Source organism: Paenibacillus silagei (genome assembly GCF_017874735.1).
GTDB classification, from domain to species: domain Bacteria; phylum Bacillota; class Bacilli; order Paenibacillales; family Paenibacillaceae; genus Paenibacillus_AQ; species Paenibacillus_AQ silagei.
On sequence record NZ_JAGGLV010000002.1, the window covers coordinates 403,072 to 460,742 of the forward strand.

52 protein-coding genes and 2 riboswitches (2 of these 54 only partly in view) are annotated in these 57,671 nt (G+C 54.0%); of the genes, 7 read left to right on the plus strand and 45 right to left on the minus strand.

Annotation, left to right across the window (positions count from 1 at the left end; all coding sequences use genetic code 11):
* The 17 genes from resB to J2Z70_RS05250 form a co-directional block, all read right to left on the minus strand.
* Positions 1-916, minus strand: the 5' portion of a protein-coding gene (gene resB, locus J2Z70_RS05170) for a cytochrome c biogenesis protein ResB (RefSeq protein WP_245367981.1). Its footprint begins 773 nt before the window's first position; the window shows 916 of its 1,689 coding nt (coding positions 1-916); its start codon is at positions 914-916; the stop codon falls past the left edge of the window.
* The gene (gene resA / locus J2Z70_RS05175) at positions 913-1,437 is read right to left on the minus strand and encodes a thiol-disulfide oxidoreductase ResA (RefSeq protein ID WP_076079154.1); all 525 of its coding nucleotides are present in this window, start codon (positions 1,435-1,437) and stop codon (positions 913-915) included. Before resA ends, resB begins: the two co-directional genes overlap by 4 nt.
* Before the next feature lie 112 nt (positions 1,438-1,549).
* Positions 1,550-2,308 (minus strand): pseudouridine synthase, encoded by a 759-nt coding sequence (locus J2Z70_RS05180; protein ID WP_036727368.1) that lies wholly within the window; start codon positions 2,306-2,308, stop codon positions 1,550-1,552.
* A gap of 20 nt (positions 2,309-2,328) precedes the next feature.
* Entirely contained in the window at positions 2,329-2,673 is a 345-nt protein-coding gene (locus tag J2Z70_RS05185; RefSeq protein ID WP_036727370.1) for a hypothetical protein, read from the minus strand.
* A gap of 743 nt (positions 2,674-3,416) precedes the next feature.
* A complete protein-coding gene (locus J2Z70_RS05190; protein ID WP_036727371.1) occupies positions 3,417-3,950 on the minus strand; it encodes a spore maturation protein in 534 nt (177 codons plus the stop codon).
* 6 nt (positions 3,951-3,956) lie between these two features.
* Positions 3,957-4,628, minus strand: a complete 672-nt coding sequence (locus J2Z70_RS05195) for a nucleoside recognition domain-containing protein (protein WP_209870056.1) — start codon at positions 4,626-4,628, stop codon at positions 3,957-3,959.
* 49 nt (positions 4,629-4,677) lie between these two features.
* Positions 4,678-5,961, minus strand: a complete 1,284-nt coding sequence (locus tag J2Z70_RS05200; RefSeq protein WP_245367982.1) for a D-alanyl-D-alanine carboxypeptidase family protein — start codon at positions 5,959-5,961, stop codon at positions 4,678-4,680.
* Positions 5,962-6,127: 166 nt separating this feature from the next.
* Complete coding sequence (ytfJ, locus tag J2Z70_RS05205) at positions 6,128-6,622, minus strand: GerW family sporulation protein (RefSeq protein WP_036727374.1); 495 nt, start codon at positions 6,620-6,622, stop codon at positions 6,128-6,130.
* 80 nt (positions 6,623-6,702) lie between these two features.
* Positions 6,703-7,401, minus strand: a complete 699-nt coding sequence (locus tag J2Z70_RS05210) for a DUF2953 domain-containing protein (protein WP_209870063.1) — start codon at positions 7,399-7,401, stop codon at positions 6,703-6,705.
* Between the two features lie 273 nt (positions 7,402-7,674).
* Positions 7,675-8,271 carry an SMC-Scp complex subunit ScpB gene (gene scpB / locus J2Z70_RS05215; RefSeq protein ID WP_036727407.1) on the minus strand — a complete coding sequence of 199 codons (597 nt, stop codon included), beginning with the start codon at positions 8,269-8,271 and terminating at the stop codon, positions 7,675-7,677.
* A complete protein-coding gene (locus J2Z70_RS05220; protein WP_209870067.1) occupies positions 8,240-9,031 on the minus strand; it encodes a segregation and condensation protein A in 792 nt (263 codons plus the stop codon). The genes scpB and J2Z70_RS05220 overlap by 32 nt, the downstream gene beginning before the upstream one ends.
* A 133-nt stretch (positions 9,032-9,164) precedes the next feature.
* Positions 9,165-9,632: a 6,7-dimethyl-8-ribityllumazine synthase gene (gene ribH / locus J2Z70_RS05225; RefSeq protein ID WP_209870069.1), complete on the minus strand. Its 468-nt coding sequence runs from the start codon at positions 9,630-9,632 to the stop codon at positions 9,165-9,167.
* A gap of 42 nt (positions 9,633-9,674) precedes the next feature.
* Positions 9,675-10,928: a bifunctional 3,4-dihydroxy-2-butanone-4-phosphate synthase/GTP cyclohydrolase II gene (locus J2Z70_RS05230; RefSeq protein ID WP_209870071.1), complete on the minus strand. Its 1,254-nt coding sequence runs from the start codon at positions 10,926-10,928 to the stop codon at positions 9,675-9,677.
* Between the two features lie 50 nt (positions 10,929-10,978).
* Positions 10,979-11,647 carry a riboflavin synthase gene (ribE, locus tag J2Z70_RS05235; RefSeq protein WP_209870073.1) on the minus strand — a complete coding sequence of 223 codons (669 nt, stop codon included), beginning with the start codon at positions 11,645-11,647 and terminating at the stop codon, positions 10,979-10,981.
* A gap of 26 nt (positions 11,648-11,673) precedes the next feature.
* Positions 11,674-12,780, minus strand: a complete 1,107-nt coding sequence (gene ribD, locus J2Z70_RS05240) for a bifunctional diaminohydroxyphosphoribosylaminopyrimidine deaminase/5-amino-6-(5-phosphoribosylamino)uracil reductase RibD (protein WP_209870076.1) — start codon at positions 12,778-12,780, stop codon at positions 11,674-11,676.
* A 223-nt stretch (positions 12,781-13,003) separates the two neighbouring features.
* A riboswitch (FMN riboswitch) is annotated at positions 13,004-13,177 on the minus strand.
* 106 nt (positions 13,178-13,283) lie between these two features.
* A complete protein-coding gene (mscL, locus tag J2Z70_RS05245) occupies positions 13,284-13,685 on the minus strand; it encodes a large conductance mechanosensitive channel protein MscL (protein ID WP_209870079.1) in 402 nt (133 codons plus the stop codon).
* Between the two features lie 194 nt (positions 13,686-13,879).
* Complete coding sequence (locus J2Z70_RS05250) at positions 13,880-17,371, minus strand: collagen binding domain-containing protein (RefSeq protein WP_209870082.1); 3,492 nt, start codon at positions 17,369-17,371, stop codon at positions 13,880-13,882.
* A 282-nt stretch (positions 17,372-17,653) separates the two neighbouring features.
* Between J2Z70_RS05250 and J2Z70_RS05255 the strand changes: the two genes are divergently transcribed.
* A complete protein-coding gene (locus J2Z70_RS05255) occupies positions 17,654-18,415 on the plus strand; it encodes a YwaF family protein (protein ID WP_209870085.1) in 762 nt (253 codons plus the stop codon).
* Between the two features lie 636 nt (positions 18,416-19,051).
* Here the strand turns inward: J2Z70_RS05255 and J2Z70_RS05260 are convergent.
* From J2Z70_RS05260 to J2Z70_RS05280, 5 genes are all read right to left on the minus strand, one after another.
* Positions 19,052-19,483: a peptidylprolyl isomerase gene (locus tag J2Z70_RS05260; protein ID WP_036727386.1), complete on the minus strand. Its 432-nt coding sequence runs from the start codon at positions 19,481-19,483 to the stop codon at positions 19,052-19,054.
* A 127-nt stretch (positions 19,484-19,610) separates the two neighbouring features.
* Positions 19,611-20,945, minus strand: coding sequence for a diaminopimelate decarboxylase (gene lysA, locus J2Z70_RS05265; protein ID WP_209870088.1), 1,335 nt, complete (start codon positions 20,943-20,945; stop codon positions 19,611-19,613).
* A 192-nt stretch (positions 20,946-21,137) separates the two neighbouring features.
* Positions 21,138-22,883: a spore germination protein gene (locus tag J2Z70_RS05270; RefSeq protein ID WP_425355099.1), complete on the minus strand. Its 1,746-nt coding sequence runs from the start codon at positions 22,881-22,883 to the stop codon at positions 21,138-21,140.
* An 877-nt stretch (positions 22,884-23,760) separates the two neighbouring features.
* Positions 23,761-24,186 carry a stage V sporulation protein AB gene (locus J2Z70_RS05275; protein ID WP_036727417.1) on the minus strand — a complete coding sequence of 142 codons (426 nt, stop codon included), beginning with the start codon at positions 24,184-24,186 and terminating at the stop codon, positions 23,761-23,763.
* Positions 24,183-24,848: a stage V sporulation protein AA gene (locus J2Z70_RS05280; RefSeq protein ID WP_209870091.1), complete on the minus strand. Its 666-nt coding sequence runs from the start codon at positions 24,846-24,848 to the stop codon at positions 24,183-24,185. Before J2Z70_RS05280 ends, J2Z70_RS05275 begins: the two co-directional genes overlap by 4 nt.
* Before the next feature lie 188 nt (positions 24,849-25,036).
* Between J2Z70_RS05280 and J2Z70_RS05285 the strand changes: the two genes are divergently transcribed.
* Complete coding sequence (locus tag J2Z70_RS05285) at positions 25,037-26,194, plus strand: hypothetical protein (protein WP_209870095.1); 1,158 nt, start codon at positions 25,037-25,039, stop codon at positions 26,192-26,194.
* A gap of 148 nt (positions 26,195-26,342) precedes the next feature.
* On the opposite strand, the gene J2Z70_RS05290 is transcribed toward J2Z70_RS05285, so the two are convergent.
* Positions 26,343-27,305, minus strand: coding sequence for a DMT family transporter (locus J2Z70_RS05290; RefSeq protein WP_036727422.1), 963 nt, complete (start codon positions 27,303-27,305; stop codon positions 26,343-26,345).
* 127 nt (positions 27,306-27,432) lie between these two features.
* A riboswitch (FMN riboswitch) is annotated at positions 27,433-27,580 on the minus strand.
* Between the two features lie 233 nt (positions 27,581-27,813).
* Here J2Z70_RS05290 and J2Z70_RS05295 point away from each other — a divergent pair.
* Entirely contained in the window at positions 27,814-28,992 is a 1,179-nt protein-coding gene (locus J2Z70_RS05295) for a PstS family phosphate ABC transporter substrate-binding protein (RefSeq protein ID WP_209870098.1), read from the plus strand.
* A 706-nt stretch (positions 28,993-29,698) separates the two neighbouring features.
* Here J2Z70_RS05295 and J2Z70_RS05300 read toward each other — a convergent pair.
* The 5 genes from J2Z70_RS05300 to J2Z70_RS05320 form a co-directional block, all read right to left on the minus strand.
* A complete protein-coding gene (locus J2Z70_RS05300; RefSeq protein WP_209870235.1) occupies positions 29,699-31,180 on the minus strand; it encodes a carboxylesterase/lipase family protein in 1,482 nt (493 codons plus the stop codon).
* Between the two features lie 20 nt (positions 31,181-31,200).
* Positions 31,201-32,358, minus strand: coding sequence for an AI-2E family transporter (locus J2Z70_RS05305; RefSeq protein ID WP_036727430.1), 1,158 nt, complete (start codon positions 32,356-32,358; stop codon positions 31,201-31,203).
* 101 nt (positions 32,359-32,459) lie between these two features.
* Entirely contained in the window at positions 32,460-33,191 is a 732-nt protein-coding gene (locus J2Z70_RS05310; protein ID WP_209870101.1) for an SDR family NAD(P)-dependent oxidoreductase, read from the minus strand.
* Positions 33,192-33,233: 42 nt separating this feature from the next.
* Complete coding sequence (locus J2Z70_RS05315; protein WP_209870105.1) at positions 33,234-34,043, minus strand: GNAT family N-acetyltransferase; 810 nt, start codon at positions 34,041-34,043, stop codon at positions 33,234-33,236.
* A 44-nt stretch (positions 34,044-34,087) separates the two neighbouring features.
* Complete coding sequence (locus J2Z70_RS05320) at positions 34,088-34,447, minus strand: (2Fe-2S) ferredoxin domain-containing protein (RefSeq protein WP_036727434.1); 360 nt, start codon at positions 34,445-34,447, stop codon at positions 34,088-34,090.
* Positions 34,448-34,595: 148 nt separating this feature from the next.
* Here J2Z70_RS05320 and J2Z70_RS05325 point away from each other — a divergent pair, with 148 nt between their 5' ends.
* The 3 genes from J2Z70_RS05325 (at position 34,596) to J2Z70_RS05335 (ending at position 37,690) form a co-directional block, all read left to right on the plus strand.
* Positions 34,596-36,185 carry an AraC family transcriptional regulator gene (locus J2Z70_RS05325; protein WP_209870108.1) on the plus strand — a complete coding sequence of 530 codons (1,590 nt, stop codon included), beginning with the start codon at positions 34,596-34,598 and terminating at the stop codon, positions 36,183-36,185.
* A gap of 102 nt (positions 36,186-36,287) precedes the next feature.
* Positions 36,288-37,313, plus strand: a complete 1,026-nt coding sequence (locus J2Z70_RS05330) for an ABC transporter substrate-binding protein (protein ID WP_245367985.1) — start codon at positions 36,288-36,290, stop codon at positions 37,311-37,313.
* A 143-nt stretch (positions 37,314-37,456) separates the two neighbouring features.
* A complete protein-coding gene (locus tag J2Z70_RS05335; RefSeq protein WP_209870112.1) occupies positions 37,457-37,690 on the plus strand; it encodes a YczF family membrane protein in 234 nt (77 codons plus the stop codon).
* Between the two features lie 5 nt (positions 37,691-37,695).
* On the opposite strand, the gene J2Z70_RS05340 is transcribed toward J2Z70_RS05335, so the two are convergent.
* From J2Z70_RS05340 to J2Z70_RS05395, 12 genes are all read right to left on the minus strand, one after another.
* Entirely contained in the window at positions 37,696-38,793 is a 1,098-nt protein-coding gene (locus J2Z70_RS05340; RefSeq protein WP_209870115.1) for a GerAB/ArcD/ProY family transporter, read from the minus strand.
* Positions 38,794-38,828: 35 nt separating this feature from the next.
* Positions 38,829-40,034 carry a Ger(x)C family spore germination protein gene (locus J2Z70_RS05345; RefSeq protein WP_209870118.1) on the minus strand — a complete coding sequence of 402 codons (1,206 nt, stop codon included), beginning with the start codon at positions 40,032-40,034 and terminating at the stop codon, positions 38,829-38,831.
* A complete protein-coding gene (locus tag J2Z70_RS05350) occupies positions 40,024-41,556 on the minus strand; it encodes a spore germination protein (protein ID WP_209870121.1) in 1,533 nt (510 codons plus the stop codon). Before J2Z70_RS05350 ends, J2Z70_RS05345 begins: the two co-directional genes overlap by 11 nt.
* A 179-nt stretch (positions 41,557-41,735) precedes the next feature.
* Complete coding sequence (locus tag J2Z70_RS05355; RefSeq protein ID WP_209870124.1) at positions 41,736-42,776, minus strand: NAD(P)/FAD-dependent oxidoreductase; 1,041 nt, start codon at positions 42,774-42,776, stop codon at positions 41,736-41,738.
* Between the two features lie 27 nt (positions 42,777-42,803).
* Positions 42,804-43,838 (minus strand): FecCD family ABC transporter permease, encoded by a 1,035-nt coding sequence (locus J2Z70_RS05360; protein ID WP_209870127.1) that lies wholly within the window; start codon positions 43,836-43,838, stop codon positions 42,804-42,806.
* 2 nt (positions 43,839-43,840) lie between these two features.
* Complete coding sequence (locus J2Z70_RS05365; RefSeq protein ID WP_036727445.1) at positions 43,841-44,899, minus strand: FecCD family ABC transporter permease; 1,059 nt, start codon at positions 44,897-44,899, stop codon at positions 43,841-43,843.
* Positions 44,900-45,052: 153 nt separating this feature from the next.
* Positions 45,053-45,967, minus strand: a complete 915-nt coding sequence (locus tag J2Z70_RS05370; protein WP_209870128.1) for a phosphotransferase — start codon at positions 45,965-45,967, stop codon at positions 45,053-45,055.
* Positions 45,968-46,169: 202 nt separating this feature from the next.
* Positions 46,170-46,481: a hypothetical protein gene (locus tag J2Z70_RS05375; protein ID WP_036727449.1), complete on the minus strand. Its 312-nt coding sequence runs from the start codon at positions 46,479-46,481 to the stop codon at positions 46,170-46,172.
* A 123-nt stretch (positions 46,482-46,604) separates the two neighbouring features.
* The gene (locus J2Z70_RS05380; RefSeq protein WP_209870130.1) at positions 46,605-48,299 is read right to left on the minus strand and encodes an oleate hydratase; all 1,695 of its coding nucleotides are present in this window, start codon (positions 48,297-48,299) and stop codon (positions 46,605-46,607) included.
* Positions 48,300-48,429: 130 nt separating this feature from the next.
* A complete protein-coding gene (locus J2Z70_RS05385; protein ID WP_209870132.1) occupies positions 48,430-49,038 on the minus strand; it encodes a TetR/AcrR family transcriptional regulator C-terminal domain-containing protein in 609 nt (202 codons plus the stop codon).
* Between the two features lie 85 nt (positions 49,039-49,123).
* Positions 49,124-49,852 (minus strand): metallophosphoesterase family protein, encoded by a 729-nt coding sequence (locus tag J2Z70_RS05390; protein WP_342592988.1) that lies wholly within the window; start codon positions 49,850-49,852, stop codon positions 49,124-49,126.
* 136 nt (positions 49,853-49,988) lie between these two features.
* Positions 49,989-51,584 carry a sigma-70 family RNA polymerase sigma factor gene (locus J2Z70_RS05395; protein ID WP_209870134.1) on the minus strand — a complete coding sequence of 532 codons (1,596 nt, stop codon included), beginning with the start codon at positions 51,582-51,584 and terminating at the stop codon, positions 49,989-49,991.
* A gap of 286 nt (positions 51,585-51,870) precedes the next feature.
* On the opposite strand from J2Z70_RS05395, the gene J2Z70_RS33605 reads away from it, so the two are divergent.
* A complete protein-coding gene (locus tag J2Z70_RS33605; RefSeq protein ID WP_209870136.1) occupies positions 51,871-54,048 on the plus strand; it encodes a YDG domain-containing protein in 2,178 nt (725 codons plus the stop codon).
* A 107-nt stretch (positions 54,049-54,155) separates the two neighbouring features.
* Here J2Z70_RS33605 and J2Z70_RS05405 read toward each other — a convergent pair whose 3' ends face one another.
* The 5 genes from J2Z70_RS05405 to J2Z70_RS05425 all read right to left on the minus strand — a co-directional run.
* On the minus strand, positions 54,156-54,695 hold the full coding sequence (locus J2Z70_RS05405) for an RNA 2'-phosphotransferase (protein WP_209870137.1): 540 nt from the start codon (positions 54,693-54,695) through the stop codon (positions 54,156-54,158).
* Positions 54,696-55,088: 393 nt separating this feature from the next.
* Positions 55,089-55,844 carry an RNA polymerase sporulation sigma factor SigF gene (sigF, locus tag J2Z70_RS05410; RefSeq protein ID WP_036727459.1) on the minus strand — a complete coding sequence of 252 codons (756 nt, stop codon included), beginning with the start codon at positions 55,842-55,844 and terminating at the stop codon, positions 55,089-55,091.
* An 11-nt stretch (positions 55,845-55,855) separates the two neighbouring features.
* Entirely contained in the window at positions 55,856-56,311 is a 456-nt protein-coding gene (gene spoIIAB / locus J2Z70_RS05415; RefSeq protein ID WP_036727460.1) for an anti-sigma F factor, read from the minus strand.
* Positions 56,308-56,661, minus strand: coding sequence for an anti-sigma F factor antagonist (spoIIAA, locus tag J2Z70_RS05420; protein WP_036727462.1), 354 nt, complete (start codon positions 56,659-56,661; stop codon positions 56,308-56,310). The genes spoIIAB and spoIIAA overlap by 4 nt, the downstream gene beginning before the upstream one ends.
* Before the next feature lie 172 nt (positions 56,662-56,833).
* A protein-coding gene (locus J2Z70_RS05425; protein ID WP_209870140.1) for a D-alanyl-D-alanine carboxypeptidase family protein crosses the window boundary here: on the minus strand, positions 56,834-57,671 show its 3' portion. The gene runs 401 nt beyond the window's last position; the window shows 838 of its 1,239 coding nt (coding positions 402-1,239); its start codon lies beyond the right edge, outside the window; its stop codon occupies positions 56,834-56,836.

The following is a 57,671-nucleotide window of genomic DNA, read 5'->3' on the forward strand; positions in this document are numbered from 1 at the left end:
ATTCATATAGAACCGCCTTCGTCTCATAGAGCTTAGGGAGAACCTTCTTGCCCCGGAATTCCTCGGGCATCTCTTCTTCACTATAGAATTCTACCGTGAATTTCTCGTTCTTCAGGTACATGCTGGTGTCCGGTATCTTTACTGTCTCTCCCTGCGGGAAGGCAAGATGCTGATCCATATTCAGACCGGGAAGTCCCCTGGCAAGCACAGCAAGCAAAAATATAATCAGGCCGATATGTATTACATAAGGTCCCCAGCGGCTGAAACGGTGTTTCTCGGCCAGTAAAGCGCCGCCCTCCGTCCGCACGCGGTATCCTTTCTTCTTAAGCGGCTGAACGATCCGTGCCACCCATTCCTCCGGCTCTCCCTCCACCTCTGTATTCAGCGTAAGCTTTTGACGGGTAAGGAACTGGCGGTGCTTGCGGATCTTCTGCCGGGTTAGTGCCTTGTAGAGCGGAAGCACGCGGTCCAGGCTGCAGATGACCAGAGAAGCTCCGATCATAACCAGCAGTGTCACGAACCACCAGGATTCATAGGTATGCGAAAGGCCGAGTCTATAATATATATTCCCGGCTGTTCCATACGTTTGTTCATAATAGGTTGAAGCGTCAATATTCAGAAAGGTGCTTTCTTGCGGAAATATCGTACCGAGCATCGCACCCAGCAGCGTCAGCACAATCAGGTAGATGGCTATTTTGACGGAGGAAAAAAAGTTCCAGACCTTGTCGATCACTCCCGGGCTTACCCGCTGTGAACGGCGGGCCACCCCATCGTAGCGCATCTCCAGGTTCCCCGAAGCGTTCTCTTCCTTCTCATCCAGCGGCTTGCCGCAGGCTTCACAGAGAACCGTTCCTACAGGATTCTGGTGACCACATTCGCATTTGGTGTTGCTGATCAGCGGCTCATGCTTACTCATGGTCCCACCAGCTTCCCGATTTGCTCGTCAAGCGAGTTCAGATCCAACTGGCCGATATGAATGCTGTCCACCCTGCCCTTCGTATTAATGAAGAAGGTAGTGGGCAGCGGGGAGACCCCGTAGCTGCGGACCGCGTCGCGTCCCTTATCCATCACAACCGGAAAATCAATATCCACGAGCTTCACGAAATTGTCCACCGTCATCTGATCCTCGCCCACATTCACGCCCAACACCACGACACCCTGGTCCTTCCATTTCTCCCACTGTGCCTGGAGGGCAGGCATTTCCTTCACGCATGGTGCGCACCAGGAGCCCCAGAAGTTCAGGACAACCGACTTCCCTCTGAATTCCTCCAGCGTATGGGTCGCACCGTCCAGCCCAAGCAATTCAAAATTTGGCGCTTTCCCGCCTTCTTGAGGCTTGCCGTCTCCCCCGAACACAGAGGAGCTGATGGCATAACCCCCAAGCAGAACGATTAGAAATAGTATCACGATTTGGATTGGCTTCCTGGCTTTGCCCATACAGGGGTACCCCCTTCTGTGACGCAACTCATTACTTTAGTTGTAAGGTGTGAACATCCTATGAACATTATAACGAATATTGTCACAGTTTTAGGAGGGGAAATTGTGAACTTTATGTGTCTTTGCGTGTCTGATTATCCCGAAGCATTCCCGCTTTGGCAATTTGCTGCAGATGATTGATCTCATCCTTGGTCAAATGGCGGTAAGAGCCGCGCTTGAGATTCTGGAGCAGGATATCCCCGAAGGAAATCCGCTTCAGACGGATAACCGGATGCGACACGGCCTCGAACATCCGCCGGACCTGGCGGTTGCGGCCTTCATGGATGGTGATGCTGATTACCGCTTCTTTATTGGCTTCATCAATATCCTTGTATTCGACTTCCGCTGGAGCGGTCATGCCATCTTCCAGCTTAATGCCGGCTTTCAGCTTGTCCAGCGCTGTGCCATGCGGCACACCCTTGACCGTAGCCAGATACGTCTTCGGCACATGATGCTTCGGATGCGTGAGCAGGTTGGCAAACTCACCGTCATTCGTCAGCAGCAGCAGCCCTTCCGTATCGTAGTCCAAGCGGCCTACAGGGTATACGCGCTCTGTGATTCCTTTCAGGTAATCTGTTACTACCTTGCGGCCCTTGTCATCCGAGGCGCTTGTAATTACACCTTTGGGCTTGTTGAACATAATATAGATTTTATTCTCGCCCCGGATCAGTCTGCCCGAGACTTTAATAATATCGGTTGCGGGGTCCGCCTTCGTGCCAAGCGTAGTTACGAGTTCCCCGTTGACTTCCACTTTACCGGCCAAAATCATTTCTTCACATTTGCGTCTGGACGCAACACCTGCTTGCGCCAATATTTTCTGTAATCTTTCCATTTTCGACTACTCACCTCAGGTTAATGATAACCATCAGAGGCATAAATCACAAGATCATTCCACGGAAAAAATGCGCCGGGGCAAGTTTCACTATGCGGCTCCACCGTAAGCGGCGACATTTCATAGCGCCCGGACAGCTCCAGTATCAGCTTCCCCGCCGCAAACAGCTGCTGCTGGCGCTCCGGAAGCTGTGGCAGCTGCTCCGCTTCCCCATAGTTGCCCTCGAGGCAAATATGAATATGCTCCGGGTCTGTCAGCAGCGGCGCCGCATAGACCGAGCCGTTCAGCCCGACCCAGAAGTCGAAGCCTTTGCCGTTAATAGACGGACAGCGGGAATGATGCAGTATAAAGCCTTTGTAGTCCACCCTTTGTCGTCCTCCCTCCGTATTGCTGAAATAGCATATGAAGTGGGGGGGCGGGCGGTGAGGACTGTTTGTTAATTAAAATTTGTTAATTAAAAGCGTTGACTAATCGTAACTCCAAGGAATGTTTGGACTTCCGGCCGCTGTTAAAGTTGGATTTCTTTGATTAGACTGCCCTGCGGCAGTAGAAATCCAACTTTAAAGGCGGACGCTAGCGCTCCTACAGTTCCAAAATTCCTCTCCGTTACTCCATCAACGCACGGGGGCAAACCTAATAACAAACAGTCCTCACCTCCCGCGAGGGGGTGAGGACTGTAGGGAAGCGGCAAGCGGCTGCGGGGCAGCGCTTGGGGACCACCACACCACCACCACCGGCTGCGGGGCAGTGCTTGGGACCTTCAACCTTCTGGGACCCGCCTTGGGTTCTGGGGGTCTGCCTGGAATAATCAGGTGCATTAATACCCTTCATTCGCTCATCTGGCCGACTTTTGTTGGAATCTCCTGAAGGCAAACAATTGGAAAAACGTATCGTAATTTATGAGTTTCGGGGAAATTGTCTGAAGCAAGTGGAAAAAGGGCATTTAATTTGTTTAATTTCACTACTTTGGCGAGAATATGTTTAATTAAGCAGCATTTTTCCAACTGTTGTCTCCATGATGCTTATTCGTCTAGCAGCAGGTGGAGGAAATCCACCTATCCACCCACCCATCCATCCACTTATCCATCTACCTTCTGCTCCTGCCCCGCTACCCGAACACCAGCAGACAAACGGCAATCGCCGCAATAAAGCCGACGACGTCCGAGAAAAGGCCCACCTTCAAGGCATAGCGGCCGTTACGGATGCCAACAGCGCCGAAATAGACAGTCAGCACATACAGAGTGGTGTCCGTGCTGCCCTGTATAGTAGAAGCGATCATACCGATGAGAGAGTCCGGGCCGTGGACGCGGATCAGGTCTGTAGTATAGGCGAGTGATCCAGTGCCCGTCAGCGGGCGCAGGAGACCGAGTGGAAGCACCTCTGACGGAATACCCAGTCCCTCCATCAGAGGGCTTACAAAGCCCATCAGGAAGTCCAGCGCACCGGACGCGCGGAACACACTGATCGCCACCAGCATGCCGACCAGATGGGGGATAATGGCAATGGCGGTACCGAAGCCGTCCTTCGCCCCCTCCACGAAAGATTCATAGACCGGAACCTTGCGCGTGAAGGCATACAGCGGAATAAAGGTAACCATGACCGGAATCGCCCAGGCAGAGATCAGACTGATCAGTTGTAACACGGACGGTCACCCTTTCACCGAAGAATGTGGGAGCGCCCCGCTCCCGTTTGCCGGGCCGGTACCGGCGTTCAGGACCGGCGGCGGTCCGGGCGGCCTGCGGAGCAGGGTGAGGCGGCGGAACAGCCTGTCCGCAGCAATCGCCGCCAGGGTAGCCACTGCCGTCGCCGCCAGGGTGGTCCCGACGATGGCCGCCGGGTCCGCCGATCCGTAATTCAGCCGGATCGCGATCAGAGTCGCCGGAATTAGAGTGATGCTGGCAGTGTTCAGCGCAAGCAGCGTACACATGGCCGGCGTTGCGGTCTCCTTATCCGGGTTCAGCGTCTGCAGCTCCTGCATCGCCTTGATGCCCATCGGAGTGGCAGCATTCCCCAGCCCCAGTAGGTTGGCGCTCATATTGGAGAGAATGTAGCCGATCGCGGGATGCCCTTTGGGCACATCCGGGAACAGAAAGGAGACTATCGGACCCAGCACTTTGGAGATTTTCTTCAGCAGGTCGGCATCCTCCGCAATCCGCATAATGCCCAGCCAGAACACCAGCACACTGATCAGTCCGAAGCTGACGGTCACCCCGCTCTTCGCGCCATCGAATACGGCGGCGGTGAACTCGTTCATCCGTCCGTTAACTGCCGCAAAGCCAAATCCGATCAGGATCATTCCGAGCCAGATTCCATTTAACATACCTACCCCTCCCCCGGTTCATTCTGAATACTGTTTGTCTATCTACCCGTTATTCCCCCGTGCGGAACAACGCACGCAGCGCACTGCCGAAGGCCTGCAGCCAGTTGCCCGCCGGATAGGCGGAGGCGCTCGCAGCGTTATATTTTTTCTCATACGGTGAGGTCTCCGGCGGGAGCTGGCCAGGCGTGTACACCGGTACCCGCCCAATCTCCTTATCTCCCAGCTGCAAAATAATCACACCCCTGAGCCCGAAGTTAACATCGCCCTCACTCCCGTTGGTATTCGCGCTGGCCCTGCCCGCACCTGCACTTACACTGGAGCCTGCAGCTGTACTCCCCGTACCCGCAGCATTGCCACCCGCAGAGGCCTGCGGATCTGGACTAAGCACCAGCTTGTTGACGAGCCTTGCTTCCTCCCCCTGACCAAGCGGATATGCGAAGGCCTTGCCGGTCACCAGACTGTAGCCTTTGACGGCCTCGCCCCGACCGACCAGCGTCTTCAGCGGGTAGTGGTTGAAGCCGAAGTCCAGCAGTGAGGCATGGTCGTTCCAGTCATTGCCGTCGTTCAGCGTAACCGCCACGAGCTGCTGCCCGTCCCTTGTAGCGGAGCTAACCAGGCAGCGCAGCGCTTTTTTGGTATACCCCGTCTTCACCCCGTCCGCTCCTTCGTAGAGGCGCAGCATCTTATTCTTGTTGCTCCATTTATAGTCCCATTTCTCGTAGGGATTGTCCGCCGTCTTCTCTTTGGTGGCTACGATCTCCTTGAATACCGGGTTATGCATCGCATATGCGGTCAATACGGCCAGATCATTCGCGCTGGAAAAGTGGCCTTCTGCATCTAATCCATGCGGATTGGCAAAATGCGTATTTTTTAAATTCAGCTCCTGCGCCTTGGCGTTCATCAGGTAGACGAACCCCTGCTCCGAACCGCCGACATGCTCGGCAATTGCCGTTGCCGCATCATTGCCGGAGCGCAGCATCAGCCCGTACAGCATATCCTTCAGCGTCATCTCCTCGCCCAGCTTCAGGTACAGGGAGGAGCCCTCCTTGGCAAAAGCATTTTTGCCGACCTTGACCTTCGACGTTATGTCGCCGTTCTCTATCGCCACAAGGGCGGTCATAATTTTGGTCAGACTGGCAATCAGCATCGGCTCATCTCCGCGGCTGCTATACAGAATTCTTCCGGATGTCACATCAATCAGCGCCGCCGCCCTCGCATGCGTGGAGATCGAAAGGTTCTCCGCCCGGACAGCAGACAGCGGCACCAGCGCAAGCAGCAGCACACACAACAGTAAGGACAGCGTAGATTTTCGGGTTAGTGTCTTCATGTTCATCCTCCGGCTTCTTATCCGTTCCTTACGCAACGGTTCATCAGTCTTGCCTGGTTGTACAAGTGTATGCGGGGCATGGGGCAGGTATGTCCTATCCTCCAGCATCCGGCAAAAAAGGGATACCACCCGCTAAGGTGATATCCCTGCTAATTTGTCATTTCCCTGTATCCTAATGTGTTGACGAATGGTCAGACGAGCCGGTCCCGGTCTCCACAACGGTTTTGGTTACCTTGGAACCGGGAATATCTGAAGCTTCGGGAACCATGCCGGGCTGGAACATATTCTGAATTTTGTCGAGCAGGTTAGGCGTGGCATCAATAATTTTCTCGAACAGATGGGTCTGATTATCCAGCGGCACAATATGTACCCCTTCTCTGCCAACGACCAGAAAAGCGATTGGACGAATAGACACGCCGCCCCCGCTGCCGCCCCCGAAGGGTAGCATTTTGACACCGGACCCGCTGCTGTTCACGCCCGGACCATCATCCTCCACCCTGAAATCACTACCGCCGGCTGCGAAGCCGAACGTCACCTTGCTAATCGGCAGAATGACGGTGCCATCGGGCGTTTCAACCGGATCTCCTACAATTGTATTTACATCAACCATGCCTTTAATATTTTCCATTGCGGTCTGCATGAGACCTTGAATCGGATGATCTGACATTGTTTGTCTCCTCCTCGTGTGTATATAAATGTACCTGCAGTATTTATCTTGCCCACTATAGATTGGAGTATGTAGATTATTTAGGAACGTTCACGGCTGAGCAATCTCTTCCACCGGCCCAGACCGCCTTCCACCTTCGACACACGCCGCAGCAGGAGAAGCCCCGCATAGAGCGCATATCCGGCGGACAGCTTGCCGCTACAGACGGCTTCCGTTGCAAAAGACGGCTGATCCCGGAAGACAGGTGCCACAAATATTCCCGGCTTATGCACCAGTCTGACCATGCGGGAGAGTACGCGAATCATCGTCCACTTCAGTCCCCATAAGGCCCCCACCGCCGTGGCAGTCGTTGCAGCCTCCCCAAGAGAGAAGTCCGTGGACCAGTCCAGCTTGGTGATCTGAATATGTGACAGGGTATCTTTAAGCCATTTTTTCAGACCGCGGGTGGCATGTAACGCAGTGCGTATATCCTTTAGCCATTGCGTCACAGATTCTTTATCGACCTGCCCTTCCTTCTCGCTATCCAGCTTCACCGGTGCGATTCCGCTTGTCTCCACCTTGAGCTTAATTCCCTGTTCAAGGCTCTGGAAGACCAGCGCAGGCACCTCATAATGAAATTTAACGAGACCATATACAGCTTTGATGTCGAATTCGATGCGGTCATCCTTACCCAGCCTGCGGACACGAAAGTGAAAATGAATCGATGACGCCAGAACCAGCAGGAACAGCAGAACTACGAGCAGCAGCAGGATTAAGGGTATTGCCAGCCATAACGTCACACGGTTAACCTCCAAGCAGACTTTAGAATAATAAACATGGAGCCTCTGGATTAGTATGGCAATTACGGCTGGATAACATTCGGTGATTTCGCAAACTTCTCCATTTTTCACAAGTGGAAACGGATTTGCCGTCCTTTTAAAGGACGGTACCGTTTCAGCGAGAAATAGAAGGATACTTTATCATGTGCAAATATAAAGTCTTATATTTTGAAAAAATGCCGCTGTCCCCGAAGGGACAACGGCATCTCAAGAACAGCGGCGGGTCCGCTGCGGTTATTCTACTTCATCGAAGGTCATCTGGCTGTCCAGCTTGCTGAACAGCAGCTGGGTCTCCTCTTCCAGGCCCTCGGAGGTATCGAAGCTTGACGGCTCCGGCAGCTCCTTCAGGCTGGCCAGCCCGAAGCTGTCCAGGAAGGACTTGGTCGTGCCATACAGAATCGGACGCCCGACAGCCTCCGCCCGGCCCACCTCGTGGATCAGATCCTTGTTGCCCAGCGTGTGGATGGCCCGTTCGGATTTGACGCCCCGGATCTCCTCAATCTCCACTCTCGTGATCGGCTGGCGGTAAGCCACAATGGCAAGTGTCTCCAGCGCCGCCTGGGACAGGGACGACCTGGAGGGCGAATACGCCAGACGTTCGAAATACTGCGCATGCTCCGGGAGTGTCGCCAGCCGGTAATTCCCGGCAATCTGGACCACCTGAAGGCCACGGCTCTGCGAGTGGTAATCCTCTCTTAAGTCATCCAGCGCTCTTGTAGCCAGATCAGGCCGCTGCTCGGTAATCTCGGCAATCTGCCGGACCGACAGGCCTTCATCCCCTGAGAGAAACAGCAGGCCTTCAATAATTGATTTCAGCGTGTTGTAGTCCACTGACATCCTCTCCTCCTCTCCACTCCATCACAATATCCTCAAATAATTTCTCCTGGTAGCAGTAAATGGCCTTCATCTTCATCAGCTCCAGGATGGCCAGGAAGGTGGTCACAATCTCATGCCGGTCCATCTCCTCATGCAGCAGGGAAGAGAAGCGCATTCTGCCGCCGATCCCTTTGCGCTGAAGCGCTTCGGATACATCACTGATACGGTCTTTTACCGAGATCTCATCCCGGGTAATCCGCTGGTACGAGGTGCGCCGGGCAGCCTTGCTTAGCGCCTTGCGGAACGCAGCGATCAGATCGGCGGTATGCAGACCCTTCAGTGTATTGTCCGTCTGCGCAGGAACGAAGGGGCCCAGATCCTCAGGCTCTTTCGTAAAAATCAGGCTGCGCTCGCTCTCCATATCCAGCAGCTGCACCGCGATGCTCTTGAACTTACGGTATTCAATCAGGCGCTGCACCAGCTCCGCGCGCGGATCATAGCCGTCATCCTCATAATAATCGAAATCCTCGATTTCAATGACGGGCGGCTTCGGCAGCAGCATTTTGCTCTTAATCGACAGGAGAGTGGCCGCCATCACCAGAAATTCACTGGTGATATCCAGCTCCAGCTCCTTCATTCCCTGTAGGAATTCCATATACTGCTCGGTGATCTCGCTGACCGGAATGTCCTGGATGTCGATTTCCGCCTTGTCAATCAGATGCAAGAGCAGATCGAGCGGACCTTCGAACGTCTCCAGCTTGTACAATACAGTCACGCGGTTTCCTCCAGCCCAAAAAAAGTAAAGTGCAGCGCCGCAAGGACGCTACACAAGTAGAAAGATCTATTTTCATGCTTTCTTCTCATACCTATAAATAAGCACGATTTACGCTCTTTCGTCAAGAGGTGTATTATTTGAACATCTTATTCAGGTTAGCCATTTCGATCGCGGCAGTCGCTGCATCCCAGCCTTTATTGCCGGCCTTGGTTCCTGAGCGCTCAATAGCCTGTTCAATATTCTCCGTCGTAACCACACCGAAAATAGTCGGAACACCCGTCTTAAGATTAATCGCCGCCACACCTTTGGCCACCTCGTTGCACACATAATCATAGTGTGTTGTAGATCCGCGAATGACTGTACCCAGCGTGATAACGGCGTCATATTTGCCGCTTTCGGCCATTTTTTGGGCAATCAGCGGAATTTCGAATACGCCCGGTACCCAGGCCACATCCACTTCATCATCGGCAACCCCATGGCGCTTGAAGGCATCGAGTGCCCCGGAGAGCAGCTTGCTGGTAATGAACTCATTGAAACGTCCTACGACAACCCCATATTTCAAGCCCTCAGATACTAAATGTCCTTCAAAATAATTCGGCATACTACTCATCAACCCTTCGTGTATAGGATAGGTAATCTATGATTAAATTTTGGTATTCTCATTCTGTTCGATCTTGTCAAAATTCAGCAGATGCCCAAGCTTCGCCTGCTTCGTATGAAGATAATTGGTATTGTCCTTGTTCTCCGGCATCTGGATCGCTACGCGCTCCACCACCTCAAGGCCATAGCCTTCCAGCCCCTTGATCTTGCGCGGGTTGTTGGTCAGCAGCCGGATCTGGCGGATGCCAAGATCCTTAAGAATCTGTGCCCCGATGCCATAATCCCGCAGATCCGCCGCGAAGCCCAGCTTCAGGTTGGCATCCACAGTATCCAGCCCTTCTTCCTGCAGCTTGTAGGCGCGCAGCTTGTTGATCAGGCCAATGCCCCGGCCCTCCTGGCGCATATAGAGGAGTACACCTCTGCCGGCTTCTTCAATCTGGCGCAGCGCCGCTTCGAACTGCGGACCGCAGTCACAGCGGTGCGAATGGAACACATCGCCGGTCAGGCACTCGGAATGCACACGTACGAGTACCGGCTCATCCCCGGAGATATCGCCTTTAACCAGGGCAACGTGCTCCTTGTCGTCCACCTCATTCGTATAGGCAATGGTCTGGAAATCACCGAAATCCGTCGGCAGATTCACTGCTACCTCACGGGTAACCAGATGCTCCTTCTCGTTACGGTAGTGAATGAGGTCCTTGATGCTGATCAGCTTAAGGTCATGCTTCTTAGCGATCTCAATCAGGTCAGGCAGGCGGGCCATCGTACCGTCCACCTTCACCACTTCACAGATGACACCTGCCGGATAAGCCCCGCACATGCGGGCCAGATCAACAGCAGCCTCCGTGTGCCCGGAACGCCGCAGGACTCCGCCTTTTTTGGCGATCAGCGGGAACATATGCCCCGGTCTGCGGAAGTCGGCCGGCTTCGCCTTCGGGTCTAGCATGGCCTTAATCGTCTGGGAGCGTTCACCGGCCGAGATGCCGGTAGTCGTATCCGCGTAGTCAATAGATACCGTGAACGCCGTACCATGATTATCGGTATTCTGGGACACCATCGGATGCAGGTCCAGCTCCTCTGCACGCTCTGCCGTAATCGGTACGCAGACCAGGCCGCGTCCTTCAGTAATCATGAAGTTAATCACTTCCGGGGTAGCCCGTTCCGCCAGAGCGACGAAGTCTCCTTCATTCTCACGGTCTTCATCATCTACAACGATAACGACCTTACCGCGCATTAAGTCGTAGATCGCATCTTCAATCGGGTCTAGAACACTGTCCTTATCAGCTTGCTGGCTCATATTTCCGTCCTCCTAATGGCTATACGCTTGCCGTATGCCTGATCTATAGATTATACGAACCCGTTGGCCGCCAAAAAATCATGGCTGATCTTCGAGCTTCCCCCATCATCTTCATTGCTTGCACGCGAACCGTAATGGAGCAGATGGTCCACGTATTTACCGAGCACATCACATTCGATATTCACCCGGTCTCCTGCCCGCTTGTGGGCCAGCACCGTCTCTCCCAGCGTGTGCGGGATAATCGACACGTTGAAGGTTGCGGCTTCCGTCCTCACAACCGTAAGGCTGATGCCGTCTATCGTAATGGAGCCTTTGGGAATGATGAATTTGAACAGGGATTTGCGGTCCGGGGCAATCTCGAACACCACTGCATTCTGATCGCGCCTGACGCTGCGGATCTCAGCGGTTCCATCCACATGCCCCTGGACAATATGCCCTCCGAAGCGTCCGCCGGCAGCCATGGCACGTTCCAGATTCATTTTGGACCCGGTGCGCAGCTCCTTGAGTGTACTGTTGCGGTAAGTCTCGGGCATGACGTCAACGGTGAAATGATGGTCCCCGAGTGAGGTTGCCGTGAGACAGACTCCATTGACCGCCACACTGTCGCCGATCTTGAGATCTCCCATGATAAGCGAGGCGCCGATATTCAGCACCATCATCTCCCCGCCGCTGGTGACGCTGCGCAGAACTCCCACCTCTTCAATTAAGCCGGTAAACATACCATCCCTCCTTCCTGAATATTCGGTTACTGCTGAGGAACCGGGGTGCCGCTGATACACACATTATCCCCGAGCACTTCCACTTCCAATCCTTCAAGCTGGATGGCATCACGCATCAGCTCCACACCCCCGAAGTCGAAGGTACCCGCTGCTTGCGCGCCGCCGCCGACAATCTTCGGAGCGAAGAAGAGGACCACCCGGTCAACCAGTCCCTCTGCAAGCATCGCCCCATTCAGCGTTCCGCCGCCTTCCAGCAGAATGGACCCAATCTCCATTGCACCGAGCGCAGCCATAGCCGCCTGCAGATCTACACGCGGACCGCTGCCCGCAGCAATCACCTCTAACCCTGCAGCCAGCAGCGCTGCTCTGCGGTCAGGATCGGCTGCCTCTGTCGTCACAACCACCGTAGGCGCGAGTCCGTCCTTGACCACAGCGCTGTCCAGCGGAAGGCGCAGCGAGGAGTCAATGATAATCCGCACCGGATTCCGTCCGGGTACATTCAGTCTGGTCGTCAGCGAAGGGTTATCGGCAATCACCGTATTCACCCCGACCATAATCCCCTGATGGCGATGACGCAGGGTATGTACGATCTCCCGTGCCTCTGCATTCGAGATCCACTTGCTGTCTCCGGTCCGTGTGGCGATTTTGCCGTCCAGTGTGCTGGCGCTCTTCAAGGTTACGAACGGCTGCTTCGTCAAAATATACTTGATGAACTTCTCGTTCAGCCGCAGCGCCCGGCCCCGCAGCAAACCTACTTCAACATCAATCCCCTGCTCGCGCAGCATCGCTATTCCCCGGCCTGCCACCTGAGGGTTGGGGTCCTCACAGGCGACAACCACTCTCGCCACCCCTTCATCGATCAGACGCTGGCTGCAAGGAGGCGTAATGCCGTAATGACTGCAAGGCTCCAACGTAACATAGGCTGTACTCCCTTGCGCTTTACCGGCTGCCATATTGAGCGCATGCACCTCGGCGTGTCCGGTTCCGCGCTGCAGATGGGTTCCAATCCCGATCATGGCGCCGTCCTTCACAACTACGCAGCCGACCACAGGATTAATTCCCGTCTGGCCCTGTGCCCGCTCCGCCATATCCAGCGCAAGGGACATGTAAAACTCATCGTTCATCTTATCCATGTCTTGCCTCCTATCCCAAGGCTGTAGTCTTTATGTGTACCAAACTATAAACAGAAAAACCCGTCTCAATCTCCAGGAGGAGTTCAAGACGGGATATACGAGAGGTGATCGCAGCAAAGAAAATATGCGTAAATAAACGCCGGACCTCCGGCATTGTGAAAGTTCGCACATAAGTTCCGAAAACACTGCTGCTCGGCCGCCTGTTGCAAGCGCGGCGCGTGAATCTCTCCTTCTTCCATCCAGACTATACTGTCGGTCCCGGAATTACACCGGGTCCACCGTCCGTATCTATATCATACGAAGCGGGTAGCGGACTAAGCACCGGAACCAGCAATATTCAGCCAGATCCGTCAACATCACCGCCGGTAGGGAATCACACCCTGCCCTGAAGGATTGATCTATTCAGTTCAATACCAAGTTACGCCTACAACAAAATTATCACTTCACTGCGGGAAATGCAAGTGTGCTTCGGAAATTTACTATATTTATGTAACTTAATTCCCTTATACACCCGTCTCACGCTGCTTGTCCGCTCTCAGCAGATCGCGGATTTCCGTGAGCAGGACCACATCCGGTGTCGGGGCAGGTGTCTCCACAACCTCAACCTTGACGGTCTCCTTACGTCTGAACCGGCTGCTCAGCTTCACCACCATGAAGATGGAGAAGGAAATAATGAAGAAATCGACTACGGTCTGGAGGAACAGGCCGTACTTCACTTCCGCTTCACCAATGCCAAAGCTAAGTTCCTTCAGATCAATCCCTCCACTGATCAGACCGATAAGCGGCATAATGATGTCTCCCACCAGCGAGGTAACAATTTTGCCGAATGCCGCTCCAATGATTACGGCAACCGCCAGATCAAGTACATTCCCTTTCATGGCGAAGCTTTTGAATTCCTTCCACATGACGAACCATCCCTCCGAAACTTTGAATTTGAAATTATTATAGCATTTATAGCGATACGTATAGCAAGATGCAAGTTGAAAAATGTATAAACGGTATATAGTTTGCGATAGAGCCACTATATATTCCAAAAAGGTACGGGAACGCTGAGCGTCCCCGTACCTCCTGTACCCTTATTCAGCTGCTCTAATTCTGCCTAGTCCTGCTTGCGTGTTCTGCGGAATACCCGGCTGAGGATGAAGCCGCCCAGAATCAGGCCTGCACCCGTCAGGTAGATCGGCAGCGGGCTGCTCTCTCCGGTCTGCGGCAGTCTGCCGCTGCCGTCGTTTGTACCCGAGACCGTCCCTTGCGGAACCGGATCGTCTTCAACATCTACTTCCGGATTGCCCAGCGGGATATTATCGTCGATTGGCGTCACCACTTCAGGTGCTACCGGTCCCGGAGTCACAGTTGCTGCCGGAGCCGAGGGCTGCGGAGTTCCCGGCAAGCCTGGTCCTGCAGGAATCTGCGGATCATCGATAATGACTCCCGGTTCGAATGTACCGGCAGGTGTGGGAACCGGAGTAAATACCGGACCTCCAGCAGGTGATGTCGGAACAGGTGTAGCCTCTGGCCCCGTAGAATCTGTAGGCACTGGCGATGGAACTGTAGTCGGAACTGTAGTCTCTACAGGTGTCTCAGTCGGCACAGGAGTTACAGTCGGCGTTGGTGCTACTGTCGGCGTTGGCTGCTCCGCCAGCTTATTATACAAGGTAAGATTCAGCACGGCCGATGAGCCGATTGTCACCGGATGCTCGGTGGAATCAAGCACATAGCCCTGCGGTGCTATTGTTTCAATCAGGACATAACTGCCCAGCCACAGATTGTTGAACGCCGCGATGCCTGCTGCATCAGTGGTGCGGGTATTCACCAGCACCCGGTCATTTCCGTTCAGACGGTATAGCTCATAGGTAGCTCCCGCCAGCGGTTTTGCAACATTGCCTGCTTCCAGCTTGAAGACATTAAGCGTCCCTCTGACGCCGCTGCCTGTTCCCGAACCGCTGGACACTCCTACGATAATCTCCTTGGTCGTCTCCTTGGTGATAAGCTTGACGTTATTGCCGCTGAAGCTCACAGAGTTAACCAGCTTATCGCCAGTGTTCGCAACGATCAGCGACTGATATTCCAGCACATAAGCGGAATGGATGTCACCAGGGAAGCTTAAGACGAAGGATTGTCTGCCCTGTGCATCGGCGCTGATAGTTAAGGTGTAATCGGTATCCTTCACAAGTGCTGGACCGCTCTTTGTCACTTCGCCGTTCACGGCCGTAACCGTACGGTACAGCTGGAAGCTGTCCGGCAGCAGGATCTGATTCGTGCTTGGCACATCGGTGATCACGGCATCTTTTACATGGGACTGGGTCCGGTTGATCGCAATGGTCCAGTTCAGCTTATCTCCGTTCTGCGCGCCGTCCTTGAACACATATTCATCCCCGTGCGGGATATCTACGCTGGCCTTCAGATCCTTCGATACCTTCTTCGTGCCATCCAGCAGGTTCGCTGTATTGGCTACCTTGGTTCCAATTAGCTGTCCGGCCAGACTGGTCTTGAACACGATATAATAAGGCGAATTAATGGCTTTGTCAAAATCAACTCTCAGCTCATTGAGGCTTCCCACGCTATAGCTGAACTCAGTACCGTCCACCTCAGCGCCAGGACTATGCGTTCCATCCTTGGCAATATTCATCTTGTATACCTTAAGTGAGCCAGGTACAAGGGACTGACCATCACCCAGTATATCCGTTACTACAGGATCAGCAATGGATTTGCTGTTGTAATTAATACCTACGGTCCAGGTCAGCTCTTTGGCAGAAGCGTCATACGTTCCTGACTTGAACCCGTTGTTCTTCACCTCGGAATTAGGAATGAACTTCCCGCTGGCTTCAGTCCACTGTGGCTTGTTCTGGCTGTCCTTCCAGTCAATCCGGGCCACGTTGATGAAATCATTTGTATTGCCGGTAAGCCAGTCATTGCTGAATTCCGTCTGATAACTAATGGTATAAGTACCTGTAACCGGTGCGTTGAACTTCACCTGGAAGCCTTTGTTAGGCTGTGCCGGTGAATTCACAATCAGGGTATAAGCCGATGGAGGGATCACTGTGCCGGAAAGAGTACGGACCACCAGTGAACCTGAGATGTACTTCTGTCCTCCCTGCGGGAAGCTGTCGGTAACCACTACTTCGTTCATTGGATAATTGTCACCGTTGAACGTGATTTTCCAGTCTGTCGTGTGTTTGTTGTAATCCACCCCGGACAGATTCTTATAGATAATAATAGGCCGGATCAGTTGAGTAGCGTTGCTGCTATAGGTACTGTCAGAGACAGTGTTGGTAATCTTCGTATCGCCAAACACACGGTCTGCGGCTTTGGTCGTATATTCGATCAGGTAAGCCGATTTCACCGTATTCTTGAACTCCAGTCTGAATCCGTTGCCGGATTCGCCGCTAACTGGTGTTACTGTGTAATCACTGCCTGCATTCAGAGCCGTGCCCTTAGCAGCTTCTCCGGCTGCATTCAGCGTAACCGGATAGATCCGCACCGAGTTCTCCAGGAGCACCTGGGAGCTGTTGAACACATCCGTCAACACCGCGTTCTCCGGGGAGATCGTCCGGTTATTGTAGTTGTATTCGATAGCCCAGTTAATGGTCTGAGTGCCCCAGTCATAACGGACAACTTTTTTGTTAAGGCTGCCGCCTCGTTCAATGACTACTGTATCCGATGCGCTTACCGGATTACGGCCGTCCCCTGTGAAGGTTGCCTGGTTGGTGAAGCTGGACAAGTTATCACTCACTACCTGCGTGGTATAAGCGATACGGTATGCCCCTGTAATCACAGGGTCCGTGAACTGAAGCTTCAGCGTCCCGCCGGAGACACCGGCAGTATATTTGCTGCTGTCTACCAGCTGGCCTTGCGTAGCTGTGCCGTCAAGCTGAACATTCAGCTGGTAGACGGCAAGTGTAACCGTGCTGTCCAGTGCCAGCCCGGCAGGAATCGGGTCGGTCACAGCAGCGCCGCTTACCGGCTCCAGTCTTTTGTTCACATCGACGGTCCAGTCAATATGATCCGCGTTGAAGCCGCTGGAGATTCCCTTCTTGGTAATCGTCGAGCCTACAGTGGGCTTGAACGATACCGTAACCGTTTGGACTCCGCCGTTCACCGGGAACAGAATCTGCTGGACGGTGCTGCCGCTGATCACTTTTTTATCAAATTGGGTATTAATACGTAAGGTCCCCTGCACATTGGCATGACTCTCGATGTAATCATTGAACGTCATCACTACCTGATGGGTAGCCTGGCTGACTGTGAATGTGCCTACCGTCCCATCGTCCGATTCCAGTCCGCCCTGAATGTCATTGAAGAGCTGGAACTGCTCGGGAAGCTGGAAAGCAAAAGTATCTCCCTGGCTATAGCCGTGGCCGTTAGGAAGCGACCAAGTATAGTCCAGCCTCACGGTGGAATCCACATCATACACACTGCCTGTCACCGTCTGTCCATCCGGACCATATACCGCCATGGATACGCTCGTAATAATGTCCCGGTCCTGTTCAATGGCCGCCGCTGTAGCCTGCCGGGTGAAGCCCAGCCCTGAGACCAATTGCACAAATAACATGACCAGGACTACTGCCAGGCTTGTTCTTTTTTTCACCATTTCCCATAAGCCCCCGTTCTTTCGATTGAATGATTTGAAGCATACCTGCTAAAAAGATGGCTGCTGAACGCACCGGTAAGGACACACTCCACCTGAAGTTTCGTTATGTATACGGGCTAAGAGTCCATCTTATGTAAATAAACTAGTAAACCTGACTTTTCTGCCCACTACAGACGATATATACTTATATCACCTAAGAGTAGAACTTTAGAATCAGAAATGGGTTAAAATTAAAGAAATTATTATGAAACCCTTAATTCAGGATTCAAGGAGAGATTCCAAGTGAACCGAACTTTATTCTGGGACCGTGCCCGTGACAGTGATTTCGTCATGCTCTCCGTCTCCCATCTCGTTGCCCTGGCTATTATTGCTCTATGCTGCCTGGCGCTCTTTGGGGCCCGCTTCGCCCTCCGCAGCCGGTCCGGCCTGCGATTAGGCGTACGCCTGCTGCTGATCCTGCTGCTGGCTGCTTCTGAGGGAGGCCTGCATGTCTGGTATCTGTCCCATGACAGCTGGAGCCGAAGCTCCTCCCTGCCGCTGGAACTATGCGGAATTACCCTGCTCCTGTCAGTCGTGATGCTGCTCACGCGCAGCAGACTGCTGTACAGCTTTCTATATTTTGCCGGAATCGGCGGTGCATTCATTGCCCTGCTTACCCCTAATCTGGTCTATCCGTTTCCGCATTTCCGCTTCCTGCTGTTCTTCATCGCCCACGGGTCGATCATACTTGCATCCCTGTACATGACCTGGGTCGAAGGATATAAGCCCACCTGGCGCTCGCTGTTCTTCACCATGCTCTGCCTGAACCTTGTCGCCGCGTGCGTCTACGCCGCCAATGTGCTGCTGGACTCCAACTATATGTTCCTGATGCACAAGCCCAGCACGTTCTCGGTACTGGACTATTTCGGCTCTTATCCATACTATCTGCTGGTTGAAGAAGCCTTCGCCTTCGTCATCTTCCTCCTGATGTTCCTGATCTTCTTCAAGCTGCCGGAGCTGTACACCGCCCGCCGTGCCGCAGCCAGCCGGAAACTTGGCCGGTAAACGGAGGGGATGGATTCAGGGGCACTTGTGCTCCTCATTCCCGTCTCGCGCCGACTTTCTGCGGATTCAGGGGCACTTGTGCTCCTCATTCCTGCCTCGTGCCGACTTTCGGCGGATTCAGGGGCACTTGTGCTCCTCATTCCTGCCTCGCGCCCACTTTCTGCGAATTCAGGGGCACTTGTGCTCCTCATTCCTGCCTCGCGCCCACTTTCTGCGGATTCAGGGGCACTTGTGCTCCTCATTCCCGCCTCGTGCCGACTTTCGGCGGATTCAGGGGCACTTGTGCTCCTCATTCCCGCCTCGTGCCGACTTTCGGCGGATTCAGGAGCATATTAGTTGGAATAACGTATCTTGTTTCGGATGATTTGGAGCTTTCGAGGAAATTAATTGGATAAACGTCATTTAATTTCGTGTATTCACTCCACTCTGTTCGATTTGCAGCATTTTAAGTGCTGTTTTTCCAACTGTTTCCTGACAAGCTTTCCTCAGCTCCTGAGCAAGTGGAGGAAATCCAACTAATATTCGTACAATTCTCCGTACGGCAAAAAGCACCCGGCTGGATTACCCAGCCGGGTGCTTCGGCGATGCCTGTGGAAGAGAAGAACCTCCCCCAATAGCGTCTACAGAATGCTAGTATTAAGCTTCTACAATTTCAACGGTCGTCATCTTGTCGCGGCCTTTGAAAGCGTCAACCAGATCCATGCCTTCAACCACTTTACCGAATACTGTGTGTACTCCGTCAAGGTGCGGCTGTGGAGCGTAAGCGATATAGAACTGGCTTCCGCCTGTGTTCTTGCCGGCATGGGCCATAGCCAGGGAGCCGCGCTCGTGCTTGTTCGGGTTAATCTCGCAGTTGATGGTGTAGCCAGGACCGCCGGTGCCTGTTCCGTTCGGGCAGCCGCCTTGTGCTACGAAGCCTGGAATCACGCGGTGGAACAACAATCCGTTGTAGAAGCCGTCTTTTGCCAGCTTCTCAAAGTTTGCTACTGTATTAGGCGCATCCTGATCGAACAAGTCGATCAGCACGACGCCGCCGTTTTCGAGTGTAATTTTCGCTTGCTTAGCCATATGTAAATGACCCCTTTCGAAATGACAGATGTAGAACACGTTTATTAGTTTACTATGAAACGGGGCACAAAGCAAAGCAAGCGGGAAGTCTTCCCGCCTGCCGCTATAGCACAACCCTATAGTCTTCTTATTTCGTAACGGCTTGTTTGGCAATCCGTGCAGGCACAATATCATTGGCAACAATGTCCTGATGGGACTCGCGGCGTACAACCAGATCGCTCTGCCCGTTCTGCACGAACACCACCGCCGGACGGCGGATACGGTTGTAGTTGCTGGCCATGGAGTAATTGTATGCCCCTGTGCAGGCCACAGCCAGCAAATCGCCGCTCTCCACCTTAGGCAGCTCAACGTCCCAGATCAGCATATCGCCGCTCTCGCAGCATTTGCCGGCGATGGATACCTTCTCCACGTTAGGCTCAGTCGCACGGCTTGCCAGCAGCGCTTCGTACTTGGATTCATACAGGGCCGGACGCGGATTATCTGTCATGCCGCCGTCAACGGCTACATATTTGCGCACTCCCGGAATTTCCTTGCTGGTTCCAACCGTGTACAGAGTCGTTCCGGCATCCCCTACGATACTGCGGCCCGGCTCTACCCAGATCTGCGGCAGCGAATCGTTAATGCCGGCGAAGTGGGTCTTCACTGCATCTGTGATGGCTGCGACATATTCGGACACCTGCAGCGGCGTATCGCCGTCCACATAACGGATTCCAAAGCCTCCACCCAGGTTGACTACAGGGAAGGAGATTCCCAGCTCTTCCTTGACGGTACGGGTGAACTCGGCAATACGTTCAACGGCAAGCTGGAAGCCCTCGGTCTCAAAAATCTGCGACCCGATATGCGAATGCACGCCGAGCAGGTTCAGATTAGCCAGGCTGTCAGCCAGACTGACCGCTTCACGGGCCGAGCCGTTGCCGATATCAAAGCCGAATTTGGAGTCGGTCTGTCCTGTCGATGCGTAGGCATGGTGGGCATGGGCTTCCACTCCAGGCGTAACGCGCAGCAGAATATTAACAGTCACTTCTCTGCGGGCGGCAATGGACTGAAGCAGACGGAGCTCCACCAGATTATCGGCGACAAAGCAGCCAATCCCTGCATCGATCGCCATCTCAATCTCATCCGGTGTCTTATTATTGCCGTGGAAATGAATGCGTTCCGCCGGGAAACCGGCTTGCAGCGCAGTATACAGCTCTCCATCGGAGACCACGTCCAGCGACAGGCCTTCCTCATCCGCAAGCCGGCACATCGCCATTGTCGAGAACGCCTTGCTGGCATAAGCCACCTGGAACCCGAGACCGGAAGCTGTGAACGCCTCCATATACTCGCGGCAGCGGCGGCGGACCAATTGCTCGTCCACTATATATAGCGGTGTCCCATACTCCGCCTTCAATTCGGTTACATCACATCCGCCGATCTCCAAATGCCCTGCATCATTGATTCGGCTCGTCCCGTGTAAAAACATTGCGCAGTCCTCCAATTTCTGTGGAATCATCCGTTCCACCCTGTCTAGTATATGATTTGGGGCCCCGATGCGTTCCTGAAACAGATGCTCAGAATACAGATCCGGCTTATTGCGGGGCTGTTCAGTATATTCAGTATAACAGACAGAGGGAACACCATTGAATGGACTTTTTTGCAGTTGATTTGTATTTTCCTACGACTTGCGCGGGGCATCCTTATGCTCAGGCATCCGGGTGCTATCTCTTGTTTTGTTGAAGGATGGCCTTGTTTTGGAGCTGAGCACCGGCTGACGCAGGAGGATCTCCGCCATGGCTTTTGCATTAAATGGTATAAACGGCCACATGTAAGGAGAGTTATACGAACGGTGCGTGGTCAGCAGCACCACCAGCAGCGTCGTCCCGATCATGAAGCCGGGGATGCCGTAAGCAGCCACCGCCAGCAGCAGCGCAAGCCGGACAATCCGGTTCGCCAGCCCCAGCTCGTAGCTCGGCGTTGCAAACATCCCGATAGAAGCCACCGCCATATAGAGCACCACTTCATTGACAAACAGCCCGGTCTGTACGGCGATATCACCCACCAGAATGGCAGCGATCAGCCCCATCGCGGAGCCGAGCGGCGTCGGTGTATGCACTGCAGCCATCCGCAGCAGGTCTACCCCCAGCTCAACGATCAGGAACTGGGCAATGAGCGGGAGATTGGCTGATTTTTGCGGACCGATGAAATCAAGCATGCCGGGCTTCAGTTCCGGATGGAGAACCATCAGCATCCACAGCGGAAGCAGGAACATCGATGCAAAGATCCCGATGAAGCGGACCCAGCGGAGATAGGTTCCCATAAAAGGCGTCTGGCGGTTCTCTTCCGCATGCTGGCACAGATCAAAAAACGTCGTCGGCAGCACCATGACACTCGGGGAAGTATCGACAAACACAACCACCCGGCCCTCCAGCAGATGGGAAGCGACAATATCCGGCCGTTCCGAATAACGGACCAGCGGATAGGGGTTCCAGCCGCCGCCGACAATCGCTTCCTCCAGCTGCTTGTCCGCCAGGGGAATGCCGTCGAGATTGACGCTTTTCAGCTTGTCCGTAACGGCCTGTACCTGGGTCTTATCCACGATATCATCGATGTAAGCTAAGCAGACATCTGTCCGGGTCCGCCGTCCAATCTGATGCATCTCCAGCTTCAGCCCAGGGTCGCGGATACGTCTTCTAACCAGAGCCACGTTGCTTAGCAGCGTCTCTGTGAAGCCGTCCCGCGATCCGCGGACCACCCGCTCAATCGATGGCTCATCCGGGCTGCGGGAAGGATACGAACGGGTATCCATGATGATAACCTGCGATTCGCCTTCAATGAAGAACACGCTCATGCCGGCTAACACTTTGTTGATGCTCTCGCTGAATAGCTCGCCTTTCTCCACCTGGACATGGGGAATATATTCACTCATGAAGCTGGCGAGTACATCTGCCGATACATTTTCGGGGGTCAGATACGTCAGGCGCTTCAGAATTTCATCGATAATCGTATCCTTGGCGAAGCCGCTGATGCAGAGCAGCGCCGCACTTTTCCCGCCGAAGGACATTTCCCTGAACACAATATCGAAGGAGGAGCCCAGCCCAAGTACCTCGGTCAGTGTATTCTTCGCATCCGCCAGGGATTGCGGGATCTTGTCGTTGCCTTGCCAATACGTAATCGACTGCTCCAGGGAGTCAGAGCGTTCATTGTCACGTTTTTGCTGCAGAGGGTCATTGGACTTACTTGCAGAATCCGCTCCCTGCTGCGATTTGGCCTTCTTGGGCGCAGACTTCTTGGGGGCAGACTGCTTCGGCTGCTGGGGCTGACCAGCTTCCTGACCGTCCTCCTGATCCTCAGGCTCTTCATCATCTCCAAATAATCTGGCAAAAAAGCCTTTATGGCTCTTATCCTGCGTCTGAGCCCCCAACTCGTCCGAGGTTTCCATATCCTGAGACTGGCCTCTGCCGTCTTCATGGGCTCCCTGTCCCGCTCCGGAATCCGCAGCTGAATGATCCGTTCCTGAATGATCTGTCCCTGCCTGTGCAGCTCCGGTCTGCCCGGGTGCACCCGCACCTTCGGAATCTGCTGATTCCGGGCCTGCAAAACCGGCGGAGGCAGAATCTTCTGCACCTTGTATTCCCTGCTGCGAATCGTCTGCTGCCTGGTCTCCCGTACCGGATTCCGCAGATGCTTCCTCCGGCCCGGCATCGTCGCCGAACAGACTGCTGAAGAACCCTTTGATTCCTCCGCCGGACGATTCCTGACCGTCTCCGTTCTCGGATGCGGAATCATCCCCGGGACTGGCCTCATTATCTGTAGCCGCAGCATCTTTCCCGCCGACAGCCCCGCCATCTCCAGATGCAGCGTTCTTACCGCTGCTATCCTCACCTTCTCCAGCCGCAGCACTCTGACCGCCGCCAGCTTCTCCATGACTAGCCGCCCGGGCCGCTTCATTCCCGTCTCCGCCACTATCTGGCGGAGCATCCAGGCCCGACGGGCTCTCCTGCCCGCCTTCAATCGGGCGCGTCACCGCGCCCAGCTCCGCTGACGCCTCCAGCTCCTGTCCTATGTCGCTCTGGGATGCAGCCGGTTGATCTTTTTGCTCCGGCGGCTTCTGCCCCGTCACCGCGCCCAGCTCCGCCGACGCCTCCAGCTCCTGACCCTTGCCGCTCTGGGACGCAGCCGGTTGATCTTCTTGCTCCGGCGTCTTTTTCTCCGGCGATTTCTGCTGCGCAGAACGGTCCTTCTTTTGATCCGTCTCTATCTGATCACCGCTGTGAATATACCTCACTCCCCAGCCCCCTTTACTGTTGATATACAAAAAAGTCGAACAACGACCCCGCTACCTTGCCGCATACCATCGCCATTAAGAGACCAAGCAGCAGATGGGTCATATGCAGACGTTTAGCCAGGATCGGCAGGACATTCAGCACCTCCGTCAGAGCCGCCGCCAGCATGCCGATAAATATGCCGTTGAACAGGCCGACCCCCAGCTCAATCAGCGGGCCGGCCGCCATTTTCCAGTTCCAGAAATCGCTCACCGTCCCCAGCAGGGAACCGCCGACCATCGCTCCCTCATACCAGTGAACCTTGTCATAGGAGGAGGTAAGCTGCGCCAGCCGGGGGATGATATCCAGCACTACGAATAGCGCAATCACCCCGCCGCCCACTGCGATTCCCCCGGCAATCCCAAGCAGCAGATGAAGTCCGAGTGACATTGGTGCGGTCATGTGCTCCCCTCCCGGCTGCCGGGCGCCTCGTCCCTGCGGCGTTTCATTTTGCGGTACTCCTCGTTGATTACATATTGATCGATATTCTTCTGATACAGGAACATTTCCACCTCAAGGGGAGTCGGCTCCTCGTTCCATTTCTTTTTGAACAAATGATTGAAAAAAATCACCATCCCAAACCCGATGCCCAGCGAATAGGCGATCTGAAACAGATAAGGATGCTCGTCCCTGCGGCCGGTCAGCATCTCCACAATCCGGATCTGTACCTCCAGCATGCTGACATCGGCATGGAAATTCATAATCGTCAGCGCCGAGCCGAAGAACAGCAGCAGCCAGACCAGCACGAACAGGGCTATAGAAGGTTTAGCAGCCGTAGACGCACCTTCAATCTGTACAATGGTGCGGCCTTCGCCAATCGGCTGAATCTCCGCATCGGGGTACACATCCTGAATCCGGGGAATGACGGTCAGCAGATCAATCAGGATCAGATTGCCGTCACTCTCCTTCGGCTGAAGCACAAGCAGTGTATAGAGCGGCTCCCGCCACTGCGGATCAGTGATCAGATAAGCGACATCGCGCAGCAGCACCCCTTTACCCTTGGGCACCGTCACCCGGTTCTTAAGCTGGATATAAATGCATGTAGCCGGGGAATCAGTGTTCATCTGCGGGCCTCCTTAAGCTCAGGTGTGATGCGGTCCTACGGCAAGAATAAGGGTAGTATGGGAAAAAAGGCTTATTTTTACTCTTCTCCTCCGTAATTCATCGTGATTTACGCAGGACCACCGAAACTTTTCCTGCCTCAGGGCCGTCTATAGTTACAGTTATTTACACAGAAGGGATGGAAGTTCATATGAGACAAGCATTGCACCACTCCTTACGGATGGTTCTCTCTGTATCGATGCTTCTGGCATTCGCTGCGCCGCTCACAGCACATGCAGCCGAGAAGATCGAGGTATACGATTCCTATACCAGCAAGAACAGCAACGTCCAGCTGTATTCGGTGAGTCAATTGGACGGGAACCAGTTCATCAATGCTGTCATTGCCCGGCAGCCAGATGGGACATATAGTAAATGGCCGGAGGCTTTTCCACATTTCCGGAAGAGTGACAGCGGGAACTTGCAATTGACGGGGATGGATGATCCGGAGCAAGCCTATGTCTACGATACGCAGAGCCAGTCCATTATGCGCAAAAGCGAATACGTCCTCTCTCCTGATGGCCGCTGGGGTGTTCTGGAGCGTTCCCGTTATGAACGGCAGCCGGACGGCTATATCGCGAAATTCGGTGATCAGTATTTGAAAAATACGGCGACAGGCAAGGTCTCTGTCTATTATGCTACTCAGCGGTACTACAATGCCCGGTGGATCAACCAGCATACGCTGCTTGAGAGCGGATATAATGAGGCTGCCAGGCAGAATGTGATCAGTACGTACGATCCGTCCACCGGGAAGCGGCAGGAGCTGCTGAGGGGGACCTTGAACAACTGGAACTTATCGAAGGGACTGCTGCAATATGTCAAAAAAGAGCCCAAACGCCTCCCATGGATCTACAATCTGAAGGACGGATCGTCACGGCTGGTCAAGGATGCCCGCGAGCTTAAAGCCTTGTTCCCTGCTGCTCCATCTTCAAGACCGGAAGTCACATTCCCTAAGGGGATGCTGCTGAAAGAGCTGCCTGTCACGGAGATGCCGATCACCTTAGCCTATGAACACAACCTGAATCTGGACGGAAAAAGTGTGGATGTATCCACCATATTCACTAAGGGCGGACAAGAGTGGATACCGGTGAAGCCGCTTGCAGCGGCCCTCGGCTGGAAGATCGAAGTCATGAACATTAGCGCAACCGGCGACCCTTCTGCGGCTTACATCTATAAAATCACAAACGGTAGCAATCACGCAGTCCTCACCCCTGTGAACAGCTTCAATTCGGCAAGCAGACTGTATATCGCACCAGCGCAGCTTAAGGAGCTTGGGTACAAAAGCATTAAGGTCACTCCATATGTGAAATAAAATCACTCCAGCTGCGGCCCCCCTGCCCCGAGTCTGCCTATACAACAAAGAGGGTGTTCCCTGACGGCGCGGCCGTGTAGGAACATCCTCTTTGACTATGGTGTGCTAGGTCCTGGGGTATGTCCCCTCAGACTGTAGCGCTATGAAGTTAATTCTGTTTGGCCGGCTGCAGCTGATCCCTCTGCTGACTGGAGATGAAGAACAGCGCCGTCCAGATCAGCGCGAAGCCGACAATCTGCGGCAAGGTTACAAGCTGCTGATAGACGACCCAGTTAATCAGAATACCGGTCATCGGGAAGCTGAGTTCGGCCAGGGTTGCTACCGAAGCCTTGGTCGTATTCAGTCCCTTGTAGTAGAGCAGCATGCTGAGCAGTCCGGGCAGCAGCGCCTGCAGCAGCAGGTTAATGGCAACTGCCGCCGAGCCGCTGACTCCGCCGCTCATCTGCCACGGGGCGCCTTCCATACTTGTAATTACGAACAGCAACGGGAGCGCCAGAATGAAGCGCAGTGAGGTTACTGTCTCATATTTCATTGAGCCCAGCAGATAACGGCCCATGACTGTAGAGCCGCCCCACAAAGCAGCAGCGCCCAGCGCCATCAGGCTTCCTACGCCCATGAAGCTGTTCACATGGCCGAAGGGAATCGTCCAGCCGAAGGTCAGCAGGTACGTCCCGGCCAGCGCAACAATAAGCAGCGGTGCGAAATTGCGCGGCAGGCGTTCTTTTAGAATAACAGCGGCAAGACCAATGGCGAACAAGGGCTGAAGCTTCTGGAGCAGCAGCACGGCATTGAAGTCTCCGCTGGATAAGGCCTTGGTGAACAGAATGGTCGCTACGGCTGAGCCGCCCCACGATACCACGAGCAGCGCTGCGGCCTGGCGCAGACGTACACCCTTCAGCTCAGCGCGATTGCGCCACATTACCGGAGCGGCAACCAGGAAGAGCACAACATGCTCAAGCAGTACAATCTGGGACGAAGTCAGGGATTTCAGCAGAATAATGCGGAACAGCGGGTCAACTCCCCATAAGGCCGCCCCCAGAACCACCAGCCAGAATCCGCTGCGCACCGGTGCGGTACGCACGCCTTGGGATGAAGCAGATACATTACTCATCTTTCATTCTCCTTGTCGATACAAACCCTCGATAGAGACCAAAAACCCCCGTGAGTCCTGAGAACAGGACAAACATCGGGGGCGTTATCAATAAAGACATACGGAATAGACCCGCCTGCCTTTATCTTATGATCCTCTCCCATCCGGACTTTACCGTCGGCTCTGGATTGTCACCAGATCAGTCGCTTCCTCTTGTGATAGAGTAACGAGTCGCGGGCTTAGTTCTCACGAACATCACCGCCGGTCAGGAATTTCACCTTACCCCGAGAATCTTGTATTCTGTTATTATTTTCACAATCCCAGAATACCTCTGATTCTTCATTTCGTCCAGCTTTTTATGAAAATAATCATTATATTTCATTAAATAATCATTAAAACAATCATTCTGCCAAGCAAATCTGCGTACCGTATCCAGGTTTTGGTTCGTTTGGCAGAAACGGCGGCTTGCGATACACTATAGTATGAGCATTAATCATACCCATTATAGAGATTTTATTTGGAGGTCATCATGAAAAGAAGCTTTCCGACCAATCTGCTGTATTCCATCCTAGCTCTGGCCGGCCTTGCCATCCTCGGGTTTATGGCTTATGTTGTCGCCGCTTTTACAGGAGGGATGCTCTTCTATGGTCCGCTGGCCCTCGTCGTCGCTTCAGGGCTGGCTGTACTCTCCGTGTTCAGCATCTTTGGCCTGTTCAGCAGGAAGGTACGGCGGATGATCCTGGCCGCTTTTGCCGGAATCTGTGTGCTGACAGCCGCAGGCCATGAAATCAGACAAGCGTATGTGAACAGCCTTGCGGAAGTGAGGGAGCCGGAGGTCGAGCTGTTTGACTATGCCCCCTTTGAGGCGAATACCAAAGCTGCTTCCCTCGATCACAAGGCGTCCTATCAGCTTACGGAGCAATTGCCTCGTCTGGATGGTGCAACTGCGCTGTATCCGCTGTATTCCGCTTTTGCCCAGGCCGTGTATCCGCAAGGTAACTATACTCCCTACATTGAGAAGGACGGGACAGACTTCGTTGTGTGTACCAGCACCTCCGAGGCCTACAAGCGGCTCATTACGGGACAGGCCGATATCATCTTTGCTGCAGCCCCTTCGGCCGCCCAGACTAAGGAGGCGAAGCTGGCAGGCCGGGAGCTGAAGCTCACCCCGATCGGGCGCGAAGCGTTCGTCTTTTTCGTCAACAAGCGCAATCCGGTGGACAGCTTAACGGTAGAGCAGATTAAGGATATCTATTCCGGCACCGTCACGAACTGGAAGGAGGTTGGCGGCAAGAAGGCGTCTATCCGTGCTTTTCAGCGTGCAGAAAACAGCGGCAGCCAGACCAAGCTGCAAAAAATCATGGAGGACCGCCAGCTGATGGCTCCCCCGAAGGAGAATGTCGCGGATGTGATGAGCGGGATTATCAGCCTCACCGCCAGCTACCGCAACTTCAATAACGCGCTCGGCTTCAGCTTCCTGTTCTACGCCTCACAGATGAATGCCAGCGATGAGATCAAGCTGCTGGCTATTGATCAGGTGCCACCCTCCAAGGAGACCATCCGCAGCGGAGAATACCCGCTCGCCGTGGAATTCTATGCCGTAACGGCCGGCAGCACCAACCCGAATATTGAGCCCTTCCTGGACTGGATTCTGTCCGCCGAGGGCCAGGAGCTGGTTGAGAAGACGGGCTACACTCCGTTGAAGTAAGGAAAACACCAGCATCCTAATGGGGTAAGAGGATGCTGGTGCCTGCGCTTGCCCATTGTATTCGGTTTTCCGCATACATCCGGCCGCACGCCGCTGCGCTCACCCATTGTAATCGGTTTTTCGATTACATTTGGTCCACACGCCTCGCGCCTGCCCATTGTAATCGGTTTTTCGATTACATTTGGCCTACGCGGCGCACCCAGTCCCATTGTGGTCGGTTTTTCGATTACATTTGGCTCACGCACCCCGCGCCTGCCCATTGTAATCGGTTTTTCGATTACATTTGGCTCACGCACCCCGCGCCTGCCCATTGTAATCGGTTTTTCGATTACATTTGGTCCACACGCCCCGCGCCTGCCCATTGTAATCGGTTTTTCGATTACATTTGGCTCACGCACCCCGCGCCTGCCCATTGTAATCGGTTTTTCGATTACATTTGACCTACGCGGCGCACCCAGTCCAATTGTGGTCGGTTTTTCGATTACATTTGGTCCACACGCCTCGCGCCTGCCCATTGTAATCGGTTTTTCGATTACATTTGGCTCACACGCCCCGCGCCTGCCCATTGTAATCGGTTTTTCGATTACATTTGGCCTATGCGGCGCTCCCAGTCCCATTGTGTTTGGTTTTTCGATTACATCCGGCCCCCCACACAAGCAGCAGCCCTCCCGGAGGTCTTCCTCCGGCGAGGGCTGCATTTGTAAACTTATCCCGTATAATACTCAAAAATCCGTCTGCGCTTCTCCCCGTCCAGGTCGTTCACCACGCCCGAGGATTGGTCAAATATCATGGTTGCCCGCGTCTGCGGTGTGTACTGCGGCCAATCCAGTCCCGGCGCTGCCGGATCTCCACCATGGGCGAAGGCGGTCCAGGCGGTCTGCATTGCCTCCGCCACTGCCTCCATGTCCGGCGTCACGTTCAGGCCATACTGCTTCAGCAGCGGGAGATTGTTGAAGACATATAGAATCTCCGCTCCGTGAATGGCCTTCTCCAGCAGCGGATGCCCGGGCACCGTCCAGTCGAATCGGTACATCCAGACGGGGGCATGTCCCTGCTGCTTCTCCGCGAACGAAATCGAGCTGGCCCAGAAGAACAGGTCGGTCAGTACCTCCGCCTGTCCTTCCCAGGTATGGCTGTAATCCGAGGTCAGCTCGGAGAGGTCTTCCACTCCCATCAGCTGCTCCAGCGCTTTGAGCGATTGCTCGAAGTTATCGGCCTTCTGCCCTTCACGGAAGAACAGATTGCCTTCGTGCAGATTCGTTCCGATCAGCACGGGAATGCCGCTGGCGGCTCCAGCCGCAATGGCCTGTACCGGCTCAACCGGCAGGGTTCCCTGCTCAACGACCGGCTGGAAGAACATATTCATCGAGTCTCCGGACAGCTTGTAGGCCATCCGGCCTGCGGCTTCCATAATCTCTCCGGCCGGGAGCTTATGCAACAGCTGTGTATCGCTGCCGGGCTGAAGGCCCAGCTCGGCTAGCAATGCGGCGGCAATCTGCCCGCCCTGCTCCCCATTCAGCGTCTGCGCCGCCCCGCTCTCCATAATGGCCCGGGCGAACAGTCCCTTCGCCGCAGGCATCGCCAGAAGCGCGGCAATGCTCATGCTTCCTGCCGATTCACCGAAGACCGTGACCCGCGCCGGATCACCGCCGAATGCAGCGATATTCTGCTGCACCCATTCCAGGGCAGCAATCTGATCCAGGAGCCCCAGGTTACTGCCCAGCCCTCCGCCCAGCGGAGACAGATGCAGGAACCCGAGCGGACCCAGCCGGTAATTCACAGTAACCACCACGACATTCCCGGAGACAGCCAGTTTGCTGCCCTCGAACATCGGCTGGCTGCCTGCGCCGGTAACGAAGGTGCCGCCGTGAATCCACACCATCACCGGCAGCGCCCCGGTCGCCTCCGCTACCGCCGGGGACCAGACATTCAGATATAGACAATCTTCATCGTAGACCGGGGTGGTCCCACCGAACCGCGTCCCGCTGGTGCTGACCGGCTGCAGGCTGACCGGTCCGAACTTGACGGCCTCCCGTACGCCGCTCCAGGACTCCGGCGGCTGCGGTGCCCGGAAGCGCAGCTCTCCGAGCGGCGGGGCAGCGAACGGGATGCCGCGCCACACGTTCACGCCGTTTCCCGCTTCTCCCTTCAGTTGCCCATAAGCTGTATTCACCAGTTGTCCTGACATTGCACTCATTCCTTTTCGCTTTATTCCTCAGTCTTTTCTTCAATGACTCTGTAGAGCCCGGAGCGGAAGCGGAACCACTGGAAGATATGGGTCATTACCACTTTAAGCACGGCGTAGCCCGGAACCGCCAGTATGATACCGAGTACACCGAACATTTTTCCGGCAAAAATAATCACAAAAATAATCGTAATCGGGTGAATCCTCAGCGATTTCCCCATAATCTGCGGCGAGATGAACTTCCCTTCGATCAGTTGAACCGCGGTCCAGACAATGACCATCTTCAGCAGCATAAACGGTGAGGTAACCATCGCCACGATCAGCGCAGGGGTAATCGCAATGGCCGGCCCCAGATAAGGAACTACAGCCGTACAAGCGGCAACGATCGCCAGAACCAGCGAATACTCCAGCCCGATAATCAGGTACCCGATATAGAGCAGTGCTCCGATGCAACAGCTGACAATAATCTGGCCGCGGATATACGATGCGATCTGGTTATTCATCTCCTGCATAACCATCCGGGACTGCGGCCGCAGTGCGGTAGGGATGAGTCTCATGAGATAGTCGGGCAATCTTTTGCCGTCGCGCAGGAGATAGAAGAGAATGAATGGCGTAGTCACTACAGCCAGCACAATTTCGGTCAGTGTTCCAACGAAGCTGCCTACGCCGCTGACAGCATTATTCAGGAAGGTTGTGGCCCAGGTCGTCACCTTGCTGGTGATATCACTAAGGTCCGTGCCTACGCTCGACTGAATCTTATTGAACAGTTCACTGCCGGTAAGCTGGAGGAATTCCTCCTGGATCTGCTCACTGTAGACGGGGAAGTTGTCAATCAGGCCCATAAGCTGGGTGCGGATGATCGGGATGACCATAAGCAGAACCAGGGTAATGATCCCCATGATGATCAGATACAGAATGACAATGCCATACGCCCGCTTCACCCGGCTTCTCTTCTCCAGACGGTCCACCAGCGGATTCAACAGATAATAGGCGATCCCTGAGAGCAGCAGCGGCGCTGCCACCGTATGCAGAAGCACAGACAGCGGCTTGAACACAAACGGAATCTTTGAGAATACGAGTATCGTTAAGCCCACCAGCAGCGCAATCAGCAGACCCACCACAAACTTGTTGTTCAGAAAAAACTTCTTGAATTTATCCGGCCATACCTGCCGTCTATCCATATCCTGCCGCCCCCTAGCTGCAACTCTTACCTGTTAAGTGTGATTATTTGCACTATGTATAAGCATAGTAACCCTGTAGCTGCAAGTCAAATCAGGGACATTCAACGCAAATAGCAGCCATTGTTAATATCAAAGGTGGCTCCTGTATAAGCTCTGGCTCTGCTGCTCAGCATAAAAATCACCGTATCGGCAACATCCTCCGCCAGCAGCGGCTCAGGATTTAACTGGTGTTCCCGGTATTCCTGCTGCCTCCAGGCGGGGATATGTCCCATCATCGGGGTGTCCGCCATGGTCGGAGCCACTGCATTCACGCGGATCAAAGGGGCAAAATTCATTGCACAGCTCTTGGTCAAGCCAAGAATAGCAGCCTTCGTTAGACCGTATACTGCATCGGAGCTGCCTTCCTGGCCGGAGACTGACGACATGTTGACGATGACGCCCTTTTGCTTCTGCTCCAGCAGCATGCGTCCGAAGGCCTGGGAGAAGTAGACATACCCTTTGATATTGATATCCATCACCCGGTTGATCTCCTCCGGCGTATACTCCAGCAGGCTGCGGCCCAGATAGATCCCTGCATTGTTGACCAGCCCGCTCACATCGGCATGCTCTTGCTGAAGGGCTGAGAAGAAGTGCTCCACCTCGCTGTAATTGGCGACATCCAGCCGGTAAGTGTAGAGCTTATCCGAAGCGGCTGCGTGCTTCAACTCCTCCAGACGGGGACCATCCAGGTCACAGCCAATGACCTCAGCTCCCGCCTCCAGACTATATCTGACAATGGCCTTACCAATACCTGAAGCAGCACCGGTCACTATTATTTTCATTCCTTGCAGCATCCTTTGACCTTCCTCCCTGTAATAGACTTAATAATTACAGTCTTACTGAAAGCGCAAATCAACAATACTTCCGGTCCGCTTGAAGCCCACCGACTGATAGACCTTATTGGAATCGGGATTCGCCGCATCGGCGTAGAGCATGGGCGTCACGCCCTTACTGAGCAGTTCGGCACACAGGGCAGCTACAGCCGCACTCGCATACCCGTGCTTGCGGAACTCACGCGGAGTGAACACTTCATTAATCCGCGCTTGCCTGGCAGACTGATGGGCCAGATTAACCATAGACACCGGCTGGTCCCGGTCGATCCACAGACGGAGCTTGCCGGATGCCGTAACCGCTGCGGCATAGTCCAGATGATCCTCCGGTGCACTCTCCGTACCGAAGCAATCCTGCACGAATCCGGCTAAATACCCCGCGATGAGCGGGATATCACCTGGCCCCGCCTGCTGCAGCTTGCCGCTGACACCGTGCGGCAGCTGCACCTCCGGGCAGTGATAGGCTTCCATCATCATCCGGACCTGATAAGACTTGCCGGTAAGCTTGCCGTACGCATCGGCGAACAGCCTCCCCGTCTCCAGCGTTCCGTTAACCCCCGGCAATTCGCGGTCCTCCAGCATTTCCGCCAGCTCCCGGACAAGGGAACGGCGCCTCTCTTCAGCCAGCTCCGGTGATAACCACAACCACGAGTTACGCCCGGCGGCATGGGCGAAGAGGAGATCATTCTCCTCTGTCCTGAGCCGCAGGGCTTCCCCGTTCTCCACAATCAGATGGATGAGATTATATTCCACCTCTTCCTGCATGAACTGCCCTGTGTGCAGCACATCATCCCCCGGCCCAAAGCTTACGAACATCCCGCTTCCCCCTCTTAGACTTTTCTATCTATTGTAATGCCCGTTCATTTCTTCTTCTTACCTTTGGCACCCTTAGGGGTAGCGGCCTTGAAGCCTTCTTCATACGTATAGAGCAGATTCTCTTCGAGCTGTTCTCCCTTCAGCACCTTGCGCACCAGGCTTTTAGCAGATTTAGGGGTGACATCCCTGTACCATACGCCTTCCGGGTAAGAGATCACGACACAGGCATCCGAACATCTTCCGTTGCAGCGGGTTACTGTTGTATGTATCAGCGCGTCTGCCCCTTGCTTCGTAATCTCGTCCTCAATCGCTTCGGCTACCTCTTCGCCCTTGTGCTTCTTGCAGTCACTTCCGTTACAGATCAGCAAATGGCTGACTGTTCCTTGCAGATTCCAGGTTGTCATGGCCTTCTTCGCCCCCTCTAATACAACTATACCCTGCTTGTCTCTGACCCTAAACTTTACCTTCCTATTCGAGGATCGTCAATAGCAGGAAAGACTGTTATACTATTACTGAGAATGATTATCACCCAAGAAAAGAGTGACTTGTAACATGCAGACGCGAAATGCCGGCAGTTCATTGCCTACTCCTCATAGCTTTTATATTCCGGTACATGTAACGGCACTGGATCAAGCCTCCTTTAACCGGGAAAATCCCATTCCCCCCTTCACCTCATTCCTGGTAGTAGTCACCGGCGGAAGCGGAGTCATCGGGCTAAATGGAGAACGTATCCGTCTATCCGGCGGTCATATGGTGTGCAGCGACAGTCCGGTGGATATCAGGCTGCCCCGCAGCCATAAGCTGCAGGGTGTGTGGATCGAATACGCGGTGATCTCCGGCAACAGCCGGCCCTTCAGCCCGCTGAACCATGATCTGCCACTCCGAAGCTGCCCTCCCCATGTAAGCACGCTTGCTGTGCAGCTTCTTAGCAGCTGGAACCAGCCGAAGCAGCGCACGCCATTTGCCTTACAAGCTCTGTTCACAGAGCTGCTCACTGAGCTGCACAATAGTGCTGCCGAGTACAAAGAACCGCAGGCTCAGTGGATTGACCGTGTACTACATCATATAGAGTCTCATTATAATGAAGATTTGACGAGAGAACAGGCGGCCGGACTTGCCGGAGTCACCCCGGAGCATTTCTCCCGTGCCTTCCGCAGATTCACCGGGCAGACCTTCAATGAATATATAACGCTGCTGCGCATCCGTAAGGCCCAGCAGCGTATCCTTACAGGAGCCCCGAATCTGAGTACGCTGGCGCTTGAGGTTGGTTATAGCGAAGGAACCTATTTAAGCCGCAAATTCAAGCAGGTTGTAGGAATTTCGCCTTCAGCCTATCACCGTAAGAGCAAATCTGTAGTCTCGCTGAACTTCAATCATACGGCCAGCCTCCATGCGCTCGAAGTCGTCCCCCGGCTGGGGGTCTATTCGGATTGGATGGAGAGCATGCAGCCCGTTCCCTCCAGGAAGAAGCTGCCGGATGAAGGAACCCGCTCCGTAGGTCTATACGAACGTCTATCGTCTGCCCGGCCGGATGTCATCATTAGCTACTCCTTGCCTGACAAGAGCAAGCAGCTCCTGTCCGTCGCACCGGTAATTGAGATTCCCTTCATGCAAATGGACTGGCGGGAGCAATTCCGGCTGATTGCCGAGGTGACCGGACGCCAGCCGCAGGCTGAGGCCTGGCTAAGCCTCTATGACTGGCATTGTTACCAGGCTAATCAGCTGCTGGACCGGCGGATCGGTGACCGTGGAACCGCCATAGTCCTGGAGCTTGGCGCAGAGACGGCCTACTGCTTCAGCAGCAGCTACGGGCGTGGGACGCAGATTCTGTATCATGATCTTGGCTTCCGCCCGCCGCTTGGCCTCGTTGCCGAGGGCCTGCTGGATCAGGGCTATCTGGAGATTGCCTTCCATAACATCGCCCGCTACCCCGCTGACCATATCTTCATTACCTCTAGTAGGGAGGCTGCTGAAGCACTGGAGCCGCTGCAGAGCTTTCTTCACCCAGTACAGCAACATTATATCGGTGAATCTTCAGGCGGAAGAATCTATTACCTGAATCAGCCCGGCATGTTCTACGGGTTCGACCCGCTCTCCTCCGAGGCTCAGCTGAAGGTCCTGGTGCAGGCGCTGACATCATAAATTTACATAGCCGGACATCACATTCAGCCATAGTCTAATCAGAGCAAACTCTGTAAAGTGTTATTGAGAATGATAATCGTTCTACATTAAGGAGGCTGCATCTTGAAAATCCCGTATTTACGTTCACGCCGCATTCACCCGAAGGCTTGGATGGTCCTGTCTCTGCTTCTGGCATTGACTCTTAGCGTCTCGGCTTGCGGAAACAACACTTCTAATACCAGCAGTGGTGCTGCTTCAGCTAATGCTACCGGAACACCCGATTCCTCCCCTCAGCCAGAGAAGGCTGCTGCAACCGCAGCTCCGGCTTTCCATACTGTGACAACTGTGAATGGAGATATTGAGGTACCGGCAGCACCGCAACGGATTGTTGCCGAGGAATATCTGGGCAGCTTGATTGCCCTGGATACGATTCCGGTCGGTGCGCCCGGGCTTACACTGGAGAATATGTACTTCAAAGAATTCCTCACAGGAGTCGCCGACACCGGCACATACGGTAAAATGTCACCGGAGAATATCATCGCGCTGAATCCCGACTTGATTATCTCCGGCAATGCAGACAGCTATGCGGCGCTCAGCCAGATTGCCCCAACGGTCATTGTGCCATACGGTGATCTGAAGAATGCGTATGAAGAGCTGACCTATTTCGGCAAGCTGCTGGGCAAGGAGCAGGAAGCAGCAGCCTGGCTGGCTGATTACGATAAGCGTATTGCTGACGCCAAGGCCCGTGTGGATGCAGCCATTCCTGCCGGGGCCACCTTCAGTATTCTGGAGCATGCAGACAAGTCCACCTGGGTCTATGGGGATAACTTCGGACGCGGAGGACAGCCCATCTATCAGGCGTTGGGGCGCAAGCCGCCCACTGGAGTGGCTGCTGAAATTATGGAGAAACAGTGGGCTGAATTATCCGCTGAGACCCTGGGCAAGTATGCGGGTGATTATCTCGTCATTACCGACAATACCTGGACTGCTCAAGACTTCCAGGCAGACCCGATCTGGGGCAGCCTGCCGGCAGTCAAGAACGGGAAGATCTACGTATGGAAAGAAGAGCGCTCCTGGTACTATGATCCGATTGCCGTTCTGGCCCAGACGGAGGAGCTGGCCGATTGGCTGACCGGAGTACAACAATAATGGATTCATGAATAAGCTGCCTGGAGCCTTGAATGGCTTCCGGCAGCTTTTGGCGTTTACCCTATCCATTACTCGGAGATAATATCTGTAGCCCGCCGCACCGGAACCGGTGAATTATTCTTGCGGTGCACAAGGAGACCTCCATGAAGATTATCAGTATCTATGTCCTGTTAGCTGTTCTTACGCTTACGTTAATAGTCATCATTGATGTGATGTCCGGCATCAGCCTGCGTGCATCCATTCATTCGCTCTCGACCATCTTTGCTACAACCACACTACAGGAAGCCATATGTATCACAATCTTCCTGCTTCTCCCGTTCGTTCAGGTAGCCGTCCATGTCTCTAAGAAGCGTCAATCCCGCCGGAAACCGTCTTAATTCTTCTAACGGTACAATCCGAACTTGCGCCGGACAAGATGAATCAGCAGCAGCAGGATTGGAATCACCGCACAGAATACCGGCAGAATCGTCTGCAGAAAAGTCTTCCCGTCATTCATATGCTCCGAATAATTCTGCGCGCTGACAAAAGAGCTGAACAGCATAATCACGCCTGCAGGAACAACCAGCCTGCTTGTATCGTTTACCTTGAACAGATCGTTGGCAATCGCAACAGCAGCATAACAGTAGACGGTCAGCTTAAAGAACGCCCCGATAATCAGTGTAAGCATAACCAGGGCATCCAGCCGTTGAATGAAATTGGCCATATTCACAAGGGTAATAGTCGTAAACATGGGAAAGGCGGTACGGCTGTACAGGTTCTCGCCAAGCACAGACATTTCGATTGCATGCGTGAAGCTGAGCAGACAGGCGCTGACAATGATGGCTGCGATTCCGGTCTTCTTAATTTTCCGGGATTTATTGAAGTGGGGCAGAATGGTAGTGAAGCACATCAGTTCGCCGAACGGAAAGATCAGAATGTTGGGATAGGCTGATTTCAAGGCTTGCTTGTAATCACTCATATGAAGCGGAAACAGATTCTTATACTCCACCAGCCCGGCTGAGATTACAGCAATAATACAAATGCACCCCATAATGATCACAATCCACAGGACAATCTCGGCGGTCCTCGCGAACACTTCTATCCCTTTGCTCAGGATATACATCACGGCAATAATCATGATTGAATTAATGATCAGAATCGGGGTTTTGTCATAGGAGGCCGAGATCAGCAGATCACCCGCTTCCCGCAGATTTCTTGAACCGTTATAGAGAAGCACCGGCAGGAACAGCAGACTTACCGGCCAGCCCAGCCATGGCCCGAGAATAGAACGCGTATACCCGCTTATGATCTGGTTCGGGAATTGGAGATAGAGATGTGCGAACACCAGATACAGCACAATGCCCCCGGGAAGGGCAATCAGAATGGCGAGCCAGACTGCATGTCCGCTCTCCAGGCCAATAGGTACAAGCACGGCGGTTCCCAGCTCGAACAGAATGATCAAGGCAAGCAGTTGATTGGGGCCGATCACTTCTTTTTTCATAAACATCAATCACCTGATTTCTGCGGTTAAGCCAATTATTTACCTTCGGGGATATACGGTTTCAGACTCATGCCTGTACTGCGGATGTAAGCCTTGATCTTGAGGTCCAGCTTCCCCTCCGCGAAGATCCGGCCCCAGTCCCCGTCCAGCGCCGCCCATTCCTGCGGATTCGTCCGCTTCAGCTCATTGCCGAAATTGAAAATATCGCTCTCCAGCTGTTGTCCCTTATGAAAAGCCTGCATCACTTCAGCCCTCGTCTTCTTCTCCAGCTCTTGTTCAAGCTTCATGATATCTTCCCGCTTGCTGAGATCCACGAAGCTGTCCGTTTCATTGACGCTCCCCTCCTCTGCAATCGTCACATGAAAGACCGGAAGACCATTCTCAATCGTGGTCTTTACCTCCGTTCTGGAGTAGATGATATTGACGGCAACGGACTCTTTTTTATCATCTGCATCAATATCCAGCACTGTTTCTTCTATCTGGTTAAGCAGCCACTCGGTGCCTCTTGCTTCGGAGTCCTTCATCCAGTAGATCAGCTTCCCCTGCCTGAACACACCAAGCCCGCTCATCACCGTCTCGGTCAGGGTCTCCGACCCTTCCAGATTGCTTTTCTTCTTCCCTTCCTCAGCATCTCCATTGATCTTCACCGCATTGATCGTCAGATCCCCTTCTCCTGTAATGCCATGAATGACATCGAATACGCTTATGGGCCGGTTCTCCCCCCAGACGCTGGAGGTATTCTGCGCTTTTTTCACCAGCCCCAGAGCCGGCAGACTCTCTACAGGGGTCAGCAGCTTCATGACAGAGGCAGCATCACTGCCACGGGCAACCAGTATTTCTGAATTGAGCCGCAGCTCATGGGACCGCTCGAAGATGTCGAAGATATCGTTAATCCCGTCCCGCGCCAAGGGCTCTCCAAGCACAATAAGCTGGGTATGGGCAAAAAAAAGCTGGCGGGTTACATGCTTGGACGCCCGCCGCAACGCGCCGAACATCGTTTTGTCTGTGGCCGACACCACCACTACAGCAGGCTTGCCGCTCCCGGGAGAGGTACTCGTCGATGTGGAAGACGGATTGACCAATTGAAAGGTGACCCGGTATTCATCGGTCTCCGGAACAAGATCCATCCCTATGCCGCTGACAACGGCCAGCTCGTTCAATTCCCGGCTGTTCCAGCAGCCGCCAAGCGGCAGGACCAGCACCGCTATAGCGATCAGACGCAGCAGTCCCTTACCGTTCATCGGATTTCCTCCCGGCGGCCCTTTTCCCTGCGGGAGAGGCTGAAGAGCGTTTGCTGTTGTTGACGAGCCGCTTTCTGAGCCTCGTGAAGCTCTGGGGAGAGCGGATGAAGGTATCCTTCAGATTCCCCGGAACAAAAGGACCGATGGGCGTCATGTAAGGAACACCGAGTGAGCGCAGGCTGCACAGATGGGCAATCAGCATAATAGTAAATATAGCGATGCCATACAGCCCCATAAATGCGGCAATCGCCATGATGATGAACCGCAGCATGCGGATGGAGAGCGCCATGTTGAAGGCCGGTGTAGCAAAACTGGATATTCCTGTTAGCGAGACCACGATGACCATAGCCGGAGAGACGATCCCTGCCTGAACCGCCGCTGTCCCAAGCACCAGACCGCCGATGATAGATACGGTCTGGCCGATCGGCGAAGGCATGCGGACCCCTGCTTCCCGGATAATCTCGAAGGTAACCTCCATCAGAACCGCTTCTACAAAGGCAGGGAACGGCACCCCCTCCCGCTGTGATGCCAGATTGATCAGCAGCGGGGTCGGAATCATCTCCTGATGGAAGTTCAGCGCCGCGACGAAGATCGCCGGACCATACATTGAAATGACCAGACACACAAACCGGAGCATCCGGATCAGCGAGGAGATATCATACCGCTGATAATAATCCTCGACCGTATGAAAGAACATGAAGAAGGTAGTCGGGGCAATCAGCACAAACGGAGTACCGTCTACGAAGATGGCAATCCGTCCATCAAGCAGATTGCCCGCGACACTATCCGGGCGCTCTGTATTGAACATCGTGGGGAACGGGGAATATTTATTGTCCTCCACGATCTGCTCAATATATCCCGACTCCAGAATCATATCGACCTTAATCTCCTGAAGCTTATCCTTGAATGCCTGAATCGTCTCTTCGTCGGCAATGCCGCGGATATACATAATCGTGATATCGGTGTGGGTCACATCGCCCAGCTTCATGGTTTCGGTCCAGAGGTCGGGGTTCTTGATGATTTTGCGGACCAGGGCAATATTCGTGCTGATGGTCTCCGTGAAGCTTTCTTTGGAGCCGCGAATGGCGACCTGGGTAGCTGCCTCAGAAACTGGCCGTGCCTCCCCGCCGCAGGTGCTTCCGCTGATGCCTCCCCCCACTCCGTTCACCAGAATAACCGTATCGCCCGAGAGCAACGCCTCCAGCAGTCCGTTAATATCTGTAACCAGCTTCTCCTTGCCGATACTAAGGGCGTTCTCTTTAATATAGCTGTAGACTTCCTCCGGGGTTACCGCAAGCCGCGCATGGTCATTCAGAGCTTGAAAGGACATCACATGCGAGATGTAGTCATCGACCATCACTCTGTCGGTAATGCCGGCGATATATATTGCAGCCACACGGGCTGTTCTATTAATTAATTCATAGGTGCGTATAACCAGATCGGGACTGTTCCCGAGCCTTGCTTGAATGGTACTGATGTTGTCTTCCAGCTTAGGGGAGACCGGCGAATTTATATTCTCCATATCCGCACCTCCTGGCTCTTACTATTCGCCCGCTATCCTTTTTTTATACAGCATATGGAATATGTAAAAGCATAACAAGCTGCCCCCGGTACGGAATAATCCGTGTAAGGGACAGCTTGTGCAGATACAGCTTATGGTATAGCGCCGGTACACCGGCTGATATCTCTGAAGGAGGAATGCTAGTGGTTATCTACTACGCCAAGCGCCTTGTTCTTCTCCTTGAACCGGTCATTATGGGAGGAGACGTAGGCTACCTTCTCAGCGGTAGGGTCCATGTACAGCTTCGCGCTGTTCAGGGCAAGCACCGCATCGGTGAACGTTCCGGCAATGAGCCGTACCTTGCTCTCATGATCCACGAAATCTCCGGCAGCGAAGATACCCGGCAGATTGGTCTCCAGCTTACCGCTGACGTTCGCACACCATTCTCCCATATCCAGTCCCCAGTCCTTGAGCGGACCGAAGTCGCTTCTCAGCCCGTGGTTGACAATGACGGCATCGACCTCAAGCTGCTCATGCTCTCCGGTCTGAATATGGCAGACGGTCACCTGATCGATCTGCTGTCCGTCACTGCTGTGCAGCTGGCTTACCGCACAAGGCACACGCACATCCACCGAGGAGGCCTTCATCCGGGCAATATTCTTCTCATGCCCGCCGAACTGCTCCCGGCGGTGGACCACAGTTACACTGGCGGCAATCCCCTCCAGCTCATTCGCCCAGTCCACTGCGGAATCTCCGCCGCCCGAGATCAGCACCCGCTTGCCGCGGAAGGGCTCCAGCTCCTGTACCGTGTAGTGCAGATTCGTCACCTCATAGCGGTCCGCGCCTTCAATCTCCAGCTTCGCCATCTGCAGAATACCGTATCCGATGGTAAGTATGACGGTACGGGTCCAGTGCTGCTCGCCTGTGGCTGAGGTCAGGATATACGTTCCGTCCTCCTGGCGGGCCTGGTGAACAATCTGCTGTCCGAATACAAGGGTAGGATCGAAGGTGCGCGCCTGCTCTGCCAGCTGATCAATTAACTGGCGGCAGAGAATAGGTGTTACTCCTCCGACATCCCAGATCATCTTCTCAGGATAGATCAGCATTCTGCCGCCCAGCTCATCCTTCGCTTCAATCAGCTTAGTCTTCAGATCCCTCATTCCGCTATAGAACGCTGTATACATGCCTGCGGGGCCGCCGCCAATAATCGTCACATCGTATAATTCCATTGCTTCGTTCATTGTTATCCCTCCAAGGTCTGGTTGTATTTAAGATTTGGTACGGGCCAGAAGATACAGAAAGTATGGAGCACCGATGACAGCTACCACAATGCCGGTAGGAATCTCGGACGGCTGCAGAATCCGCCGTCCGATCGTATCCGCCGCAATGACAAGCAGCGCGCCGATCAGCGCAGAGGCGGGCAGCATCAGCTGATGCTTCGGTCCGACCAGCCGCCGCGCCAGATGCGGGCCGACCAGCCCGACGAAGCCGATGCCTCCGCTGACCGCTACGCTGGAAGCCGCAAGGCCGACCGCTGCTGCCAGCAGACGGAACTGCTCTCTGCTCACATTAGCACCGAGTCCTGTCGCTGTCTGCTCGCCCAGATTAAGGACATTCATCACCCGTGCCTTGTAGATGACATAAGGCAGGAGAATCACGATCCAGGGCAGCAGGGATAAGACAAACTTCCAGCTTGTGCCCCAGATGCTGCCCGCCAGCCAGGTGGCCACGAACTGATACTTGTCCGGGTCAAGGCGAAGCGTCAGCACGATCATCGCCGCGCTCATGCCTGCCGCCACTGCGACCCCGGTAAGCAGCAGCCGGATCGGCGAAATGCCCTGATGCCGCTTGTATGCGAGGCTGTAGATCAGAGCAGCAGTACAGGCCGCCCCGGCAAAGGCAACCACAGGCAACAGATAGACCGGTGCCGCCGAGGTCGTCGGATAGAAAGAGATCAGCAGCATAACCATCAGTCCGGCCCCGGCATTAATGCCGAGAATACCCGGATCGGCCAGATCATTGCGGAAGACCCCCTGCATCACTGCGCCGGATACAGCAAGTGCGGTACCAATTAACAGAGAAATGACAATCCGCGGCAAACGGAACTGGAACAGAATCAGCTCCTGCTTCTCCGTCCCCTTGCCGACCAGCGTATCCAGCAGCTCAAGCGGAGTAAGTCTTATGTATCCTGTATTCATACTTATAATGAACATTATCACAATCAGAACGGCCAGCACGCCGATCACTCTCAGGCCATACTTACACCTTGCATCTTCTGAAGAAATTCTCTTATGGCTCTGCATCTTTACAGCTCCCTTCTTTCTTTTCGGGCCAGATACAGGAAGAACGGTACCCCAATCAGGGCTATAATCGCACCCACCGGCGTTTCATGCGGCGGATTGATCATCCGGGCGGTCAGATCGCCCCCGACCACCAGCAGCGCACCCAGCACCGCAGAGCAGGGAATAATCCAGCGGTAATCCACACCCACCAGATAGCGTGTCAGATGGGGGATGATCAGGCCGACGAACCCAACAGCTCCCACTACAGCTACCGAGGCTCCGGCCAGAATCAGGACAATTAGCGTACCAGCCAATTTCACCAGTCCTGTACGCTGCCCAAGCCCCTTGGCAATATCCTCACCCAGGCTGAGCATCGTAATCGAACGGGACAGCGCGATGGCTCCCAGGATAGCCGCTATCACCCATGGGGACATGATCTGCAGCTGGAACCATTTCGTTCCTGCCAGACCACCGGCATACCAGAAGGCAAGATCTTGTCCGATGCGGAAATAAAGGGCGATGCCTTCGCTTAGCGCAGAGAGCAGCGCACTGAGAGCAGCACCTGCCAATACGAGCCTGGCCGGGGTTAGTCCGCCCTTCGCCAGCGAGCCTACACCGTAGACAATTCCCGCTCCGGCTCCGGCGCCAACGAAGGAATAGAGAATGAGATACATGAACGGCAATCCCGGAAAAAATGCAAAGCAGACAGCCAGCGCAAAGCCTGCTCCAGAGTTAATGCCCATCAGTCCCGAATCCGCCAGCGGATTGCGGGTCATCCCTTGCATAATAGCCCCTGCCACAGCGAGGCTGGCTCCCACCATTACGCCGCCCAGCACACGCGGCAGCCTAAGCTCGCGGATGATCTGATGCTCGGTAATATCGGGATTGAAATGAAAGACTGCGGTCCATACGACCGACAGCTTAATATCTGCGGCCCCGAACGATACGGAAATAGCGATACCCAGCGCCAGCGCAATCAAACCGCCAATAAGAATTAATGTTGCCGCCCAGGGACGGGACCGCAGCTTCAGCCGCTTTGCCTTCTGATCCAGCCCGCTCCCGGACACTGCCTGTTGATTCATGAATGTCACCTGTTTCTTTGAAATTGATTCTCATTATCATTATAATATTGTAAAGGAACAGGTCAAGGTTTGGCAATGGACAAAATAAAAATAAGAAAACCGCCTTCGTTGAAAAGGCGGTTTATTGCTATCGGCCGTAATGAAATAATGAGCCTAATCCGACAGTGCCCGCATGATGTTGGATTTCGCCTCTGCCGCAATCGCTTCATTCCCGTCATCGACCGCTTGCATTAAGATCAGCATGGGGATGTATACCGCCATCAGCCGCGCCAGCAGCTTCGTCTCCTCGTCCGCTCCTCCGTACGTTTCGAAAAACACGCCGCGGGCGTATGGTGGTAAAAAGCTGTAAGCAACGCTCAAATCGCAAGCCGGATGGCCTACGCTCAGATCGCCCCAATCAATGATGCCGGAGACGATCCCGTTCTCATTCACAAGCATATTTTTGAAATGAAGATCGCCATGCAGCAGTGCATTCACCGCCTCGACACGGTCCTTTTGCAGACTGTTAATATACGCTTCGATCACACCGGACTCCTCCGGCGATAAGTGTTCAACCAGCTTCGATAGAAAGCCCTCCAATTTCACTTTGCGTGATGCTATGTCCGTCAAGCTTCGATGATCTTGCTGAACTCCGCACTTCAGCGCCGCCTGCACCGGGAACTCATGCAATCTCCGCAAAAATGCCGCCAGCGTCTCTGCCGATAAAGCCCGGCGTTCTTCCGTCAAACCGATTGGGAAATCTCCTGGCACGTGGGCATAGCCAAGAAATGGTGCCGGATATTCGTCACTTGCTTCGCCATAAAACAACGGTTTCGGATAGGGGATGGTCAAATATGTCTCCAGCTTCGGCAGCAGCTTCCCTTCCATACGAATCGCGCCAACGGCAAACGTTCTTCTTGGAAACCGGAACACGTACTCGTCACCGATGAGAAAAACCGTATTGTCCCAGCCCCAGCCCAATCGCTTCACTTGCTTCGATGACAGCTGAGGGAATTGTCTTCCGATCAGCGTCCGCGCCTGCTCTTCGTTAACCTCCCACTCCGCATCCCATATATTCGTTCCTCCCATGAATTGTCTGCCTCCTCGTTCCTTACTTTACTTATCCGAATACGTCCACGCCCAAGTACGCGAGAGTTCTGCTCTTGAATTTCATCAATCGCTCAACAAATTTTAACACAGCCATATTTTTAAAAACAGCCTATCCTCCCGGTTCCATCCTGTTAGAGATGTAGCTGGAGTATAGGCTGTCAGATTGGCTGTTAGTTGAGTTTTATACATTCTGAAGTGTACCGCCGAATATTTTGCGGATGTATCCTTGCAGCTTGCCGATATGCGGCACGAAGAGGCTTTTGTCATACACATAATTGGATTGGGTTACCAGCTGTGAATAGAGCAGGAAGAGGATGGCCGCGAGCTCCCGGTCAATCTGCCGCTCATGCTCCATCAGAGCATACGTCTCATCCAGCGCCTCATAGAGCTGAAGCAGAGCCGCCTCATTAATGATCTTACGGCGCAGCGGTACAAGAATATCTGTAGCAATAGCATCAATCCGCAGAATAACAGCCGCCAGTCTCTCGTTCACACTATTCTCCTCCTGCAATGACTGAATGGTTAAGCGCTTGCTTATTACCATCCTATGTCTGCCGGACCCCAGGCATGCCTGGGCAGCGGAATCAGCTACCTCGTGTAATCCTCGTATTCGTCTCTAGATCAATTTCGAGAGTACTGTTCCCGCCAGCAGCTCCCCAAGTGTCTTATCCAGCGGCAGCGGCTTGTTGCCCAGGCAGGTGCGGAGCGCGGTCAGCAGTACCCGGACATCATATTTGCTCGGATGGACGGGAATCACTTCTTTTTCCAGCTTCAAAAGCTCATATACAGCCATCATCGCGGAACGGACCGAATACTCCACCGTGAACACGCAGTCGTCCGGGACTTCGGCGAACTGGCCGAGGAAGGCCAGATTCACACTGCCCTGCGGCACGACCTGCGGACGGTCACCAAGAGCGCGCGGCATGAACTGCGCAGTGATATAAGGCATCATACAAGGGATGACATTAGTGGTATGCTCCAGAATCTCGGGAATGCGGTCAACAAGTCCCATATGGTAGCACAGTTCCTCCAGCAGCTCGCGTCCGGTGCAGTCGCTCATTTTTTTCTTGATATAGTCGCCTTCGGCATCCGGGAACAGGCCATACGCCCACAGCACCTTCACATTATCCGGCTGGTTGATGAAGTGAGGCTGCTTCGGTGCGGTCCAGGACATCATCCAGCTGGAGTCTTTGATCGTAACTACACCGCCCATGCCGGGAGCGTCACCCGTCAGTTCCAGCAGATAAGGGAATACAATCTCATCATCGGTAAAAGTCATTGTGAACGACAGCCATTTGGACTTGTCGATATCCCCGCAGAACACTTCAGGGCGGCCGAAATCCGGGGATTTGGCAGCAAGCTTCTCCCAGAGGCTCCAGCACCCGCGTTCAGTAACGGACCGGTTCAGCACCGCCGGGTGGTCCAGATCGCCAAGGGTAGAATTCTCTGTCATTGAGCCGTTCGTGACCATGACCAGATCCGCGCGTGTCACAGGAATCGTCTTCGGGGAACCATTAACCTGCACCTGAATCGCGGTTATAACCTTCTCATCACCGTTGATACTAAGCTCCAGATCCGTAACCTCATGCCCTTTGTCAAAATGAACGCCCTCACGCTCCAGCCATTTCATCAGCGGCAGGATCAGCGAGTCGAACTGGTTGTATTCGGTGTGTAAAATTCCTTTCAGCTGGTTCATCCCCGAGATCAGGTGCATGAACCGCTCCATATAACGCTTGACCTCCACCACACTATGCCAATTCTCGAAGGCGAACATGGAGCGCCAGAAATACCAGAAATTCGTCTCCAGAAAGCTCGGGTCAAAAAACTGCTCAATCGTCACCGTGCCCAGTCTCTCTTCGGTAGCCAGCGTCAGCTTGCCTAATTGCAGCGCATGTGCGGTAGAGAGTCCAAGCGATGAGAAGTCGGCGGGGGTGCCTTGCTTTTCGACCAGACGGCAATGCGATTCAATCGGTTCAGCCAGGTTCAGCTCCCGGAATTCATCCAGCACTGTCCAGTCCGGATTGGTCAGGGAAGGGATGAAGCCGAACAGCTCCATGAAGCACTCGAAGTGCTCTTCAATTTCGCGTCCGCCCCGGGCGCTGTAACCGTCCTTGGCATTGCCTGCCCCGTCCATGGAACCGCCGTATATAGATGATTGCTCCAAAATATGAATATTCCGGCCGGGCATATGCCCGTCACGAATCAGAAATGCCGCCGCCGACAGGGAGCCGATCCCTCCTCCGACGAGATATGCCTTGCGTGAAGCGATGCCTTCCTGTACCTGCGGATGAATTCTTTGATATGTACCCATGTGTCCTCTTCCTTCCTTGATCAGGGGATAAGTGCCTGCTAACTGCCTTCACTATAACCGCCGTGAACCAGGGATTCTATGGACAGCCGGACGCAACTGTCTAGGGATTACACATCCGCCCGATATTGTGTCATGACTTCACCGGATGAACTGCAGACTGATAATGCTCAAGCCCCCGGGCAATGCATCCGTCCATAATCCGTGATACCTTGTCCACCACTCCGGCCGGATCTGTATTCGCCCCGGCCCTGAGCCAGTGGATCACCTGTTCAAGGATGGCCAGCGTGTAGAAATCGGCTATATCGAGTCTGGCCTGCATTCTCACAGGCTCCGGAATCTGCTCCTGTCCCGGCCACGCCTGCCCGTCCAGCTCCTCCACTACGCTGATCATGACGCGGTAAATTACCCCATACAGGAATTGCTCCAGATGCTCGCGCCCCAGCGAATGGAAGGTATTCAGACAGATGGTTTTGTTATTTACGGTGTAACGCAGGACGCTTAAGAATCCTTGCTTCCAGCCCGCCCAGCAGCAGTATTGGTCCAGTCCTTCAATCACTTCTGACTTGTAGATCCAGCCGAGCAGCTCATAGATATCCTGAAAATGATTATAAAACGTATGGCGGGTCACCCCGCAATCCGCTGTGAGCTGCTGGATCGTTATTTTGTTCAGCGGCCTCGTGAGCATAAGCTTCTTCAGCGACCGGGCTAACGCGTTCTTCGTTAAGAGTGAACTCGACATCTCTGCCTCCTGAACTCTTGGATTTGATATTCCAATTATAACCAATTGGGAGTTAGTTTTCATCCCGTCTGCTCCGCAGCTTTTGTTACTCCCGCTCCCCCAGCTTGACCGCATAGGTCTTGTATCCTGCTTCGCTAATCTCAAGGCAGTTCAACTGCTCCCCGTACACGCAGCCGCCGTCGATGCCAATTTTGTCGCCCAGCGGACTGAACCAGACTCCTGCTCCGTCCTGCAGATCTACAGTAGAGGTATGGCCGAAGACGACCGTCTTCTCCGTAGAAGTAACAGGATGATTGTAGAAAGGCTCCCGAATCCAAATAAAATCATACTCCCGTTGGGTCCGCCAGTCGGCAAGGGAAGGATCAATGCCCGCATGAACGAACAGATGGGTCTCCGTCTCATAGTAGTAGGGCAGCGAACCCAGAAAATCCAGATGCTCCTTATACTCCGTACGCATGAACCGCTTCATCTCCGTATAATCCTTCCAGCCTGAATCCGGGTGCAGCAGGACCGAATCCCGGCCTCCGCAATAGCTCAGCAGAGTATGGAAGCCCCCGTTCGTAATCCAGTGGGTATCCCGCTTATCATCCTCTCCCGCCAGCGCATCGCAGGCCATCTGATCATGGTTGCCCCGCAGCACAATAACCCCCTCTGCTTCAGCAAGCCGCTTCACCTGCTCCACGACCGCTCTGCTGTCAGGCCCTCTGTCCACATAATCGCCCAGCAGGATCAATTGATCCCTGGATGGGTTATACTCCGCCCGGCGGAGCAGCAGGCTGAATTCCTCTATACAGCCGTGAATGTCACTGATCACTAATGTTCTGATGCCGCTCTCCTCCTTCTTCACTTGTAACTGTCTTGACCTGGAGTATTTATTATACTATATAGGCATAAAAAAGAGGTTCACCCGCCAAGCGTTCAGCTTAGCAGGGAAACCTCCTGGTTACATTCTATTCCATCCGCGCGGATGGCGGGTACTGTACCGGCCGTTCCGCAGCACGGTCCCAGCGCCAGGGGGCGTCATGCCCCTCCAGATGCAGGCCGCCGTACCATTCATCGATACTTTGCAGCTGTAGCCGGTCGGCTGCTCCGGCCAACACCTGCTCTCCCCATGCAGTCAGCGTAACGCTGCGATTCAGGAATTCCGGTAGTTCCCTGTAATCTGTTAGCTCTGCTACACCATCGAGCTCAAGCAGAGGTTTCGTCCCGGCCGTCAGTGTGCGCAGGATCTTCCAATATTCCGTATCGCCCATGCCAAGCCGGTGCAGCTCATCCGTCACCTGCCTGAACAGCTTAAGCGGCGTGTCCATTCCATTAGCCACGGCTTGAAGGGTGGTCTGTTCGACGATCCCGAGACCATTCTCTACGGAAGGCAGGCGGGAGAGATGGGCCATGAAGGCGTCATAGGCAAAAGCAAGTGCGCCCCCTTCCAGCTCCTCCCGCTTCGCCGCAAGCAGGTCCGCGAGCTTCCGGGGATCGGAAGCGGCGTAAGCCTCCCACAGCAGGCTTCCCAGCTGCAGCTCCTTGCGGCCGATAGTCCGCCAAGTTCCCGGCAGGGTACTTAGCTGAGCTTCCGTCAGCTGTCCCAGACCATGGAACAGCTCAATCCCGGGGAATTCTCCGATGCAGAGCAGGCTAAGCTTCGTGTTGACCAGCTTTTGCCCATTGAACCAGTGTAATAGATAGGCCAGCATACTCTGGTCGAACAGATCATGCTCGAACCACAGCACCACCTCATCATACTTGCGGAATCCGCTGATCCTCTGCTCCTGCTCCGCACAGCCCGCCACATATTCAGCTGCCGGAATGCCCATCGTGGCCTGCAGCACCTCAGCCCGCAGCTGCTGATTCTGCTCTGCCGCCGGATCTATGAATATTGGTCCCGCCGAATAGATCTCTCTCCACACCAGCACCTCCCCCTGGACAATCCCCTGCTTCAGCTTGTCTCCCACCGTGTCACCATTCACAATATGCAGCATTCGCTGTCCTCCCTCATGTAACAAATGAAATGCAGCCGCCAGATCGGCAACAGGCAAAGCCCCCTTCAGCTTGCGTCTGCCGTCATACAGCCTTTTCTTCAGCGTAGCAACGGAAAGGTCCAGATACACGGAAATCTCCTGAAGCGAGTACCCGTAGAAGTAGAACAATTGCAGCGGTACCCGCAGCTTGGTAGACAATTCCGACACTGACCTGTGGAGCACCTGCGTCCATTCTCTATGTTCGGCAATCTCCGCAACCCCTGGAGAAGAGCCCGCGACATGCACCGCCGCCTCCAGAGGCAGCAGGGCTTGACGCTTACGCCGCAGCAGCCGGTGACACTGCCTGACCACAATGGTTTTGAACCATCCCGGAAACGCCGCAGGCTCCTGCAGGCTGGCAAGGTTCATATACGCCTCCAGCAAGGCTTCCTGTACCGCGTCTTCCGCAAGCTGAACATCCCCGAGCATATCGTAGGCCACTACGTAAGCCATCCCCCGCACATGCCCGCTAAGCTCCCGGAAGGCTTCGGCATCGCCCTTCTGCGCCTTTTCAATCCAATGCAGCATACGTCTGCAAACCTCATTTCTGTATTTTTATCGTGTTCTAATGATAAGTGCCGGTCCGGGAGGAAAAGGTTACAAAGAGGGTGCAGAATGTATTGACCAGTGTTAGATTTATATTTTGGTAAATTAAATTTACAATGATTATATTTATTTAAATCAATTTCAAATGATATGTGTTACTATTATTTCATTTAGCCAAGCTCGGAGGCCAAAACTGTTGCCCGGAGGATATTAAGTGATACCCACGGCCTATGTCAGCGAAGATAATACACTTTCAGGAGGCAAAACATTGAACCATACACCGGGCAAGCTTTTTCTCTCTACACTAATGATAGTAACTGCACTATATTCTTCTGCCGGAACAGCTTTTGGCGCAGCAGCTCCTTCATTAACTGGAATCACAGGCCACTGGGCACAGAATGAAGTTACCGATTGGGTTGACAAAGGGCTCATTCAGGGATACGCCGATGGCAGCTTCAAACCGGACAATAGTCTGAAAAGATCAGAGTTCATGGCGCTCATCAACCGCGCCTTCGGATTCACCGAGACGGCACCTGTTGCCTATAAGGATCTCTCTACAAGCAACTGGGCCTACACCGAGGTTGCCAAAGCCGTGAAAGCCGGATATATCAGCGGATATTCAGATGGTACCATCGGTACCGGCAAGACGATCAGCAGACAGGAAGCCGCAGTGATCATCAACCGGTTATTGAAGCTGGATGCAGCTAAGACCGGTGCTCTTTTCAGCGATTCCAAGGACATTGCCGCCTGGGCACTGGATTCTGTCAACGCCGTGGCTGCGGCAGGAGTCATGAAGGGTTACTCCGAAGATAACAGCTTCAGACCTGGCAGGGAAATTACCCGTGCAGAAGCCGTAGTGTCCTTAACACGGACCAAAGCTATTGAGGAGGCTCCGGCCAATACTCCTGGAAATGGTGGAGGCACCCCTTCAGCAACCATCTCTCCAGCAGCTAGTCCAACTGCCACACCAACTGCTACACCTACGCCTGTCCGGAGCACCTATGTCCCATCCGATCCAACGGCTACGCCTACAGCTGCACCAGTACCTACAGATATACCAACACCTACACCTACACCTACGCCTACAGTCACACCTACTCCTACGCCGACACCTACTCCTGATCCGGGTGATACGTCAGCCCCTATACTCACAAGTGTGACCCTTGGAGCGGTGACTGTAGGAGACAATGTATATGGAACAAGCAACGAAGCGGGTTATTTGTATCTGGTCCCCTCCACAGTGGTCGTAACGACAACGAGTCTGGAAGATTCTGTTCATGCCTCTCTGGGTAAAAAGCTGGCGGTAACCGCCTCCGTCTATTCCCCGCTGAACACGCAGGGTCTGCCAGCCGGTCATTATGTTGTGTATGCTGTAGATGGCTCCGGCAATATCTCGGCCCCTTCCAGCACGATTGAGGTTAAAGCGATTGAGCTGACTATAGGGCTTCCCGCCTCCTTGACGGAGTCCAAAACCTATGACGGCACTGCTCTTGCAGCAGTAACCGCAAATTCGCTGACCGGTGTGCTTAGCGGTGACGATGTTGAAGTGCTGGCCTCTGCTACCTACAACAGTGCAGCGCTTGGGGTGAACAAGACTATAACCGTTACCTACACATTAAGCGGAGCACAAGCAGCCAGCTATCTTGCACCCGCTCCCTATATCGTGAATACGGGCAGCATCGCACTCCATCCATTAACCATCGAAGCTCCGAATTTGACCTTGGCGAAGTTCAAGGACGGAACCACGGCAGCGGCGGTGACTCCCGGACGGCTTATTGGGGTAGTTCCAGGTGAGGATGTCAGTGTGAACGCCGTTGCCAACTATGACACATCATCCATTGGGACGAACAAGACCATAACTGTAGTCTATACACTTAGCGGAGCAGATGCAGGCAACTATATTGCACCTGTGAGCTACATCACCACCAATGGCGAGATTGACCGGGATCAGATCACACGCTCCAGAGTCTATGACGGAACTACCGCAGCGGCAGTGGTTGCCGGTGCCGTAACCGGAATTTTTGAAGGGGATGATGTGAACGTGCATGCTGCCGGAACCTATGACACTCCTAACGTGGGAGTGAACAAAATCATCACCATCTCCTACACCTTAACAGGAGCAGATGCAGGTAACTATTATCCACCTGTTAGCTATACCATTAACACAGGTATTATCACTGCCTTGCAGTTGGACATTACAGCACCAGTGATCACAGAATCCAAGACCTACGATGGTAATGCATCGGTCCAGATCACCCCGGGTACTCTGACCGGAGTCATTCCTGGCGATGATGTTACCGTCAGTGCAACAGCAACCTACAACGATGCTGCTGTCGGCAGCGGCAAACTCATCACTGTGGTCTACACCTTATCCGGCGAAGACGCCGGGAACTATTTTGCACCCGGTAATTATATGATTTCGACAGGTGCGATTGTAGCGCCTTAAGAAGAGATTTGTGAACATATGGTAAAAGATAAAAGCGTCCCGCGAGCCGCGAACTGGCTGGCCTGGGGCGCTTTTTGTTATGGTTGGCTGTGGCTGGTTAGCGTAGGCTACAAGTCAGTAATGAATTCGGGCGGAATATAGTCCGCGAGCCAGATATTATGATTTCCGTGGTAAAACTTGATTCCTTCCTGTGCGGCCCGCCCGGCATCGATGGTTAAGATTACAGGACTTGAATCCTTGCGTCCTCCCACCAGCTTGGCTGTATCCGTATCCACCGAGAAATGAACATACTGCCTCTTCATCGGTTTCAGTCCTTCGTGCAGAATCGTCTCCACCCATTGCCTGGCTGTACCGTGGTACAGAATAGGGGGCGGCGTTTCAGCCTGCTTGATTATTTTTTGCGGGACCGAGTGACCATATAGCGCCCTTATTCTGCCCTCCGCAAGCTCATGCCGCTGCTTATCCGATGCTGCGATCATTTTGTCCAGATCCTCTGCACCGACTGTGTCCCACTTCTTGTCCTGATGCAGCGAGTGGAGCAGCTGTTCAATATCCACCCACCCCTGTTCATCCAATTCCAGTTCATATTCCCACGGCGCGTGACGCAGGGCGTAGGAGACCTCTTTGCTGAGCTTCGCATAATCCATTGGGTTTAGCCCTCCATAGTCATTTTGCATTGTTGTTAGTATTCAAAATTATCGATTGTTGCGAGTTTAGCCTAGTTTAGCATATGTGAAGCCGCTGGTATAACCGTGCGCTAGACCATCGGAGGGGTCCATCGGGGAGTCCGTTTCAGGCTCAAAAAGAGACGTTTCGGCCAAATAAGGGGATCTGAGTCCGGTTAATACAATAATCGGCAGTGGGGTGCATGGTCACTTTGAGCGCACGCAAAAAGCCGCCCCTCTAGGGGGCGGCCCCCTTGCACCCGTCACTGTACATCACATACTTAACTCTTGCTAAGCTCCACAGCTAACCCGACTGCTGTATCGAACTTACTGAGCTGCGGCAGTATCAGCCGAGACGCGCTGTAACTTCCACCGCTACTGCGCAATCTGCTCGCGGATGTTCGCGAGGATTTTCTTCTCCAGCCTCGACACCTGCACCTGCGAGATGCCGAGGCGGCTGGCGACTTCCGACTGGGTCTGATCGCGGTAATAGCGCAGATACACGATCAGACGCTCGCGCTCGGTTAGCGCACCGATGGCCTCGTTCAAGGCCAGCTTGTCGAACCAGCGCTCCTGCGACTCGTCGGCGATCTGGTCGATCAGTGTGATCGGATCGCCGTCGTTCTCGAAGACGGTCTCGTGGATCGAAGTCGGCGGCTTGTTGGCTTCCTGGGCGAAGACGATTTCTTCGGGCGTGACGCCCAGCGCTTCGGCCACTTCACCGATGGTCGGGAGGCGGTCGAGCGTTTTGGACATCTCATCCTTCATCTTGCGCACCTTGTTGGCCATCTCCTTCAGCGAGCGGCTGACCTTGAGCGTGCCGTCATCGCGGAGGAACCGCTGGATCTCGCCGATAATCATCGGTACCGCATAGGTGGAGAACTTGACCTCATAGCTGAGGTCGAATTTATCAACGGACTTCAGCAGTCCGATACAGCCGATCTGGAACAAATCATCCGGTTCATATCCGCGGTTCATAAACCGCTGCACCACCGACCAGACGAGGCGGATATTGCAGTTGACCAGCGTGTCGCGGGCCGTATGGTCCCCGGCTTGACTGAGCGCGATTAGACGTTTGACCTCCGCATCGTCCAAATAGGTCGGCGGAGCTTTTTTTGATTCTGCATCCATGGCTCCAACCCCTAATTGTATAAAGCTTTTTTCGAGACGATGGTTTTCTTCATGGAGATTGAGGTTCCGCGTCCCGGTTCGCTGATAACCTCGAATTCATCCATGAAATTCTCCATAATGGTGAAGCCCATACCTGACCGCTCCAGCTCCGGCTTCGAGGTATACAGCGGCTGCTGGGCCAGCTCCAGATCCTCAATGCCCCGGCCCTTATCCTCAATGGTCAGATGCACGGTCTCATTCTCAAGGGAAGCGGATATGCTGACAACACCTGCGGGATCACTGTCATAACCGTGAATAATACAATTGGTGACAGCCTCCGAGACTACCGTCTTCAAGTCATTCAGCTCCTCCATCGTCGGGTCGAGCCGGGAGACAAAGGCAGCCACTACCACACGCGCGAACGATTCATTCTCCGACAACGCAGCAAACTGGACACTCATGAAGTTACGAGCTTCGCTACTAGTCATAACGCGACCTCCAAATCCGAGAGTGCAGCGCTCTCGTCGTCATATAGGGGCATGATTTTGAACAGGCCCGACATTTCCAGCAGGCGCTTCACAGGCGCTGTGGCATCGCAGACTGCCATTTTGCCGCCCTTACTGCGGATCAGCTTGTAGCGCCCCAGAATCACTCCGAGACCCGAGCTGTCCATGAACTGCAGCTCCTTCAGACTCAGGATCAGATGCTCCACCTGGCCCCGCATAATCGCTTCATCCATATCCATACGTACATAATCGGCTGCGTGATGGTCCAGTTCCCCGGACAACCGGACAATCAGCACACCCCGGTGATGCTCCATCTCCACATGAGAATTCATGCTTGCCACTCTCCTCTTCGTTGCTTGGACAACCGCCCTGTAACTATTTCTTTCCCCTACAAGGACAAGGTTTCTACACCGCAATTGAGGATTCCTGCCTCACGACAAAACTAGAAGAAAACCCCTAAGAACTTACACAAAGCCCCTGGTTCAATCTACAAAATGCAAGAAATTAATCATTCGTAAACATAGCGCCCGTTGCCCGCTTGAACAGCTTCCACCAGCCCGCCTTGGCTACCGTTTCGCCTGCCTTCAACTCGTATTCCTTCAATACATCGTTCCCCTGGTAGACTACCAGCTTGCCGACCGTCTGGCCTTCGGCCACCGGAGCCTTCACCTGCTCATTCAGCACCAGCTCATGGCGGATACCCTCCTGGGTTACTCCTTTGCGGAGCAGGACACTATAGTCTTCCTTCGCCACCAGCGGGAGCTGCGACTTCACGCCCTTCTCAATCCTCACCGTGCCGATGGTGTCGCCTTCCTTGTGAATCGTATGCAGTTTATATTGGGAAAAGAGGTAGTCGAACATCGCCGAGACCTCGCTGTTGCGGGTCTTGGTGTTCGGCTCGCCCAGCACCACTGCTACAGCGCGCAGGCCATCTCTGGCCGCCGTCGCCGACAGGCAGAACTTCGCTTCGGACGTATATCCCGTCTTCAGCCCGTCAGCCCCCGTGTAGAACCGCACCAGCTTGTTGGTGTTCACCAGCCAGAACGGCTTGGTGGAATCCTTGCGCAGGTAATCCTGATAAGAGCCGGTGTATTTGATAATCTGCTCATGCTTCAGCAGCTCCCGGCTAATGACGGCAATATCATGCGCGGAGGAATAATGATTCGCAGCCGGCAGGCCGTTGCAGTTGGCGAAATGAGTATCCTTCAGGCCCAGGTCCTGCGCCTTCTGGTTCATGAGATCGACGAAGGCGCTCTCCGAGCCGGCGATTTTCTCCGCCATAGCTACGGAAGCATCATTGCCGGACGCCATTGCGATGCCCTTCAGCATATCGTCAACCGTC

Excerpts from the sequence above, each read along its gene's own strand:
- resA (WP_076079154.1), bottom strand. The coding sequence starts at position 1,437 with ATGGGCAAAGCCAGGAAGCCAATCCAAATCGTGATACTATTTCTAATC.
- J2Z70_RS05180 (WP_036727368.1), bottom strand. The coding sequence starts at position 2,308 with ATGGAAAGATTACAGAAAATATTGGCGCAAGCAGGTGTTGCGTCCAGA.
- J2Z70_RS05195 (WP_209870056.1), bottom strand. The coding sequence starts at position 4,628 with ATGTTAAATGGAATCTGGCTCGGAATGATCCTGATCGGATTTGGCTTT.
- J2Z70_RS05200 (WP_245367982.1), bottom strand. The coding sequence starts at position 5,961 with ATGAACATGAAGACACTAACCCGAAAATCTACGCTGTCCTTACTGTTG.
- ytfJ (WP_036727374.1), bottom strand. The coding sequence starts at position 6,622 with ATGTCAGATCATCCGATTCAAGGTCTCATGCAGACCGCAATGGAAAAT.
- ribH (WP_209870069.1), bottom strand. The coding sequence starts at position 9,632 with ATGCCGAATTATTTTGAAGGACATTTAGTATCTGAGGGCTTGAAATAT.
- J2Z70_RS05230 (WP_209870071.1), bottom strand. The coding sequence starts at position 10,928 with ATGAGCCAGCAAGCTGATAAGGACAGTGTTCTAGACCCGATTGAAGAT.
- ribE (WP_209870073.1), bottom strand. The coding sequence starts at position 11,647 with ATGTTTACCGGCTTAATTGAAGAGGTGGGAGTTCTGCGCAGCGTCACC.
- ribD (WP_209870076.1), bottom strand. The coding sequence starts at position 12,780 with ATGGATAAGATGAACGATGAGTTTTACATGTCCCTTGCGCTGGATATG.
- mscL (WP_209870079.1), bottom strand. The coding sequence starts at position 13,685 with ATGTGGAAGGAATTCAAAAGCTTCGCCATGAAAGGGAATGTACTTGAT.
- J2Z70_RS05250 (WP_209870082.1), bottom strand. The coding sequence starts at position 17,371 with ATGGTGAAAAAAAGAACAAGCCTGGCAGTAGTCCTGGTCATGTTATTT.
- J2Z70_RS05260 (WP_036727386.1), bottom strand. The coding sequence starts at position 19,483 with ATGGCTAAGCAAGCGAAAATTACACTCGAAAACGGCGGCGTCGTGCTG.
- lysA (WP_209870088.1), bottom strand. The coding sequence starts at position 20,945 with ATGTTTTTACACGGGACGAGCCGAATCAATGATGCAGGGCATTTGGAG.
- J2Z70_RS05275 (WP_036727417.1), bottom strand. The coding sequence starts at position 24,186 with ATGACCGCACCAATGTCACTCGGACTTCATCTGCTGCTTGGGATTGCC.
- J2Z70_RS05280 (WP_209870091.1), bottom strand. The coding sequence starts at position 24,848 with ATGAACACTGATTCCCCGGCTACATGCATTTATATCCAGCTTAAGAAC.
- J2Z70_RS05285 (WP_209870095.1), top strand. The coding sequence starts at position 25,037 with ATGAGACAAGCATTGCACCACTCCTTACGGATGGTTCTCTCTGTATCG.
- J2Z70_RS05290 (WP_036727422.1), bottom strand. The coding sequence starts at position 27,305 with ATGAGTAATGTATCTGCTTCATCCCAAGGCGTGCGTACCGCACCGGTG.
- J2Z70_RS05295 (WP_209870098.1), top strand. The coding sequence starts at position 27,814 with ATGAAAAGAAGCTTTCCGACCAATCTGCTGTATTCCATCCTAGCTCTG.
- J2Z70_RS05300 (WP_209870235.1), bottom strand. The coding sequence starts at position 31,180 with ATGTCAGGACAACTGGTGAATACAGCTTATGGGCAACTGAAGGGAGAA.
- J2Z70_RS05305 (WP_036727430.1), bottom strand. The coding sequence starts at position 32,358 with ATGGATAGACGGCAGGTATGGCCGGATAAATTCAAGAAGTTTTTTCTG.
- J2Z70_RS05310 (WP_209870101.1), bottom strand. The coding sequence starts at position 33,191 with ATGCTGCAAGGAATGAAAATAATAGTGACCGGTGCTGCTTCAGGTATT.
- J2Z70_RS05315 (WP_209870105.1), bottom strand. The coding sequence starts at position 34,043 with ATGTTCGTAAGCTTTGGGCCGGGGGATGATGTGCTGCACACAGGGCAG.
- J2Z70_RS05320 (WP_036727434.1), bottom strand. The coding sequence starts at position 34,447 with ATGACAACCTGGAATCTGCAAGGAACAGTCAGCCATTTGCTGATCTGT.
- J2Z70_RS05325 (WP_209870108.1), top strand. The coding sequence starts at position 34,596 with ATGCAGACGCGAAATGCCGGCAGTTCATTGCCTACTCCTCATAGCTTT.
- J2Z70_RS05335 (WP_209870112.1), top strand. The coding sequence starts at position 37,457 with ATGAAGATTATCAGTATCTATGTCCTGTTAGCTGTTCTTACGCTTACG.
- J2Z70_RS05340 (WP_209870115.1), bottom strand. The coding sequence starts at position 38,793 with ATGAAAAAAGAAGTGATCGGCCCCAATCAACTGCTTGCCTTGATCATT.
- J2Z70_RS05345 (WP_209870118.1), bottom strand. The coding sequence starts at position 40,034 with ATGAACGGTAAGGGACTGCTGCGTCTGATCGCTATAGCGGTGCTGGTC.
- J2Z70_RS05350 (WP_209870121.1), bottom strand. The coding sequence starts at position 41,556 with ATGGAGAATATAAATTCGCCGGTCTCCCCTAAGCTGGAAGACAACATC.
- J2Z70_RS05355 (WP_209870124.1), bottom strand. The coding sequence starts at position 42,776 with ATGAACGAAGCAATGGAATTATACGATGTGACGATTATTGGCGGCGGC.
- J2Z70_RS05360 (WP_209870127.1), bottom strand. The coding sequence starts at position 43,838 with ATGCAGAGCCATAAGAGAATTTCTTCAGAAGATGCAAGGTGTAAGTAT.
- J2Z70_RS05365 (WP_036727445.1), bottom strand. The coding sequence starts at position 44,899 with ATGAATCAACAGGCAGTGTCCGGGAGCGGGCTGGATCAGAAGGCAAAG.
- J2Z70_RS05370 (WP_209870128.1), bottom strand. The coding sequence starts at position 45,967 with ATGGGAGGAACGAATATATGGGATGCGGAGTGGGAGGTTAACGAAGAG.
- J2Z70_RS05380 (WP_209870130.1), bottom strand. The coding sequence starts at position 48,299 with ATGGGTACATATCAAAGAATTCATCCGCAGGTACAGGAAGGCATCGCT.
- J2Z70_RS05385 (WP_209870132.1), bottom strand. The coding sequence starts at position 49,038 with ATGTCGAGTTCACTCTTAACGAAGAACGCGTTAGCCCGGTCGCTGAAG.
- J2Z70_RS05395 (WP_209870134.1), bottom strand. The coding sequence starts at position 51,584 with ATGCTGCATTGGATTGAAAAGGCGCAGAAGGGCGATGCCGAAGCCTTC.
- J2Z70_RS05405 (WP_209870137.1), bottom strand. The coding sequence starts at position 54,695 with ATGGATTATGCGAAGCTCAGCAAAGAGGTCTCCTACGCCCTGCGTCAC.
- sigF (WP_036727459.1), bottom strand. The coding sequence starts at position 55,844 with ATGGATGCAGAATCAAAAAAAGCTCCGCCGACCTATTTGGACGATGCG.
- spoIIAB (WP_036727460.1), bottom strand. The coding sequence starts at position 56,311 with ATGACTAGTAGCGAAGCTCGTAACTTCATGAGTGTCCAGTTTGCTGCG.
- spoIIAA (WP_036727462.1), bottom strand. The coding sequence starts at position 56,661 with ATGAATTCTCATGTGGAGATGGAGCATCACCGGGGTGTGCTGATTGTC.